Below are 57671 nucleotides of genomic sequence, written 5' to 3'. Positions count from 1 at the left end.
AACTGCTCGATGAGCTGCGCAATAGAGACTGCTATCTTATTTCCGCAAAAGAAGGGATCAATACAAGTACTTCTACCGGTTTGGCCTTTCAAGAGATGGTGCACCAACTGCTCGACTTTCAAAGTGATGTAATTAGTGAGAAGACTAAAAAAGGGTTATATGAAGCAAAACAGAAGGGGATAAGACCCGGACGCCCCAAAAAACCAGACGAAAACGTCAAAAAAGCGATTGTTATGTATCAAAGCAATCAATATAGTCTGGCACAGATAAAAGACGAAACTGGAATCAGCAAATCTACACTGTATCGTTATCTTGATTCCGAAAATTAAACTTGGAGGAAATGGCATGGCCACGATAGATGATTTCGTAAAGCTGGATATCCGCATCGGCACCATTGTTAAGGCAGAGGCTTTTCCGGAAGCAAGAAAGCCGGCAATCAAGCTGGAGATCGATTTTGGAGAACTCGGTATCAAGCAATCCTCTGCACAAATCACCAAACGGTATACGCCCGATGAATTAATCGGAAGGCAGATTACGGCAGTTGTAAACTTCCCTCCGCGCCGAATCGCCGGCTATGTATCTGAGGTTCTCGTACTCGGCGGCATTCCTGAAGAAGGCGATGTCATCTTGCTGAGACCCGATGAAGAAGTGCCTAATGGAACACCGATCGCTTAAAAATTGCAATCTCGAACCGCACAAAGGAGCAGACCTTTGATTTTCAATTAATCAAAAGGTCTGCTCCTCTGTTCATTTTACAAATCGGATCGGCCATGAACACTCATCTGCTCCATTCATTAGCCGAGTATAACGAATCACTCGTTAGGCTGCTCCAGAACCAAGACCTCAGTCCAAGAATGACCTCCGTCTCCCGTTCGATAAATTGCAGGATGCATGAGGCTTGTATCTGCCATCCAGCCTTTATTCCGCTCAGTGAAGGAAATGTCACTATCGTATCCTTGAATAGACGGCAGGTTCGTCCACGTCTTCCCGCCATCGGAAGAGCTTCCCACGCCGATCTTCTCCCCTGCCGGCGAGAACCCAGCGAGATAGGCCGCTCCATTTACAAGCGATAAATTCCCTGGATGCCCGGCAGGTGCTGCAGGACCGACATCTGTATACCCTGGTTCGTCGCCAGGCGCGGGTCCGGCTCCTGCTGTATCTTGACCGATCACTTTGACAAAGCTCTGACCAGCATTGCTCGAAGCGTATACGGCGTAGGATTGCTGAGACATGCCAGCCCCTCCGTTCAGCCTCACCCATACCTCCTGGCCGTTCACGGCGATTTTACCGCCACTGACTGTCTCCGAGGATACGGAGAGACGTACCTTCCAGCCTGTGCCGCCATTTGTCGTTTGATGCAGCTTATATCCGTATCCCGGATGAACTGTCAGTGCATAACCTTTCTTCGCATCTGTGAATACCGCATATCTGGTATTCGTCGGGGTGGCTATCTTGCTCCAGCTGCTGCCTCCATCGGAGGTATGGTAAGTGTAAGCCTGGGAGTAGCCAAATCCCTCATCCTCCTTAGTAAAATCGATACGCTGCAGATACATGTCCCCCGTTTTTATCTTCGTTAATGACTTACCACCATCATCCGTATGCAGTAGCGCATTCGGTCCGCCACTTGAGGATTTCGCCAGCGCATAACCTACTTTATTATTGATAAAATCAAGCTGAGTGAACTGCCAAGTTCCTGTATAGATGTTCTGCCAGTGATCACCGGCATCGGATGTGCCAATCATATATCCATTACCTGCTGCACGTCCCGTCGTCTCGTTTAAGAACTGAATGTCACTAATATAGAAGGCCTCTCCTCCTGCAGGCTTATTCCCTGTGAGCTCACTCGTATCCTGAGCTGAGACCGTACCCAATGCAGTCATAGATCCTGTCAGCGCTAAAGTTAAGGTTAATTTCGTTAATCTAGCGAATGGAGCTAGTCTTCCGGTTGCTCTGCTTCCCATGATTCATTCTCCCCTTTATGTCAACAGCTTGTATACTCTTGCTTCAAATGGCTTTAATGTGAATGGCTTAGAGATGCCCTTATCCTGAATTTCATAGTTATGAATCAGCAGCTGTGAATCGGAGTACTTAATATTTTCATTAAGCATGAATTCCGCTTCCTGTTCTGAGAAATTTAGCACAACGATGAGCATCTCTTGTTCTAGTGATCTTGTATAGGCATAGATCTGCTCGTCCTCCTCATGTAGCAGCTCATAATCACCATACACAATAATAGGATGTTCTTTTCTAAGCTGAATCAGCTTCTGATAATAGTAAAACACCGAATTCGGATCTGACAGTGCCTCTTCAACATTGATTGCTGTATAGTTCGGATTCAGCTGAATCCAGGGTGTACCAGTCGTAAATCCAGCATGTTCACGTTGATTCCAGTGCATCGGTGTTCTAGCATTGTCTCTGCTTCGCTCATAGATTGACTGCATTAACAGATCATGCTGATGCCCGGACTGAGTATACTCGTGGAACATATTTAAGGTTTCAATATCCCTATAATCTTCTATCGAAGCAAAATTCACATTCGTCATTCCGATTTCTTCCCCTTGATATATATAAGGTGTCCCTTTCAGCGTATGCAGCAGAGTGCCCAGCAATTTGGCCGATTCTATTCTATACCGATCATCATTTCCGAAACGTGAGACCATTCTCGGCTGATCATGATTGTTCAAATACAGGCTGTTCCAACCTCGATCCTTCAGCGTTTGCTGCCATTTGTGCATTACCCGCTTGAAATCGGTCAGTTTCCATGGAATGATATCCCATTTACCAAGCGGTCCGCTGCCTACATTCATCAGCTCGAAATGAAATACCATGTTTAATTCGTTTCGATCCTCCGCTACGTAATTGACGGCCTCTTCAGGTGAAACATCCAGACATTCACCAACGGTCATAATGTCATACTTCGATAACACCTCCCGATTCATTTCCTGCAAATATTCATGCACTTTCGGTCCGTTCACAAAATACTTCCCGCCCCAATGATATAGAGAATCTCCTGTTTCCTCGGCATCTGGAAAGCGCTGATCCTTTGATATGAGGTTAATAACATCCATACGAAATCCATCAATGCCTTTGTCCAGCCACCAGGTCATCATCTGGTACACTTCCTTGCGGACCCGCTCGTTCTCCCAATTTAAATCAGGCTGTTTCTTGGAGAATAGATGCAGATAGTACTCATCCGTTTCGGGCTGATGCTGCCAGGCAGAACCGCGAAAATAAGACATCCAATTGCTCGGTTCCTCTCCATTCTTGCCTGGCCGCCATATATAGTAATCTCGATACCCATTATCCATCGACTTCTGTGCTTCTACGAACCAAGCATGCTCATCTGAAGTATGATTGACGACTAGATCCATGATCAGTTTCATTCCACGTTCATGCAGGCCTTCAAGGAGCTCCTCCCAATCCGCCATCGTTCCAAACTCATCCATAATCTGTTGATAATGCCGTATATCGTAGCCGTTATCATCATTTGGTGAGTCATAGACAGGACACAGCCATACGACATCTACGCCGAGTTTTTTCAAGTAATCCAGCTTCGAAATGATTCCTTGAAGATCACCAATACCATCTCCGTTGCTATCCATGAAGCTGCGCGGGTATATTTGGTATACAACACTTTCTTTCCACCACTGTTTTTTCATATCTGTCTTACGCACTCCCCTTCTCTGCTGACTTTAACTAGCTTTAAATATTAATTACTTTCTTATATAGTTATTTAACCAATATACTTCATTACTTATTTCCATTTTTCTAGTTTGTCCAATCTAGATCTTGAACATTAGGAAGTAAATACTAAAAAAGACGAGAAGAAATCTCCCGTCTCTACTCATGATTTAATTTAAAAACTCATCTTGTGATCATAGATACCATGGACTCAAATTGATCGCAGTATATAGAAGTGGAAAATTCGCTCTTAATATGCTGCTCAGCAGCAGAAATAATCTGATTCCTTAAACCCCGGTTTCGCATCAAAGTGAGAGATTCACCTACCGCTTGCTTGATATCTCCGAGGTTATAATATTTGCCTGTTACATTGTGCGTAATAAACCGCTTTACTCCATCCGAGTCGGTAGATAGTACAGGGCATCTGCATAGCATTGCTTCTGCAACAGCATAGCCGAAGCCCTCTTTAATCGAGGTCGAGCACAAGAATCCTCCTGAATCTCCGATAATTGATAAATAGTCCGCCATTTGCTCATGAGGAATATTCGAGTATCGAATCAATCGCTCAGACAAATTTAGTGTACGTACACTAAATTCGAAATAATCTTTCTGCGAGGGATCGGATAGGGTATCATCATCAAACATCCATAAATACAGATCCGGAATTTGCTTTCTCAGCTCAAAACCGATTCTTAAGTATTCGCTCCAATTCTTATTCTGTTCGATGCGGCCGATCCAGCCAATAATCGGATAGGATTTAGGGGGATAGGACACATATCCAAAGTGCTCCGTATCAAGAGGGTCGTCAAAACAGAACTGAGGGATCGCAGGGAAGATTTGCTCAAACCATTGCTTCAGATGCGAAGTACGGGGATATAACAACGCGTCTGCATATTCTCGAATTCCTGAATCAAACACCTCCAGCAGCTCAAGAGCAGTGTCTGTCGTACCCAGTCCTTGAATCTCAAAGACCGCTTTGCCACGAAAGCCCATTTCTTTTATCTTTTGAAGCAGATGAATGTCTGTACAAACGACGATGAAGTCATAATTCTCTGATTCAATAATACGCTTGATTTGCTCGTTATCATTAGTTACAAACGTTTTAATCCCTTTTATATTCTTACGTCCTTCTCCATCGACCGCATATAATAAATGGCATTCATAGCCGCGAGCCATAAGCGCCTTGCTTCTTATCCGATTTAACGTCTCCATACCACCGCTCGGATTAAAAAAAGTAAATAGTATTTTCATCCTCCACTACCACGCATTCATATATTTAAATTTTATGGCCTGCACAAGCTGCTCAGTTTTAAACAATTCGTTATAATAATCAAGCTTCTGCGGCAAATAAGGTGCGAACCGATAACCGATTTGTGAATGATCTGGTGTGTAATAATTAGACATTGCGCTTGGCTCGGCCTTCGATAATTCGATTAGCAAGGTTTCCATTTCCATCACGTCTGTTGTACATACATTGTTTAGAATCATTGTGTAAGGGGTTTGAATCATCTGAACCGCAATGAGACTGGCTACAATTTCATTTACTGTGGGATACCATTTGAAATCCGTTATGGGATGGGGGACTTTGGACAACAGCGCTTGAGCACTCTGATCTGTGGTCAGATCCAGCACATAGCAATAGTAATTACTAAAGCTTTGCTCATACAGATTCTCTAATCTCATAAGAGCTGCTTCATCTGCGATACTTATGGGAAACAACACCGTCACTTGAGGCTTCATTTTTCTTCTTGATCGGGCCAAATGACGTGCCAAATGATACGTATATCTCCATCTTCGATGCTGCTCACTTGATTTGAGTGTCGCCGACACGCTATAGGTCGAATTCACTCTGTAATCCATCAGCTCGACCGGGATATAACGAATCTCGCAATTCTCCGTCAAACGGAGCCAATAATCATAATCCTCAACAGGTACAAGATGATAACCATCAATCATTTTGGCATACTTGGACTTATACATGAACGAAACACCGATAATCGATGAATCCAGCAGCCTCTCCTTGGGTCTGCTCTGGTATTTTCGTAATGCAGCCAGCTGATGCTCATTATGAAGACGGCTTCCGTTATTATCAATGGACTGAAAGGAGCTGTACACCAGACCTAACTCATCAGATCCCTTCTTCAGCTCTCTGCGCAGCGTCTCCAGATAATAGGGATAATACACGTTGTCACTTGATACCCACGTCAAATATTCGATATGTTCGTCCAAGAACAAATGCTGGAATCCGGTATTAAGGGCATGCGCAACACCTTGATTATCGGGATAAGCTACGATCTTAACGCGCTTATCCTCCTTCACAATGCTCTTGATCAGCGGCTCCATCTCAGGAGCACCATCAATCACAATCACCATCTTGAATTTGCTAAAAGATTGGTTTAACACGGACTCCAGTGCTGCTTGGAGAAATTCGGGCTTCTGTACATATACAGGCATGACCACACCTAAATCAACCAAACCCCAATCACCTCTTCCTCCGCACATTTGGTTATAGTGTATGTATCGTTGGACAAATGGATTGTGCGTATGCCCTGATTTCCACAACTCGATCCAACAACCAAAAGAACCCATTGTTATAAACAATGGGCAGATAGAATGCTTTACAAAAATAGAGTGTGAATTTATGAAATGGACAATGCAGAAATAGGAGTTAACTCGGATTGAAGCACACCTTGCTCTGTTACAAGATTACCAAATTCATCTAAGCCGTAAGTGGAAATTGCCGCTTCTGTGAGCGTCGTATCGATATTGTATTGCACTTCATAAGCGACATTTCCTGCAATATTAAATGAGCGAATGTCTGCGTTATCTGGAGCGATCGAATAACTGGATACATATAACGGAGTAAGTGTCAAAGTGCTCATTGGAACGACGTACACTACAACGATGACACTGGCAACAGAGTTCCCCACATTCCGAACACTAACTACCGCATTTGTAGCAGCTGTACCAAAAGCTCTTGTGTTTGTAATAAGTCCTGTTGTATATACGGGCATACCTTTCTCCTCCTTTCATCTTACACTATCATTCATATTCAGCAGATTCAGAGAGTTATAGACTAACACCTTTGCATGTGCGGATTTATGACAAGATCGGGTGTTGTCCCAATCAAAACCTAAGCTCTGAATATAGAATAAGATTAGATAAGACGAATGAAAGGAGGAGATTGCCGTTGACGAATTTTAATTTTCAAGTGACTCCCGTTGGTAATCCTAAGTTCGAACCTAGTGTCGCCGTCAATTATTTAATTCCCGGCATCATGGTCGCTACTGCAGTGGATACAACAACAGGTGTCCCGATCATTGGGGTATACCGATCCCTGAATGGCGGATTTTCGTGGTCTAATGCCCTCCTGCCCCTTCCTCCAGGGTTCACGGGAGCAGAAGCTTCAGCGGTTGCTTATGCGTTTCCAAGTACTTTTGTCATTACTGCCCATGCTTTTCCTGGAGCATCTGACGGGACTGCCGTTGCTTATGTTTCTACTGACAATGGAGCCACCTTCGGAGCCCCCGTCATCGTTAACCAGGGATATGGTACCTATATTAACAATGACGAGACGAACGTAACCTGCGATACTTCTCAATCCAGTCCGTACTTGGGAAATATTTATGTAACCTACAATCACCAGTTTAATGTAGCGAATGCAGGGAACTCCACTGCCTTCTTCAGCAGGTCAACCGATGGTGGTAATACGTGGCAGACACCTGTGCTTCTATCTAGTGAAGCGGATCAAGTCGAACGACCGGAGGTCGCTGTAGGTCTAACCGGAACCGTATACGGAGCCTGGATTACTACGGATCCGACAGGACGCTTTGTTGTTCGTCGTTCCTTTGATGGGGGAGTTACCTTTGAACCTCCTGTTCTTGTCTCTACCGTTTCCCTCGTTCCCACCGTACTTCCCGTTACCGGATACGGCTTCCGTGTTCTTACCTTTGCAAGTATTTCCACGGATCGCTCTATAGGTCCGAACACAGATGCGGTTTATGCCGTATGGCAGGATTTCCGACTAGGATACTCCGATATATTTATGTCTAAATCTACGGACCTCGGAGGAACCTGGTCTGCCCCTGTAAGTATTACTGGCGCACCGGCTGGTTCACAGAACTTCTTCCCTTCCGTTGATGTCGATCCACTTACTGGAGTCGTTAACATCATTTATTACAGCAATCAGATCAATGGGTTCAATCTCGATGTATACGTTGCCCGCTCCATCAATGGAGGCCAGACCTTTACTAACACACGGATCACGAATGTCTCATTTAATCCGAACGGCTCAAGTCCTACTCCGGTTCCGCTGATTGGAGATTATATTGATATTATTAGTGTCCCGCCAGGAGGTTATATCGGTGTCTGGACAGATACCAGTACCGGAGCTCAAACTATCTTTGCAGGATATTCGGATATTGTCATTACTTGAATCCATATACACCTGGTTTATTCGAACAAAAATAGATCATTCGTCAAAGAACGAATGATCTATTTTAACGCCTGCATGCCTCTAACACTGCTATTTGAGTCTAAAGGATGCCGTACTGAGTGCAATCAGCTCTCCACGAGGATTCGTAATTCTCGATTCCGCCGTAATGGATCGGCCCGTTTCATGAACAATTTTACCGGTAACCGTAAGATACTCCTGCTTCGCAGGCATCACAAAATGTACATTCAGATTGCTGGTAACACTGGAACGATGAGGATACTTCAGCATTACGGCAACACCCATCGTATTGTCCAATAACGAAGATAGAACACCGCCATGGACGATTCCCATGAGGTTCAAATGATGTGGAAGCGGATCAAGCGACACGACGACTTCATCATTTCCCGCCTGCTCCAATTTACATCCTAAATAACCCCAAAACGTAGATTCAGCTGCTTTTGTAATCGCCTCAAGGTACTCTCGTTGTTCGTCTGTCTGGCTGTGAGCATCTTCTTGCTCACGATCGATCCTGACCACTGCGCTCCCTCCCTTCTGTATTCACATATTTATCTTGGGCTGAAGGGACAATCGACATTAAATTACGCTGTCGGCTGCTCCTCATCCTCCTCCAGCAATTTCCGCCTTAGTACTTTACCGACCATGGTTTTGGGCAAGGACTCTCTAAATACATATTGTCTGGGCACTTTGTACGCTGCCAATTGACTGCGGCAGAACTGCTCGAGTGAAGCTGGATCCGGCTTAGCACCATCCTTAAGCACAATATAGGCCTTCACAGACTCCCCGCGATAGCTGTCCTTCATCCCAACAACGACGGCTTCCTTCACAGATGGGTGCTCATATAGCACCTCTTCAATCTCTCTAGGATAAATGTTGAATCCGCTTGCAATAATCATATCCTTTTTACGGTCAATAATCGTAAAGTATCCCTCTTCATCCATCGTAGCCATATCGCCTGTAAAGAGCCATCCATTGCGGATCGTTTCAAAAGTTTCTTCCGGTCTTCCCCAATATCCCTTCATCACTTGAGGACCTTTGACAATCAGCTCACCCGGCTCTCCGACAGGCATTTCCTCCCCTGTTTCAGGATGAATCACTCTTGCGTCAGTGTCTGGAAAAGGGATTCCAATGGTGCCGATCTTGCGTCTGCCCCATATTGGATTGGCATGAGTTACGGGAGAAGCCTCCGTGAGTCCATACCCTTCAATAAGCCGTCCTTTCGTCATTTCCTCGAATGTATCCTGAACCTCTACAGGAAGCGCAGCCGATCCGCTGATACAAGCATTAATAGACGATAAATCATATTCCTTGATTCTGGGATGATTGATCAGTGCAATATACATCGTTGGAGCTCCCGGAAATAGTGTCGGCTTCTTCTTGCGGATCAGGTTCAAGATCATATTCACTTCAAATTTAGGTACTAGGATCATCAGCCCGGCTCTGTATATGGCCTGATTTAACACACATGTCAGCCCAAAGACATGAAAACAGGGCAGTGCCGCTAAATAACGTTCCTTACCATCCTCCACCTGGTGACACCAGTTTCCCGACTGGATTGTATTGGCAATCAGGTTCATATGCGTGAGCATTACACCCTTTGGAACGCCAGTTGTACCACCCGTATATTGGAGCTGTGCCAATTCTTCCTTGGCATCGACGGACTCCAATATGGGATCGGCAGCGGCGCTGTTGATCAGTTTGGTGAAGGAATGGACTTGGTTATTGTAAGAAACTACAGGTAAAGGTCCCTCTTTTTTGGCCTTGATCGGATACAGCCACTTCTTAATTAGAGGCAGATAGTCTTTAACACCTGTAACGATCGTGTGCTTGATCTCCGTTTCCTGTACAATGTTCTCAACCCTGGAATAGAAGGTATCAAGTGTAATGATGATTTTCGCTCCCGAGTCCTTCATCTGGTGGGCCAGCTCACGTTCCATGTACAAAGGATTGGTCATCACCGCTACTCCTCCAAGCAGCAGCGTACCATAATACGCGATGACTACCTGTGGACAATTAGGCAGCATTATGGCTACCCGGTCCCCTTTCTTCACGCCTAAACCGCGCAGCACATTTGCCATCTGGTATGACAGCATCAGCAGCTTCTTATAGCTAATCGACTTGCCCATAAAATACATTGCCGGCCGATGGGGGAACTTCTGTGCTGATGTGACAAGAAACGCAGCCAAGTTCTGATTCGGATATTCACACGTCGGGGCCACTTCGGCCTCATAAAACGGCAGCCAGGGCTTATCGTTCATGATAATCATCCCTTTCATTCTCTTTTATCGAGAATGCTTCCTCGCTGACCTACTCCTCATCCAATACCATCTGATCTCTTCAGATTAAACTGTATAACGCTCGTTATGGATAACGCGGGCAGCGATACTGCGTTTGTACTGATTTGTGTTGACCGGATTGCTTCTCGTCAGTTTTTTGAGCACGGATAATTGCATACGCAGCATATCGCCCGACTCTATTGTCGTCAGCAGCTCTTTTGCCACAGATTCTACTCTGAGGAATGCTTCATAAGCAAACACTTTTGTCATTTCAATCATATTTAGCGCTTTCTCTTCAGAGGTTCTAGATGCTTGTTTGTTCGTACGGGCGAGTACACTCTCAAGTGCAAAAATATCAATCATCATATCGGCAAGACCTGCGAGCACTTCCTGCTCCTTCTCGAGCTTCGTCCCGTATTTCTGCACGGCAAGACCACCAACCAGCAGGAAAATCTTCTTACTCATCTCCAGGAAATGCCCTTCCTGCTCTAAAACACCTTCAAACGTTTGATTCGGCAGAATCTGTAGGATTTCGTTTTGAAGGGCCTGTGCCTTTTGGAGGAGTGCTAATTCCCCCTTCAGCGCCTTCTTCACCAGTGTGCCTGGGATCAAAAGTCGATTGATCTCATTCGTCCCTTCAAAAATCCGGTTAATCCGCGAATCGCGGTACAGCCGCTCAATTTTATATTCTTGAATGTATCCGTATCCGCCGTGAATTTGTACACCTTCATCCGCGATCACGTCCAGATTCTCGGAAGAAAACACCTTATTGATCGAGCATTCAATGGCATAATCGGAGATTGCCGCGGCAGCCAGTGTTCCTGCATCATCTGCTGTATAGTCAATATCCTGCATTGCCTCATCCAGCAGGCCAGCCGTGCGATATACCATACTCTCCACTGCAAATGTTCGAATATTCATCTCTGCCAGCTTCTTGCGGATCAGCGGGAAATTGGAGATCGGTGTCTCAAACTGTTTCCGTGTGTTGGCATATTTCGTACTGAGCTCAACCGCTTCCTTGGCCGCTCCCACGGAGCCTGCCGCCAGTTTGTATCTGCCAATGTTCAGGATGTTAAATGCAATTCGGTGACCTTTGCCAATCTCACCTAGCAGATTCTCCTTCGGTACCTTGACATCCTCAAAGTATAGCGGGCGTGTAGATGAGCCTTTGATTCCCATCTTCTTCTCTTCCGGTCCAAGTGTAAAGCCTTCCATTTCTTTCTCGACAATAAACGCAGTAAAGTGCTCCCCATCGATTTTGGCATATACAATAAAAATATCTGCGAATCCCGCGTTTGTAATGTAGAGCTTAGATCCATTCAGAATGTAGTGCTCACCGTCGTCCGATAACACAGCGGTCGTCTTTGCGCTCATTGCATCCGAGCCTGAGGTCGGTTCCGTTAAACAATAGGCGGCAATTTTTGTCCCTGAGGCAAGATCGGGCAAGTACTTTTCCTTCTGTTCCCGTGTACCGAAGAATACGATCGGCAGTGTTCCAATCCCAACGTGAGCACCAAAGGACAAGGCAAAGGAGGAGCCCTTCGCCAGCGATTCACTGATAATCGTCGAGCTCACTTTATCTAGTCCAATTCCGCCGAATTCTTCCGGCACATCTGCTCCAAGCAGTCCAAGATCACCTGCCTTTCGAAGCAGCTCTACGGTGAGATCATAGTTCAGCTTCTCGATCTCCTCATCTCTTGTCACCACTTCGCCGTCAATAAAATCGCGAACAGTCTCTGCAATCATTCGATGCTCCTCGGTAAAATCCTCAGGCGTCAGGATACGGTCAAGATCAGCCTTTTCAATGACAAAGCTTCCACCTTTGATCTTCGGTTCTTTGGTTTGGTTGTCGCTCATGAGTTTGGGCTCCTTTCGGGAATGGGGATGGTTGATTGATGAAGAATGTTCATGAATGTGAGTGGCTCGATGATGTTGCTGTGTGTGCGGCTGTGGGCGCTTCGATGATGCTGTGAGTGTAGCTGTGGGCGCTTCGATGATGGCTGTGAGTGCAGCTATGGGCGCTTCAATGATGCTGTGAGTGCAGCTGTGGGCGCTTCAATGATGCTATGAGTGCAGCTGTGGGCGCTTCGATGGCGAATCGGGTTCCGAGCCTTCTTGCCCTTGGATTCTTCTGATTCACCTTTATGGTGAGAATCCAAGGGCAAATACGCACGCTTCGCTTCTTCACTCCGATTTCGCCCTCTCCGCTTGTTGCTGCACTCCTTGCATGAAAAGCAATTCTTCCTCTCTCAACCTGTGGGGTGAGAGGGGGGACGGGCTTCCATTCTTCTTCTTATGGAAGTCGTCTGATTTTCTTATGTGAGTGATTCAATGATGAAATGAATCTGCTGGGCGCTTCGATGATGATGTGAGTGCAGCTGTGGGCGCTTCAATGGCGAATCGGGTTCCGAGCCTTCTTGCCCTTGGATTCTTCTGATTCCACCTTAATGGTGAGAATCCAAGGGCAAATACGCACGCTTCGCTTCTTCACTCCGATTTCGCCCTCTCCGCTTGTTGCTGCACTCCTTGCGTGAAAAGCAATTCTTCCTCTCTCAACCTGTGGGGTGAGAGGGGGGACGGGCTTCCATTCTTCTTCTTATGGAAGTCGTCTGATTTTCTTATGTGAGTGATTCAATGATGAAATGAATCTGCTGGGCGCTTCGATGATGCTGTGAGTGCTGCTGTGAGCGCTTCGATGGCGAATCGAGGTCCGAGCCTTCTTGTCCTTGGATTCTTCTGATTCCATCTTAATGGTGAGAATCCAAGGACAAATACGCACGCTTCGCTTCTTCACTCCGATTTCGCCCTCTCCGCTTGTCGCTGCACTCCTTGCTTGAAGGGCAATTCCTCCTCTCTCAACCTTGTGGGGTGAGAGGGGGAGACGGGCTTCCATTCTTCGTCTTATGGAAGCGCCGAGTACAAGCTAGGCTGTTCCAGCGCTTTGTGCGTGCACCTCGAACACCCCCGCTGCACCCATCCCTCCGCCAATGCACATGCTCACCACCCCATATCCTCCACCACGGCGCGCTAGTTCGGATACCAGGCTCACGGTAAGCTTCGCGCCCGTACAGCCGAGCGGATGACCAAGTGCAATAGCACCACCGTTCACGTTAACCTTCTCTTCGTCAAGGTTAAGAGCACGGATGATGTGCAGGCACTGGGAAGCGAATGCTTCGTTAATTTCAAACAGCTCCACCTGATCCAGCTCAATTCCCGCCATTCTCAGCGCTTTTGGTATCGCTTCGACAGGTCCTACCCCCATAATTTCCGGCTCTACACCTGCCAAGGCAAACGAGCGGAAGGTGGCCAAGGGTTCAAGACCGAGCTCCTCTGCTTTTTCCCTGCTCATTACAGCGACAGCTGCTGCCCCATCGCTGGTTTGAGATGCATTGCCTGCCGTAACGGTGCCTTTTACCGAAAATGCAGGTTTCAAACGGGCTAGCCCCTCTGCTGAGGTATCTGCACGCACCCCTTCATCGGTATCAAAAGTGAATTGACGGTTCCTGATCCGCCCGTTGTCATCAATGGTCGTATGGGTAACCTCGACAGGCACGATTTCATCCTTGAATCGGCCGGCAGCGATTGCCGCATGGGCTTTACGATGACTGTTCACGGCATAGGCATCCTGTGACTCCCGGTTCACCCCGAACCTGCGGGCTACCTCCTCAGCGGTGTGTCCCATTCCCATATATACTTCCGGCATCTCCTCCACAATTCGGTAATGTGGAGCAGGCTTGAAGCCGGTCATGGGAACATGGCTCATGCTCTCCACGCCGCCCGCAACAATGACTTCAGCAGAACCGAGCATTATTCGTTCCGCCGCAAATGCAATCGCTTGCAGTCCGGAGGAGCAGAACCGATTGATCGTCAGTGCGGGAACGGTAACAGGAAAGCCGGAATACAAGGAAATGATGCGTGCAACATTCAACCCCTGCTCTCCTTCCGGCATTGCACAGCCGAGGATAATATCCTCGACATCTTCCTTTTTCAGCCCTGGCGCGCGTGCAATAACAGCTTCAAGCACAGCTTTGCCCAAATCCTCTACTCGTGTATCCGCCAGGCTTCCTTTCTTGGCCTTGCCTACAGCGGTTCGGGCAAGTGACACAATGACTGCTTCTCTCAAACTAATCACCTCAACCTTTAATTGATATAAGTGAATCCGTTTCATAAGACTGCTGAAATGGATCCGGATAATGATGATTTTAAGGGATGGATTTAGAAAGCTCTGCCGTCTAATGCAAGTAATGCATTGTGATCCGCTAATTGCGAAGAGGCTTACCCTTGGCAAGCATGTGCTGCATGCGCTGCTGGGTTTTCACTTCACCTAGCAGGCTCAAGAAGGCCTCCCGTTCAAGGTCCAATAAATACTGTTCTGAGACAAGGGTACCTGCCGGAACATCTCCCCCTGCCAGAATATGAGCAAGCTTCTTCGCAATGAGGTAATCATGCTCGCTAATATATCCGCTCTGCTTCATATCCAGCGCCCCCAGCTGAAGCACCGCACGTCCGTCACGCCCTGCGACTCTTGCTTTACCGGCAGGAGCTGGTGTATATCCTTCACGATCCAATTCAAGCACGGCCTGCTTGGCTTCATAGATGCGATAATCCTGATTCATCACGACACGATCCTGGGAGCGGCCATATCCCATTTTCAGTGCTTCATGCCCACTGGATGAGGTTTTGGCAAGTGCAATCATTTCAAAAATTCGGTTAAGCTCTGGCTGAAGGTCGGCCTGCTGATCCGAAAAGCGATCGCTCGTCATCCGCACCAACTCTTTGCAGCCTCCCCCGGCTGGAATCAAGCCTACTCCGGTTTCGACCAAGCCAAAATAGGTTTCTGCCGAGAAGATAATTCGGTCTGCGGGTAGACAGGCTTCAACGCCTCCTCCAAGCGTCATCCGATGTGGGGCAGCTGCAACCGGTTTAGCTAATTGCTTGAGCTTCATCATACTGCCTTGGAACAATCGGATAATGTCATCCACCTCATCCCAATCTCCGCTTTGGGCTTCCATGAGCATCAGCATGAGATTCGCACCCACACAGAAGTTTCGGCCTTCATTGGCAAGAACGAGCCCTCTATAATTAGCTTCGACTTCTTCGGCTGCCTGCTGAATCATGACCAGGATGTCGGCGCCAATGGCATTGTTTGGAGAGGTGAATTCCAGAAGGGCAACATCATCTCCAATATCAATCAGATTTGCGCCTGTGTTTGAACGAATGATTTTGTTCTGAGCTTTAAGTGCTGCTAAGGATATAATCTCAGGACGATTTTCTACCGCTTTGTACTCCCCTTTGAAATATTGGAATACGTCTCCTTCCTTCTGCTGATAAAAGGAATTGTTCCCTGCAGCGATCCAGCTCTTCACCCATGCAGGCACGATCAGACCTTCTGCTTCCATGCGATCAACCGATGCAGGCAGACCAATCAGATCCCAGGTCTCAAACGGGCCCAGCTCCCAATTAAATCCCCATTTCATTGCATGATCGATATCCTGGATGGAATCCGCGATTTCCCCCAGCTTCTCTGCGGAGTAGATCAGCACTTGCTTAAGCACATTCCATGCCAGCTCTGAATATCGGTCCTTTGTGTTCAGAAAAGCCCTGATCTTCTTCCTTGCTCCTTTGACTGTCTTCGCAGCTTCAATCGACGTTGAGCTGATCTTGGCGCTTGGACTGTACTCCATGTTAGCTAGACTCAAAGATAGAATCTGACTGCCGTGATCTCCTTTCACTTTTTTGTAGAACCCCTGACCGCTCTTCTCTCCAATCCAGCCTCTTGTTAACAGCTCCTGCAGCGCGGCAGGCACTTCAAATACAGCCCTCTCCGCTCCATCCGGCACGGAATCATACACGTTCTGGGCCACATGAATAAACGTATCGATCCCTACCAAATCGAGCGTACGGAACGTTGCACTCTTGGGCCTGCCGAGTACCGGACCTGTTGCGGCGTCCACTTCCTCGACCGAGTATCCGTTTTCCGCCATTTCCCTCAATGTGACGAGCAGTCCATAAGTGCCAATACGGTTTGAGATGAAATTCGGAGTATCCTTGGCAATGACGACGCCCTTGCCCAGCCTTTTCTCACAAAATTCTTTCATAAAAGATGTGATCTCGGGATCAGTGTCTAATCCAGGGATAATCTCCAGCAGCTTCATATGCCGTGGTGGATTAAAAAAATGCGTGCCTAGAAAATGACGCCGAAACTCCTCATTGCAATCCTCCACCATGGCATTGACCGATATGCCGGACGTGTTCGTGCTGACAATGGTTCCTTTTGTACGGACCGCTTCAATCTGCTTCATGATAGACTTCTTAATTTCCAGCTTTTCGGTGACGACTTCAATAATCCAGTCAACTTGTTTCAGTAGATGCAAGTGATCCTCTATATTGCCAGGTGTTATCCGTTCTGCAACATGAGGAGCATAAAGTGGAGCCGTGCTTGACTTAGGAAGCGCAGCGATTGCCCTAGTGGCGAATCGGTTACGTACGGCAGGATGTTCCAGCGATAGCCCTGCCTGCTCTTCTTCTGGTGTTAATTGAGCCGGTACAATATCCAGCAGCAGACAAGTCAGTCCCGCATTGGCCAGATGTGCAGCAATTCCTGCACCCATGACCCCGGAGCCGATTACGGCAGCTTTGGATAAGGTCCTCTTCGTAATTGCAGATGGATGAGTTGGGGTTAACATTTGGTTCACTTCGCAACGACCTCCTGTTCATTCATTTCAGAAACACCGAACACGGAAGCTTCCAGTATTTCTGCAATATCCTTTGTTTGCACTTTGTCTTCTACTTCTTTGAGCTTCGTCCCATCCTCCAGCATTGTCAGACAGTAAGGACAAGCAGAGCTGATCATCGTCGGTGATACAGATAATGCCTGTTCTGTCCGGGCGAGATTTACACGCTTGCCGGTATCCTCCTCCATCCACATCTGTCCGCCGCCGGCACCGCAGCACATCCCGTTCTCTCGACTGCGTTCCATTTCCACGAGCTCGACGCCTGGAATAGCGCGCAGCACATCTCGCGGCTGATCGTACACATCGTTATATCTTCCGAGATAGCAGGAATCGTGATAGGTGATTTTCTCCGATAACGTGTGCTTGGGAATCAGCTTGCCGGTCTTGACCAGCTCATCCAGGAGCTCGGTATGATGAAGCACTTCGGCTGTAAGGCCAAAATCGGGATATTCATTCTTGAACACGTTAAATGTATGGGGACAGGCTGTAACGATTTTCTGAACACCATATTTATTAAAAATTTCGATGTTCTCCACACATAACTGCTGGAACAAAAATTCATTCCCCATTCGTCTCGGTGTATCACCCGAATTCTTCTCTTCATTGCCCAAGATCGCAAAGTTGACACCTGCCTCATTCAGCAAATGAACGAGCGAACGTGTAACCTTTCGGCTCCGGTTATCATAGGACCCCATCGAGCCTACAAACAGCAGAATGTCAAAGTCCGGGTTCTCCTTCACCGTCGGAATGCTCAAATTCAAGGTGCCGTCCGGGTCAATTTCCTTCACCCACTTGCTGCGTTCTGCCCGGCTGATCCCCCATGGATTACCCTGACGCTCAATATTCTGCATTGCTCGTTGTCCTTCATGAGGTACGCTTCCCTCCATCAGCACGAGATGACGTCTGAGATCCACAATTTTATCTACATGCTCGTTTGCAACAGGACACTGATCCTCACAGTTACGGCACGTTGTGCAAGCCCATATTTCTTCTTCTGTCATGACTCCACCGATGAGCTGCACATCCTTGGCGGTAACACCTTCAACTTGATGCCAGGCTCTCTTTTGCACACTCATGGTTGGACGAATGTCGGTGACTCCTTCCCCCGTCCATTCGCTAAGTGATAGATCGGCAGTTCTCATTTCGTGGACTCCAGCGTAACCAAACACACTGGCAGGCATCCAGGCCGACTTCGACGTCAACGCCTCGCCCTTCTCGGTTAAGTGGTCTCTTAACTTGATAATCATGTGCATGGGGGACAAGAGCTTGCCGGTATTGGTCGCCGGACATACATTCGTACATCGTCCGCACTCTACGCAGGCATAGAAATCGAGCATTTGCTTCTGGGTAAAATCTTCGATATGACCGACTCCATAGGACTCTGCCTCTTCGTCTTCTAAATCGAGCTTACTTAGCTTGCCAGGTGGATCTGTTCGTCGCAGCAGGATGTTAATGGGTGCAGTAATAAGATGAAAGTGCTTGGATTGGGGTACGTATAGTAGAAAGGAGAGCAGGATCAGCAGATGAATCCACCAGAAAAAGTAATACATTGCGGCCACCGCTATGTCGGGCATCCAGGTAAATAACGATGCAATTCCAGATGAGATGGGTGCATAGGTTGAAGATGGCAAATCCTCTCTGAGACGCTCAAATGCCATTGTGAAGAGAACGGATATCATTAGAGATGTGATATAAAAGACAACAAGGCTTGGTTTCCAGCCTCTTTTTAACCGATGCAGCTTCTCCCCATATCTTCGATAGGCAGCATATGAGATGGCGAGGAGAATAAGCACGACCGTAATCTCCTGGGTCAGTATAAATCCTTCGTAGCCGGGTATAGGCAGACTGTGCCCTGTGAGGCCCTTCCAGATAATATCCAGTGCACCAAACTGCAGAATAATAAATCCGTAAAAAACGATAAAATGCATGATTCCGCTTCTCGGATCCTTGAACAGCTTGCTCTGACCGAAGACCTGCACCATAAATGCTGCAATCCTGTCTTGAATGTCCTTGCGAAGATCCGCAGGTCTGCCTAATTTGATATATAAGTAACGGTGGTATACAACTCTGGCGAATAGATAAACCGCCCAGCCGGTAATGAGGGTAAAGAGCAGCGCATTCATCATTTGTAGAATCATCCTCATCAAGCCCCTTGTATTGATAAAATTTAATTTCAGCTTGCATGGCGGATAGCTGTTAGTTTGAGATTTAGTAACTTACAATCTTTTGATGTGCAGCTTCACTCCTTTCGGGCACAAACACCTCTAGCCATTGACAATGGTAAGTTGATTCATTAATTAAGCGCTTACATTGTGTCTGCAAAAACAGACCTCCACATCGTTTGTACTCTTTGACAATATCATTGTCATATTCGCTGCAAACTTCGATATGAACGCCTAATGAACCATCTCAACCTTGTATAACGATTTTCCAATGAGACAGGGATTGAATCGTTGACAATGACTGGAACGTATTTTATAGTGGATACAAGAAATGAATGAGTATTCATTCAGAAATTTAACTGTATTCTAACACCGGGGTGAACATATGACAAGTAAAAAAACAGAAAAATATCAACTCATACTTCAAGGCGCCCTCAAAGTGTTTGCCGAGAATGGCTACCATCGGTCCCAGGTTTCCAAGATTGCCAAAGCTGCCGGCGTAGCCGATGGCACGATCTACCTCTACTTTAAGAGAAAGGAGGACATCCTGATTCATTTGTTCCAAGAGAAGCTGGGTGAGCTGGTGCAGAAATTCCATGACAGTGTCGCTGGCAGCTCTGATCCAGTTCAGGCCCTCCGCACGGTCTGCCGCATTCATTTTACAGAGCTTGAGAATAATCCTGAGCTTGCGTACGTCACGCAGATCGAGCTAAGACAAAGTGATATTGAGCTTCGCAAGGAGATTGGCAAATCACTCAAGCCATATATTGAGCTGATTGAGAATATTCTAGAGCAGGGCATTGAACGAGGTCATTTTAGAGAAGACCTGAATCTTAAACTGGTTCGGAACCTCATCTTCGGCTCCATGGATGAAGCAGTTACCTCCTGGCTGATCTCAGGGCAGAAATATTCGCTTCAAGAACAGGTTGACGACACCCTTAGCTTCTTTCTTCACGGTGTTTCCAAATAATTAAATTCATAACTCATGTTTTGAAGGGAGACGATCGAATATGAAGATAGTTGTATTGTTAAAGCAAACTTTTGATACAGAGGAGAAGATCACTCTGCAGAATGGAGTCGTGTCTGAGGATGGTGTGAAATTTGTCATTAATCCATACGACGAATATGCGGTAGAAGAAGCTGTCAAGCTTCGAGATGAACACGGCGGCAGTGTAACTCTTCTCTCCGTCGGTCCAGACCGTGCTGCAGAAGCCCTGCGTACAGCGCTCGCGATGGGCGCAGATGAAGCGGTTCTGATCTCGGATGAGCGAATTCCTGACGACGAATATGTGATCTCCAAAGTGCTCTACTCCTACTTACATCAAGAGTCTCCGGATCTCATTCTTGGCGGTAACTTCTCCGTTGATCGTGGATCAGGTCAAGTCGCCATCCGTCTGGCTGAGCTCCTTGGTATTCCTCACACCTCATCCATTACCAAGCTAACGATTGAAGGTACAACAGCCGAAGTCCATCGGGATGCTGAAGGTGATCTCGAAGTGCTCCGTGTCACACTGCCTGCGCTGTTTACTGCTCAGCAAGGACTGAACGAACCGAGGTACCCTTCTCTTCCTGGTATCATGAAAGCAAAAAAGAAGCCGTTCAAGACGCTGCTGCTTGAGGATCTAGATCTCACTGAAACCGATGTTCAGCCTGCTACGAAGCAGGTCGAGCTGACGCTTCCACCTGAACGCGGTGCAGGTAAGATCCTTAAGGGCGATGCCGAGAACGTTGCCCGCGAGCTTGTCGGCCTTCTGCGTACCGAATCCAAAGTCATTTGAACGATACATTGCGTGCTGAATCATACTGATTCGTTAATTTATTGTGCAACAGTGGACTTTGCCATGCCAAATCCATCATTTTGTATGCGGTTTCAATTATGTGCATCTCATCTACCCCAAGTGTATGGCAAACAGAATGTCCGACATGCGTTATTTTTCCATTGGCTGTTCATGCATTCAAATTCAAATGTCCTTAGGAGGTTCTTGTGATGAGTAAAACATTGCTTGTATATGCCGAGAATCGAGATGGAAGGCTTCGTCAGGTAGCACTCGAAACGTTAGGTGCTGCACAACAAATCGCAGGTGCTCAGGATCGGATCCAGGTTGTAGTGGCAGGTTCAGATATAACATCCGCCGTAAGTGAACTCGTTCCCTATGGCGTCGATTTGATCTATACCATCGAGCATTCAGCGCTTGAACACTATAATCCTGAAGCTTATTTAGCTGCATTAAAATCTGTCTTACAGCAGGCAGCACCAGACCTTGTCCTCTTCGGACATACCGCTCTGGGTAAAGATCTAGCACCATTAGTTGCAGCCCACCTTCGGGCAGGACAGATCTCGGACATTACTTCTATTGAACTAGAAGGAGGTGATCCCGTATTCACGAGACCACTGTATGCAGGCAAAGCCTTTGAAAAACGTGTATTTGAGGCTGGACCCGCGGTCATTACCATTCGGCCGAACAATATTGCTGCAGCGTCTGCTGCTGAGAGCAGTGCCTCTCCCATTGAAGATATTACTTACCCATCTCCATCACTACGCACAATCGTTAAAGAGGTCGTTCAGAAGACGACAGGCAAGATTGATCTCAGCGAAGCCAAGATTGTCATCTCTGGTGGCCGGGGAGTCAAGAGCGCAGACGGCTTCAAGCCTCTTGAAGAGCTTGCTGATCTGCTCGGCGGCGCTGTAGGTGCTTCACGCGGTGCGTGTGATGCAGGCTACTGTGATTATTCTCTGCAGATTGGTCAAACAGGGAAAGTAGTTACACCCGAAATCTATATAGCTTGCGGCATCAGCGGTGCCATTCAGCATTTGGCCGGGATGAGCCAGTCACGTGTCATTATTGCGATCAATAAGGATCCTGAAGCTCCCATCTTTAAGGTTGCCGATTACGGCATCGTCGGCGATCTGTTCGACGTTGTGCCTCTACTTACTGCCGAATTTAGGAAGGTACTGGTATAGGCGTTCCATCATTGGACGCCGATTCTCCAGTTGCTTGCATTTGTTTGATTGAATCTCTGTAAATTTTACTTTGCAGCTGTGAGAGAAGAATTCTTGGGGGTGGGCTGACGTTACATTTTTTGGCTCCCTCTCTCCGGTTGCTTCGCAAAAGTCGTTCGAGATCCAAAAAATTTCACTTGTAGCTGAGGGAAGAATTCTTGGGGTGGAGCTGGCGTTGCAATTTTTTGAGCCCCTCCCTTCGGTTGCTCGCAAAAGTCGATGGGCTCTCATAATTCCACTTTGTAGCTGGAGAGGAATTCTTGGGGGTGGGGCCGACGTTACAGGTGGAGCTGGCGTTGCAATTTTTTGAGCCCCTCCCTTCGGTTACTGCAACTGTTGCTGCTTCTCTAAACAACGTACTTGCTTTCATGAATCACCGGTGTTAGGACATAGCATTTCCAGATGGTAACGTTCGGTTAACTACAGGATCGGACAGCCATTCATATCGCCGTTCCCAATCTTCTTCAATAACAGGCCTTTATGTTACTCGTTGTTCGCGTAGCATATTTCCCTCTTGTATGCACTCGTCTTCATGAGCTACTCAATTAACGCTCTTATCTTCCTAATATTAATATCTCTCCCTTATCATTTAATCCTCTAAATATAAATCCACTAGCATCTTTTGTATTTAGTTCATTGTATGATGCTGCAAAACCATCTTCTAAAATTAATTCGATAAATACTGTTGAATTCTCTTTTATTTCATCCATATCATACGAAATTACGTTATCAATATTATCATTACTTATGATTACTCTTTTAATTTCAGGATTATCTGATTCCACTCCGAAAATAGTATCGTACATATAGTTAATACTGCATTACTATGAATTACGTTCTCTTAAAATTTCCTTGATCTCTTTTAATTCCTGTAATATTTCTTTCGTGTATTGATTGTTTTTAGAGTTATCAACTCCAATCTTAACAGTGAAAATACCAAGCATAAAAAACACTACAAAATTAAAATGGTTTCCATTTCCAATATATCTTTCCTTTCTCAAGCAACAGAATGTTGCGAATGTTATACTCACATTATATTTGGAGCAGATCTTGCTGATACCGTTTGGCATTTCTGACGTTCAAGCAGCTTAAGTGACCATCGGAAACGGGTCATCAGACTTAGCTGGTTGTATGTATCGCTGAATATACTTCTATGAAATCCCTCTAAGCGATCAAGGGCGAATACCCGAAGTTGAAATGTGTTGTTATCGGATGTTGATGCCTTCTTGAGTTGCTTATGATCTATAAGTTTTTCCATTCACTATCCAAAATCGAATAAAAATACTGGTCATGCCACTCACTATTCCACTTAACTTCTTGTTTAAATATCCCTTCACTTTCATTTGTAGCTTTTCCATTAACTTTATAGATTTTAGATTACTACTATTACACATCCCTACTACTTTATGTGCACCGAATTCTTTAAATGCAAAATGAAGCAAGAGTTTAGTGGCTTCGTATCCGTATCCGTATCCGTAGCCATGGTAATCTGGAAGTACCAAAAGCAAGTTACCAACTGTTTCTATACTCTACATAACTCCATATTTGAACTAATCCTACTGGCTTTATTACTTTTTCTGATTCTATTGTTATTACAAAATCATAGTGATGATTAGATTTTAAGTTTTCAAGATACTTTTCCTTGACAGTATCCTTATCACTCTCTACGAATTCCACAAAAAACCAAATGTCTTTATTGCACTCTAGCTCACTAATAAAGCTCAAATCTTTATTTGTTACTTTGAAAGACAAACTCTATCTCCTTTGATCTTCATATGAACGGCTCCTAATATATTATTGTTTGAATCAATTTCCGATAACGTTGTTGTATTCAACGACGTCCCACCAACTTAAGGCTCCGCCAGGAGCCGGTCGCGATGCAGTTAGTCAGTGCGGATGTGTGAGCCTGATTCAACTTCTCTGACATTCTCTTCGAGCGGATTAAGGAGCCGATAGGCTCCGATACGTAGATATCATGTTATTCGAATGGGACTCTTGATATACTCACAAATCTCTATATATTTGTTAATTTATCTATAGCTTTAACGTTTTGTTCTAACTCATTGAAAAATTCTGAATCGAATTCAAAAGTTCCTTTTAATGTTGTTTCGATCAATTTATTATTTAAATATTTCGTTTGCTTTATTGAATAGTTCAACAAGAAAAGATTTACTCTCTCACTTTGAATTGTAAGTTCCAATTCCTCTGGGCTCATGGATTCTAGAGATACTTTTCCTTTTCTTGAACTATTCAATTCTTTTACGTCTCTTAGAAAACTATCGATTTTCTCTTTTTCAACCCAGACGTTTATCTCTCCAATAAATAAATGATCTTTAATATGAATACGAAAAGAAATTGAAGGATACCTCTCCAGCTCAATCTCTAGAAAAGTAAATAATATTGTTGATTTTCGATCAGTAGAAAACAAAATGAAATCATATTCTCCCAAAGGTTTGGATATAATCATTCGCTTCGTCCTTTCACATAACGTTCGTGTGTTCACGAATCCGAGAGACTTAAGGCGACCAACGGGAGCCGGGTCGGAGACTTTGCCTCGCAGGGTTGTCTGGCTGCATCCACTTCCCTGACTACTCCTCTGCCAGACCGAGGGCGTCAGATCGAAGCGTGAACACGTTGTTAGATGGAGTTACCCTGCGTTCATCACAAAATCCCTCATGCCCTCTCTTAACATACTAACCCCTTCTTCTACACTCTTCATATTCTCATCGTCATTCATATTATTCCTTGCATGTAGTAATACCGGTCTTAATGATTCTACTGAATTTCCAAATTGGTACATCCATTCATATCTAGGAACCATCCATAAATGAAAGTGATGTGTTGTATCTTCATTATAAAAATAATAGACCCTATCAATTCCCAATCGTTTTCTTTGTTCACTTCTGAGCTTATGAATTAACGAAATAAATTCTAATCGCTCTTCATCTGTTAATTCATCCATGCAGTAAAAATGCCTCTTCGAAGCCAATATAACTAACCCTTTAATTGGGTAAGCAATATCCTGATGGACATGAAAGTTGCCTGATTCGAAAATCACTCCACCTGTTGAAGAAATCAAACCACTTGTCAATGCGCAGCTTACACATTCAACTTCTACTGATCTTCCATCAGCTAATGTAATTAGTCTTGGCATTATGCACCTCATAGTTTTTGATTTTGATATGAACTTGCATCGTAATTTCATTTAACTCTTTTATCTCTGAACTTCGTGAATAACTTCTTCACTTAAATATTCGCGCAATTGTTGAACTGTCCTGCTCTTTCGTAACTAGGAGAACTTATTAAAATCCTGCCTGTACTTGTGTATTCATCACTTCGTTCATACGCAGGAAGCAACGCAAAAAAGCTGGCTTTATAAAAACCAGCTTGAAAAGTTCATTTATTAATTCGCAAAAATACCCTTCCTGGGGCTTTCTAAACCTTGTCCGGTTACCCAACTCGTTCGACGAAATTTATACTTTTACTGCATCGAGCCAAGCTCTAGCAATTAGAGCATGTCCTGCATCTGTTGGATGCACACCGTCTCCTGCCCAGTAGGCTGGCTCCGCCTTGGTACTCGCTTGAGCAAACAGGCCATCCAGCGGCACATAATATGTTCCGAATTCACGAGCCAGCTCTCGAATGGCATGAATTTTTGGATCAAGATCTACTCTCCATCCCTTGCGATCTTCCGGAACAGGCAGTACGAACGGTTCTATTATCACGATATTGGCATTCGTATGCTCTTTGGTCCGCACAAGCAGCTCACGATATGTACGATAAAATTCATCTGCAGAAGTCTCTGCCTTGGAATCGTACCAGCGCCACGTATCATTGATTCCAATATATATGGACACCCAGGTTGGGTTATGCGCCAGGCAATCCTGCTCCCACCTTTGCTCAAGATCTGTAACTCGGTTTCCATTGATGCCGCGATTCATAAACTGAATTTGCTTCTCAGGATAACGGAGATTAAGTTCAGCCGCAACCATCTTGGCATAACCTCTGCCAAGGTCACCCACATTATCATAATTTCTGCCACAATCCGTAATACTGTCTCCGATAAATAGCACTGTAGCTTGATCTTCAATCCGTGTCATATGTATATTGGCTCCTTTAGAAATGATATAAAGCTCTGAACTAATGATAGCGCTAACAGAATGGTCTTGCAACGCCAGATACGACGAATATGTCAGAATATATTTTCATAGTTTCCCTTTATCAAAAGGATTTCGATCATACCTATAGAATTACCAATTGGTATACAATTCCAGGGGGGGTGTCTGATGAAAGCACTGTTAGTCATTGATGTACAGAACGCCATTGTCGAGCTAAAAGATTTCACAAAAGAACTCACATTAATAGAGCAAGTGATTCAAGATTTTAGAAGAGATGGACATCCGGTCATTTTTATTAGACATATTGATGATCAGGCAGAAAGTCCATTGTACCGAGATTCAGAGGGCTCACATATACATGATTCAATTCTTAAATATGCTGAAACTGTAGTTGAGAAACAGACACCGAGTGCATTTTATAAGACGAAGCTTGCAGAGACACTGGAGCAGTTAGGCGTTAATCATCTCTTCATCGTCGGCTTTGAGACGGAGTTCTGCTGTATGTTCACGGCCATATCAGCCTATGACCGCGGGTACAAAGTGACCTTAATTAAGGATGCAACAGGTACGGGTAACACACCGGATACGTATGAGATGAAGGATCTGGACATCCAAGGTTTTGTCGGAAAAGTGCTCGATTGGTCAGGGGCAATTGAGGTGCTCGATCACGACAGCTATGTTCAGAATTATGTCGTACACAATACCATCTAAGTCTACAAATCTAAAATCTATTAATATACAAATCTATTTCAAAATAAAAGGATGAGCGAAAGCAACCAGAGTGGATAGGCCGCAATTAATTTAACCTATGACTCTATGTAAATTGCCTTGCTCATCCCTAGTAATTATTAATAACCGTTAGCAGTTAAGCATTTTGAAGAGATTCGTCAAGCTCCATCTCCAAGAATACAGGGCAATGATCACTTCCCATGATATGACAGTCTGCCCCTGAGTCCTTTAAATAAGGTGTAAGCCGGGTCGAAGCAAGGAAGTAATCAATACGCCAGCCAATATTCCGCTCTCTGACCTTCGCCATATAAGACCACCAGGTGTACACATCTGTCCGATCGGGATAGAAATAACGGAACGAATCCACAAATCCCAATTCCAGCAGCATGGTCATTTTCTCACGTTCCTCCAGCGTAAAGCCTGAATTACCACGGTTAGATTTTGCATTTTTGAGGTCAATTTCTTCATGCGCGACATTCATGTCTCCACAAACGACCACAGGCTTATGCTTGTCCAGCTCATTAAGATATGCTCGAAAACGTTCCTCCCATTCCAGACGAAGAGGTAAACGCGATAAATCCCTTCTTGCATTCGGTGTGTATACATTAACCAGATAAAACTGTTCAAATTCCAGGGTAATCATACGCCCTTCGGTATCCGGGTCTTCCTCGCTCATGCCATATTGAACCGATATTGGCTTGATTCTCGTAAACACAGCAGTGCCCGAGTAACCTTTTTTCTCTGCATAATTCCAGTAATCCTGGTAGGAGTCGCCTAGCTCCATTTGAATTTGTCCCTCTTGCAGCTTGGTCTCCTGCAGGCAAAAAATGTCCGCATCCATCTGCTCAAAATAATCCATAAACCCTTTATTTACACAGGCCCTCAGCCCGTTTACATTCCAAGATACCAGCTTCACTGTAGATGAACTCTCCCCTTTTCGTAAATTCTTCTTTCTCTCATCGTAATCTAATAGACAACCCTTTAATTATAACATAGAAGATTCCTTACTCTCTTGCTGCTGCTCCGATTTCAGTACAGCTTCACGCAATTCACATTTTTACAGATATTCCGTTCATCAAAAAACCTCCCATTTATCCCGAGATAAATGAGAGGCTGACGTTAACACTTCAACTTTCATCAGAAGATCATCTGATCCTATTCTTCGAACTCTACGTTATGGTACACTTGCTGCACGTCCTCAAGATCCTCAAGTACATCGATCAGCTTCTCGAATTGAGCAAGTGCATCACCTTCCAAGGTTACAAAGGTTTGCGGCAGCATCGTAAGCTCAGCTACAGTGAACTCCGTTACTCCTGCATTTTTAAATGCATCTTGTACTGCATGGAACTGATCCGGCTCAGCGTATACGATAACCGCCTCATCTTCTTCCACAATATCCCGAACATCCAGATCAGCTTCCATTAACAGCTCCAATACTTCATCCGCAGATTTGCCTTCAACCCCGATAACCGCTGTAGAGTCGAACATGTAGCTTACCGATCCGCTGACTCCCAGATTGCCGCCATTCTTCGTAAAGGTTGAACGTACTTCAGATGCTGTACGGTTTACGTTGTTCGTAAGTGCATCCACAATGACCATCGATCCATTCGGACCGAAGCCTTCGTAACGAAGCTCGTCAAAGTTCTCTTCCGAACCGCCTTTTGCTTTTTCCAGTGCACGGTCAATGATGGCTTTGGGTACGTTGTATGTCTTAGCACGCTCCAGTACGACCTTCAGAGCGCGGTTCGATTCTGGATCAGGCTCCCCTTGACGGGCTACTACATAAATCTCACGTCCGAACTTCGCATATACGCGGCTAGTGCTTGCGTCTTTGGACGCCTTCTTTTCTTTAATATTATTCCACTTACGACCCATATCAATATTCGCTCGCTTTCAAATAGAATCTAAACAATCCTTTATATTATAGCTTTTATGGGCCAGCTTGAAAAGTTAGCATCTCGTGGCTCCTTTATTCTGACTCAGTATAGAGGAATCTTAAACCCACCTGATTTATATCCTGTGTATTCGTATATCGGAAACGTAAGCGGCTGTTGATACTCCTCATTCGGAATGTAGTAATGATACAGATGCGTATGCTTATCTCGTTCAGCTGAGATCTGAGCCGTTAACTCATTCTCAGGATTTAGAAGCTTGAACTGCTTCCCCGAGGCATCTATAAATACTCCTCCGTACGTAAGTAGGGAAATGTCATTTTGAATGCTCGGTCCAGGAAACTCGTAATTGTCTAGCCGAAGCTTGATGGTCATATACTCTTCATTTTCTAAAATGTCCAGCAACTGTAGATGTTCATCCGGTGCCTCAATAATCTTCTTTGTCTCAGAGTTAATAATTATGGTCATATTCTTGTCAGAAGCATACACTCCTTCTGATATCAGATACAATTGTTCTGGATCTTCAAAATATAGTCCATCAAAATTAGCCGTATACATTCCCTCGCTAAGTGAACCTGAGCTTAATTCACTCTGATTCCATTGGTGCTGACCTGTATCATCTATTAAAGATAGAGCAAATAAATCATTCACTTGCTTTTTATTTGACTGTGGTGTTTCCAAGCGTAGGGTCGTCCTCAAAGGCAGCAGTTCCATTTCACGCAGTAATACAGTCTGGTTGTCTATCGGTATTTCCTTGTTAATTAGAACTTTCTTTCTCAATCCCGTAAACCGGGAGTGATCTACAGAAAAATCCACTTTAAGCTCCTGCTCTCCCAAACGAAACAAAAGCCCCATATTCTGCGGAAATACTTCACCTGAATTCAACTGAACTTTGTATGTCATGTACGATTTAGTTGCATTCTCTTCTATAGAGGGATTAAAGTAAGTTGCCGCATAATGAAACTCTTCATCAGATATTAATTCTACCGAGTACTCGTTTAATTTGCCATTCAAATCAGGACCGCTCAGGGAATATAAGATGACTGCATTCTCTTCATCCGCGATGATTCCACCCAGCGTCAATTGATATTCCCCGCTCGTATCGGACTGATGAATTTCCTGCAACAGATTGTTTTCCGCAGCGAGCATGAGTGTCCTGTTATCGTTTATTGGCTCTAAATATTTGACCATTTCTGGTGAGTAAGATCTGTTTAGGTCCTCATCCCAAATGACATTCCAGACCATTGTCAAACCAACCACCAGCAATAGGGTCACCACCGTAGTAAGTAGTACTATTTTATTACTTTTTTTTGATGGCACTGCTATACCTCCCGCCCATACATAACTAACTTATATATAATGTAAGAACACTAGCTGGATATAAAAGGTTCGCTGCACAAAAACATTTTGTTATTTTATTGGCAGCGTGATCTTTTTCTCAATAGAGCCCGGGTGCTTGTAGATCTTAAATTGCAAAGGCTGCTCGAAATCCTTCGCAGGCACGACATAATCGTATTGCCACGTCTGAGTGACATGATCTAATACTAAGAAAAACCGCGAGGATTCGATCGGATATGAATTTCCCGCTGCATCCGTAATCTCTTCGGTGATTTGAAACATTTGGGTGAACGTTTGGTTCGTATTCATTTATAAATTTTAATGACTATAGGCTATATTGTTGGCTCATCCACAGTCCTTACCATATAGAGCTTCTCATTGAAGCCAAGTTTTTGGCGAAACCATCTTTGCTTTACGGCCTTATAGATGTTAAAACCGTGCTTCTCATAAATGGATCGTGCCGCATGATTCGTATCAACGACTTCCAGCTTAAAGACCCGGTACGGCAGATGATGCATCAGATGGAGCAGCATGGATGTCGCGATCCCTCTTCCCCGATACATAGGGTCTGTGGCAACCGCTTCTAGAAAGCACTCATCTCTATAAATTGGGGCGGGTATGTGAAATTGTTTTGCCAGAAAATAATGTACAACGCTCCCCTGAACATTACCTAGAATACTATTTAAGAACTCTTTATCAAAATATTGCGAGCGAGTAATGCTGGTGGAATACGCCATAATGCCTACGACTCGGCCTTCAATAATCGCAGCATAGAATTGATCTACAACAAAAGACTCTTTAATTATTCTTTTTAACATCATTTTATCTTTCGTCATGGAGGTTAATTCGTTATAATAACTATTCACGTAGACGTCTGCCACCTGCTGTAGTTGCTGCTCCGTAAGCTCTGTCATCCTGACAATATCTAATAATTCCATTGTTTTCCCCCTCCGATGGATAGCCCGCGGTTTATACTTAATCTACCGTAACCTGTCTAGATCATATATACATCTGGAGACCGATTCTGATTCATTCATAAAAGGAGATTCTACATACAATGCCGTTTACTTTTGCCCATCCCGCTGCCGTTCTGCCGTTTTCACGCAAGAGCAAGTATCTTCATTTTACCGCGCTCGTACTGGGCAGCATGGCCCCTGATTTTGAATATTTGCTAAGAGGACAGCCTGCGGGCATGACCGGACATACTTTTGCGGGGTTCTTCTATTTTAATTTGCCGCTGGTCGCGTTGGTCTACCTGATCTATTATTGTTTCATTCACCAGACTCTAATGGATCATTTGCCTGTATTTATGCAGGATCGTTCTGAGCGTACGTCTAATTTCGGATTACCGGTCAAGATCATTATTTTCTGCTATTCAGCCTTACTCGGCATGTTAACGCACGTCGTGTGGGATGCTTTTACGCACCAGCATGGATTTGTTGTTGATCGGATTCCGCTGCTCAGCGTTGACCTCCATGTACTCGGTTACGAAATTCCCATCTATAAAATACTGCAGCATGGCGGGACGCTGGCCGGACTTTCGTTAATTCTGATTTACATCCTTTATCGAGCCAGAAAATACAACAGTCTAGCTAATCGAAGTACACCGTCTGCACAAAAATCGCTGTATTGGCTATGCATTGCCCTATTGTCTATTGTATTCTTCATTATCTGGTTTATCGCTGATCCGGTGGCTATTCATAGCATTGGTGTTCATGTGGTCAGAGTCATCGATTCTGGTTTGCTTAGTCTGCTCTTCGTTTCCATCTTTTTTAAATTCAAAAAGAACAAGGTGCGCCTCCAGCGTTGAGGCGCACCTTGTTTCATTTTATAAGATTACGTTCGATTCTCCAGGTAATCATAGGCTGACAATGCCACCTCGGCTGCGGCATACCCGTCCTCTCCCGTAATCGCTACAGGCCTTCCATCAAGAATACGATTCACAAAGTCCTGAAGCATATAATAATCCATCTTGTCTCCAAAGTAGCTGTACCGTGCTCTGCCTTGCTCTATGCTGTACACTTCATTGACTTGGGCAAAAGCATCCATTCTTATGATCCCTTCCGTTCCGATTACATCCAGCTTCACATCTCCCCAATAAGGAAACACAGGATTTCGAGACCAGCTTGTATCAATAACCCCAATCACGCCATTGTCATATTCCAGATGGACCATACCCGAATCCTCGACAGCAATATCATGAAACAGTGTCCCTTTCTCGGCATGAACAACACGGGGCTGTACTCCCAGCATCCAATTCAGCATATCAGCAACATGTACCGTATGATCGAGCAGTGCACCGCCGCCAGATTGCGCCGGATCGACAAACCAGCCGCCGGGCATGCCGCCTCGGTTATACCCTTTAACGGCGATAACTTCACCAATCTCACCTTGGGCTACGGCTTCCTTAACCCGAATGACCGACGAAAGGTAACGGCAAGGAAAGGCCGTCATGAGCTGCACCTGCAGTTCATGACAAATATCAATCATTTGCCGCATTTCAACGCGTCCTGTCCCAAGCGGCTTCTCGCACAATATAAGCTTGCCTGCCTTCGCACTGTCCGTGACTAGGGCGGCATGATGCCTATTTTCCGAACAAATAATGACCGCATCGATATCCGGCAGCTTGAGCAGCTCCAGATGATCTGGATAGAATTGAACATGGTCACGTTCAACTATCGCCTTGACCCGATCGTAATGTAGATCTGCAATTGCAGTTACCTCCGCATTCTCAATCAGCTGCAACTGCCTGTAATAGCTGAAGGCATGGGAATGGGCGAAGCTGATCATACCGATACGAAGCTTACGCATCCCGCCACCACCCATCGGTTAAACGAAATGACCTCATGGTCACGGCCTGCCCGTTACTTGCTGAATAAGCTGCCGCCTGGATGACAACCGCCGTCTTCCATGACGCCTCCAGCGATATTATCGGTTCCGTCTTATAAGTTGCAATATTCAGCACGGATCGTATATATCCATCGATCGCATCCTCAAATGCAGGGCTGACTAGCCTGAATTCGGAACGGTGCTTAGGATGAGCGGAGTCGGTTATTACATATTTTGCAGACGGGGAACCCCCTCTTCTGATCTCCACCGAAGCGCTCATCTTCGGACTGGAGCGAACAATCCCTTGATTTCCTGCCATCTCGAATTCAGATGTTGCCGGACTCGGATAACCTAATATACCTTCCATATTCACAATAGTGCCGCATTCATATTTCAGTGTGAGCAGCGCATACTCAGTCCGTTCTTTGCAAATATGCTGTGCGAATACACTCTCCACTTCACCGAGAAGATAACTCATAAATTCAATTTCTTCGATAAACAGCGTCATAATGGGTTCAATACGATGAGCAGAGGAGGAAGGCAAACGGCTGCCGTAAGCTTCCTCTCCAGTCATCATACGCCGAACATGAACTACGCCTGGACTGCCGATCACACCTGCTCTCACTTGCCTTGCCAGATCCGAATATTCCGGTCTGAACAAGGCCTCGTGAGAAGGAATAATCTGTACGCTGTGCTGTCTGCATATGGCAGCCAGCTGTTTCAGATCCGTAGCTGACAAGCCCATAGGCTTCTCACACATCATATGAACACCCGCTTCTGCAGCAATATACAGATCAGGCAGATGCTCCATAACCGGAAGTGCAAGATGAAGGATATCGGGCTTCTGCTCTGCCAGCAGCTTGGGCAGGTTATGGAATACGGTTGCTTGAACGTGCTCTGACCACTCTTCCGCCTCATCATCGCGGAGATCACATATACCTGCCAGCTGAATCGCAGGATGTTCTGCATAGTACTTGGCATATTTTACAGAACCCGCATTGTATCCCATAACGGCTATTTTCACTTGTTGCTTAGCTTGCATTATAACGCTCATAAGCAGCCTGGTAGATCTTCATATACTCATCGAGTCCCATTTTATTAATGGTCTCCACATACGTATCCCACTCATCAAAAGAGGCACTGCCATTGACGAACTTCGCTTCCATTTCACCAATATAATCATGGATGTCTTTACCGACAGAGGACATAAAATCCGTCTCTTCATTCGTAAAGTTGAAATTGTACCAGATATCTTCCACGGCATCCGGCTCAGCCTTCTCTGCGGCTTCCATCGAATTTGGCAACGTTTCGGATCCTTTAAAATATTCGCCTTTCACATAACCAGGGTAGCTTCCGCCCGTCCAGGTAAAATATTGAGTAAGCGCCTGGTCCATCGTAAGCCCATTCGGATTATTTGTAATATCTTCAATGTATTCAAGCTCGCCGTCAGCATTTTTGTTATACGTGGTACCCTCTTCCCCCATGAAGAAGAACGTTGCACCTTCCTGCCCGAAGAAGTGATCCATCCACCGGATCGTTGCCTCCGGATGCTCATTCTTATCTGTAATCGCGAAGGCTCCTACGTGCACCATCGGAACCTTAACATGGGAGTAGAGCTTGTCGCCATGCGGTCCTTCCAATGCAGCCAGACCAATATAATTGTCCTTGCCCATTACGGTATCCGGATTCGGTACAATGGTCGATCCCAGCAGATCGGCCTGCCCCTTAGCGTTCAGAGCACTGCTCTCAATGGTGAATATTTCTTTGTCAATTAATCCTTCTGAGTACAGCTTGTTCATAAACTGCAGCATTTCCTTATACTCTGGCAGTGTCTTCGTAAAACGAAGCTCATTCGTGTCTGCATCCACATCGACGAACTTATGACCCAGACCCTTCGTGCCTAGACCCCATGCCCCTTTGACCTGATCAATAATAGAAGTAATTCCGGTTCCTCCAAATGGAATCTCATCATTTTTGCCATTCCCATTCAGATCGGTCTCCTTGACAGCCTTCAGATAATTGTAAAATTCATCAATGGTATCCGGCTCATCCATACCTAGCTGCTTAAGCCAGTCTTCATTAATCCATAGAGGCGTTCCGATCAGCATGGATAAGAAGTTGGGGTCGTAGAAGGAAGGCAGTGAGTAAATATTCCCGTCCGGCATCGTCAGTCCTTTACGAATACCTGGATTCTCGTCCATCAGCTTCTTGAAGTTAGGAGCATACTGATCAATTAGATCATTCAGCGGGATGAACACCCCTTGCGGACCATAGCGGGTCAATTCAGCAGAGCTGACTCTTGCGGAGTAGAAGACATCGGGATAATCTCCCCCGGCAAGCGCCAGATTACGTTTCTCTGTCAATGTCTCAAAAGGAACCAGATTGAAATTCACATCGATATTGGACATTTCCTGATACTTATCCCACACGAGCACTTCATCATAATTGCTGCTGTTTCCGGCCCACTTCCCGGTGAAAAAATCAAGCGTAATCTGCTCGTTGACGATTGGCATCCCCGTCTCATTAAGATTAGATGTCGCTTCGGGTGCCTGTTCTCCTTCTGCTTCTCCGCTGTCTTCACTTGAGCCGCAGCCCGCCATTAAGCTTGCCGCAATCACCAGTGATAATGAAAGACTCCCCCATTTTTTCCACATACGCTACTTCACTCCTCGATTTTAGTATAGAACCTCAATTTTAGAACCTCAGTTAACCTTTAATAGCGCCGATCATGACACCTTTAATGAAATATTTTTGCAGAAACGGATACAGGATCAGCATCGGCAGATTTGTCACCATGACGGCTGCGTATTTGATGGCTTCAACCTCCATCAGGCTTTTGGAATATGTATCACTGCCTAAGTCCACCATATTTTGCATTTGATCCTGAATTAGAATTTCTCTTAAGAACAGCTGCAGTGGATACTTGTCCCTGTCGGATAGATAGATAAGTGCGTTAAAGTAGCTGTTCCAATGACCCACGGCATAAAATAATACCATAACTGCCAGCACCGGACCTGATAGCGGAAGGATGATTCGGACAAGCAGCTTCAGATTGGAGCATCCATCCAGAAATGCGGCCTCCTGCAGCTCTTTTGGAATAGAGCTTTGAAAGAAGGTTCTCATTATGAGAATGTTCCACACGGATACCGCTGTGGGCAGAATCATCACCCAGAACGAATCGAGCAGTCCGAGATCCTTAATCAACAGGTAAGTCGGGATCATGCCTCCACTGAAGAACATCGTAAATACGATCAGTACCGTAAATGCATTTCTCCCCTTAAAGTCTTGACGAGACAGCGGATATGCTGCAGCAATCGTCATGACAACGTTCAGAGCGGTGCCGATGACCGTATACACAATCGTGTTGAAGTAACCCTTCATCAATTCGTTATTCTCGAATATCCGTTCATAACCAACTAGTGACAAATTCTTCGGCCACAGCCATACCTTGCCTAGCATAACCTCCTCCGGACTGCTAAAAGAGGCAATGAGTACAAAATATATCGGATATAAGACGATGAGAGAGACAAGTCCGAGCAGAATGTATATTGCAGTCATGACGTAACGATCTCCCCGGCTTTCTGCCATACTTACAGGCCTCCTTTCTACCATAGACTGCTTGAGCTGACTTTACGCGCAATCCGGTTAACGGTGAGCAGCATAATGAAATTGACGACAGAATTGAATAGTCCGACGGCAGCTGAGAAGCTGTACTGTGCACCGAGTATGCCGCTGCGATAAACATTCGTAGAGATTACATCAGAGCTCTCCATATTCAAGTCATTTTGCATTAGGAATACTTTCTCGAATCCCACTCCAAGAATAGAACCCATGTTCAGGATGAGCAGTACGATAATCGTGGGTGCGATCCCCGGTAAATTAATGTGCCATATTCGGCGGAGCCTGGATGCTCCATCCACTCTGGCTGCTTCATGAAGCTGTGGATCAATGCCGGCCAGCGCTGCAATATAGATAATAGAGCTCCAGCCCATCGTCTGCCATACACCTGACCATACATAGATGCTCTTGAACCAGCCCGGTTCGGTCATGAAGCTGATCGGCTCCCCGCCAAATAAAGTGATAACTACATTAATGAGTCCAGAAGCCGGAGATAAGAACATCATGATCATGCCCACCATAACAATCGTAGATAAAAAGTGCGGCATGTACGTAACGGTCTGCACGAATTTTCGAAACTTGCCTGTTCTCAGCTCATGAATCATGAGCGCTAAGATAATCGGAATAGGAAACCCGACAACCAGTTCATATATACCGATACCCAGCGTGTTCTTAATAATTCTCCAGAAATAGAAGCTGTCAAAGAATCTCTCGAAATGCTCGAATCCGACCCAAGGACTGCCCATGATGCCTTTGTTCGCGATGAAATCCTTGAAGGCGATTTGCACTCCATACATCGGAATATAGTGAAAGATAATAAAATAAGCGAGCACGGGCAGAAACAATAAGTAGAGCTCCCAATTTCTAGTCCATGATCGCAGACTGCTTCTCTGGTTCCATTTCTTTCTCTCTGACGCCTGCACCTCTGATACTATCTCCTTCCCAATACTTACACCCCCTTTTGACGGTTACGAATGCAAGCACAGTGATTCACTTGCAAGTCACATGATACAAGAGCTATGGCGAGAAAGGTATTTACCGTTCTTTGGATTGTAGACATCTATTCAGAACTTTACGAAACCTAACATCTTTTCGTAAAAACACAATACAATCTTAAAAAATACACAGCTGGATTTTACATCGGATTTACAATGGTGTCCCTGCGAGTTAATACTGTCTTGCTACAATAAGCCGATTAAGAAGGATTCGGCCAAGCCTTAGCAGCACAGAAAAGATTAACGTTAGGAGATGATCGTACGATGAGGTGGATCTGGGCACGCAAGCGTTCTTTATACTTCAAAATATTTGTGAGCTTTCTCACCCTCATTCTGTTGTTTGGGTGCTTCTATGTACTTATTTATAAAATGTTCCGCAATGGTCTTGAACAGGAAATTATGCGCAGCAGTCAGACGCAGACCGAGAATACGGCAGAGAGATTTGCCCAGCATTTTGAGAGAATACAGATTCTGCTCTTTGATCTGTATCACAATCCGGATCTGATCAGCTTTAATAGTGAACTGAACAGGTATGGTATAGACGGAGCGAACTTCTTGAAGGCCAAAGAGGTTATTGAGGAGATTCGAAGAGAATCATACAATCCGTTATTTATGGTTCAGGATGTCATTGTCCATCTGGATCAGGCGGAGCTTGCGTTTGGCAAGAGCGGCAGCAGCAGCAATGAATATATGTTTGAACGTTTTTATTACAATGTGAATTACTCCTTATCCGATTGGCAATCAGAGCTGAATCAGGAAAATTCATTTCAAATGCTGCCTGCATCTACCTTCGATCTGGCGGCAAAGAACATCGAATCCAAGAAGCTGCTGCCCTATGTGTTCCATTATCCGGACACCTCTTATCAGCTTGTTGCGATGATTGATATTGAGCAGGCAGCGGATGCATTTTATGGGACCGCGGCAGGAGAAGGAAATTTGATGCTGATGGACGAAGCCGGAAATACCCTGTACAGCAGGAATGAAGGCACTCAAACTGATCAGATTCCCCCATTCGCTGAAGGCGAAAGCATGGTCAAGCATAATGGAGTATATTATTTTAAGACTACGGGCAGTGACGGACTAACCTATATTACATCGACTCCAGACACACAAATCACTGTACAGCTGCAGCACCTGTCCAAGTATTTACTGCTAGTATTTGTCACTTCACTCGCTGTTGCGGTTATCGCTGCCATCGTGCTTAGCCGAAAGCTTCATTCCCCTGTGAAGCAAATGCTCTCAAGTTTGTTAGACCGAACTTCGGGCGGTGCTGCTGCAAGTGAGCATGAAATAAGGAATAACTCCAATTCTGCGGGCCAGATATGGGAATATGACCTAATCCATAGCCGGATTCAGCAGCTTCAGAAAGAAAAAGAGAGCATTATTCACCGGATGAAGGAGCAAAAAGCAGCACTCCAAAGCTACACCTATATGAATCAGCTCAAAAACATCAACACCGACATTAATGAGTGGTCAGATTTCCTAAACAGCTCAGGCCGTTTTCATATTGTTTATTATGATATCCGTTTTCGCCAAGCCGGAATTAAGGCTCGGGAAGAGATGGGCTGGGTTATCCGCCATTTGCTGGAGCATATCCATCTGATCTCTTCCGAATGTGTACAAGATACACATACATTCCAGCTGGAGAGCGATGAAATTGTTTCCGTATTAAAAGGAGCCTCTTCACAAGATTTGGGCTTGCTGCTGGAACGAATCAAGCAAACATTTGATGCAGATCATGAGCATTATATCGTCACCGTTGGCGTCAGTCCGCTGGTTGCGGATGCATCGGGTTTCAACGATGCGTATCAACGATTGCGAAATCTCTCTTCACAAGCCTATATAGCAGAAGAAACTCAAATTATATTCGAGGAAAGAGAGCTTCCCGAGCTTCCTCCCCTGTCTTCGATCATGCAAAAAAATCTACATCAGGCTCTTCAATCCGGGGATGAGGAACCCGCGATGGAGCTGATTCAGGAACTGCTGGTACCCTTTTATGAGCAAGGAGCTGGAGTACAGCAGTTTCAGGAATATGCTCATCTCATTGCTGTAAAACTGATGGAGAGTACCAAGGAGCTTCTTCCAGGTGAAGATTCCTTCCCTGCACTCAAGCTGTGGATGGAAGGGATCAAGCACTGCCATACCCTGTCTGATTATCATCAAAGCTTCCTGTCATTTGTTCATGCTGCATGCGCACTTACCCGGAAGCGCCAGGACCTGTCATCTGAGCCTCTTGTCGTTATGTTCTACGAAATCATTCAGCACAAGTATATGGAGGACATCTCGCTGGATTACTTGTCCGGTAAGCTTAATTTGTCCAGTGCTTATCTCTCAGCTTATATTAAAGAGAAGACGGGGATGAATTTCAGCGAGCATTTGCAGGGAGTGCGCATGTCCAAGGCTTGTGAACTGCTCGTGACAACGGATCTGAACGTGAACGAGATCAGCCAGCTCGTCGGATATCATAACATCACCTCCTTCAACCGATCATTCAAAAAGCTGACGAATATGACGCCTGGCGCTTACCGGAAGCAGCATGTCCTCCAGGAGCACAAACGAAGTATTGGGTGAATGCAGATACTGTCCGCAATTTGGTAACTTTACAAAAAAACACCTTCAATTGAAATGCCTGCATCTTGACGTAATAGGCAGGTAATTCATTGAAGGTGTTTATTATTTTTTATTTCGAACTGGCAACTTTCGCGACTCTAAACTCTGAAGCTTCTCCTTCGAGTTCCTTTATCACCTCTGTAGCCACCATTAGAGAGGTTCGATTCAGTGCTTCCTCTGTTGCACCGGCAACATGAGGAGTCAGGATGCAATTTGATACACTGAATAACGGATGATCTGACGGAGGAGGCTCTTGCTCCAATACATCCAGCACTGCTCCTGCGATTTCACCTGCTTCGAGTGCTTCAACCAAATCCAGTTCATGAACGACTCCGCCACGCGCTGTGTTAATGACATACGCAGTAGACTTCATTCGCTGCAGTGCTGTACGGTCAATAAGGTGACGAGTCTCTGGCAATAAAGGAACATGAAGACTAACATAGTCGGATTCTGCCAGCACCTCCTCCAACGTTTTCAGTGCGATCTCATCCTCTGTCGTTGTACCAGGCTCATACATCGGGTCATATCCGATAACATGGAGTCCAAGGGCCTGTGCTTTGCTGCCTGTCAAGCGTCCGACCTGTCCGACACCGATAAGACCTAATGTGGTGCCCTGAATTTCTCTGCCGCCGAATTTTTTTCGATCCCAACCGCCCGAAATGACATCTCTTGTAGCTGCAATAAGTGGACGGCTCACGGTCAGAATTGAAGCCATTACATATTCAGCAACCGATGCTGCATTCGCGTTCTTTGCACTTACAATAGGAATACCTTTAGACGAAGCAGCCTCGACATCAATGTTATCCAAACCTACGCCAAGCCGACCAATGACCTTAACACGAGGAAGTTCATCCAGGAGCTCACGTGTAAGTTGTGTTTGATTACGGACAATAAGGACTTCAGCATGCTCAGACGCTTCGATCAGACGACGATGATCTGACCATAAAGTCGGATCATATATAACTGAATATTCACTCTTCTGGAGCCGCTCTAAACCGGTCTCACCCATCGCTTCAACTATGACAATCTTCGCCATCTATACACGGCTCCTCTCTATTTTTTCAGTCCAAATTTATCAGCGAGCTCGCCATAATATTCGGTTTCCTGAGTAATGAACTCATTAAATTCATCCTTGCTCAAATAAGAGGACGACATCTTCATGGCAGCCAATTTCTCTTGAAATTCGGGATCTGCCGCTAATTCTTCCAGTGTGTCATTCCATTTCTGTACAATGTCCGCAGGTGTACCCTTAGGCATGCTTAGTCCAGTCCACCAAGTCGCAGACAGGTTCGTAAAGCCCTCTTCTGTTGTAGTTGGTACATCAGGGAAGTGTGGGCTTCTTTCCGCGCTTTGAATGGCCAGGATTTTTAAGTTACCCGAATTCACCATTGTCGCGACTTCACTTACAGGATGGACGGCTAGGACAGCATTCCCCCCTGCAATCATGGGGAGTGATTCCGCTGTACCTTTGGTTACAATCATACGGGTCTGGGAGATGTCCACTCCAAGCTCGTTCAGCCATTCAGCTACAACATAGGTCGCATATCCTGTGACACCTGAGGTTGTCCAGCTGAGCTGCTCGGGATTTTGCTTGACCCATTCGGAGAACTCGTTCAGGTTCTCCCATTCTGCATCTGATTTCACCGTGAAGGTTGGAGCATCTTCTACAATACGTGCAACGAGCTCCTGATCTTCAAGCTTAATTGCTGGTGAGGCATAGCTCGCTTCCATCATCGAAGTATTAGATACCACATTCGCCAGTACCGTATAACCATCCGGATTTGTTCCAAGTGCATATTGTGCTCCCGTTGTTCCACCTCCACCTGCTTTATTAACTACAGAGACGGGCTGGCCCCATTTCTCGCTGACTGCATCTGCTACAACACGAGCAACGAGATCCACGCCACCTCCTGCGGCATATGGAACAACATATTCTATGGGCTTACTAGGATAATTATCAGCAGAAGAGCCATTTGTTGCTGCATCCTCGTTAGCAGTCCCGCCCCCGCAAGCGGCCAGAACAAACATACTGGATAATACAGCCAGAGTGGTAAGACGCTTTCCTGCTTTTGCGATATATGAACGATTCATTTTACATCTCTCCCAAGATCGTATTTTTATTAACCAATTAAGATATCGAATTTAGATCAGAAGCTCCTGCTTCCACCAGCCTTCTCTTCGTGCGACGAATAAGCAGATTCGAAACAATAATCATGACTAGAGATAAGATTAAGAATATTAGAGCTATTGGACGCGTCAGGAATATCGTAAAATCTCCGGCAGACATGGCCATGGTCTGTGTAAAGGACTGCTCCAACAGCGGACCAAGGATAAAGCATAGGACAAGCGGCATCACCGGCCAGTTATATTTATGCAAAAAGTACCCGATAAAGCCGAATAGCACAGCAATCACAACATCAAACAAGCTGTTCCGGACCGAATAGGCACCAATAACACAGAGTACCAGGATGATCGGCCCCATAATGCCAAAAGGAACTCTCGTCAGCTTAGCCCATACACCCACGAGCGGAAGATTGAGCAGCAGCAGAACCAGATTACCAACGACCATGCTCGCAATAACCGTCCATATAAAGCCCCCTTGCTGTTCAAACAGCATCGGACCTGGCGTTACACCATAAATCATCAGACCAGCAAGTAGTACGGCAAGCGGTGGTGAAGCAGGAATCCCTAGTGAAAATAGAGGAATGAAGCCAGCCGTGCTTGTTGCATTGTTTGCTGCTTCAGGTGCAGCTACACCTTCTATGGCTCCTTTTCCAAACAGCCGTTTACGCTTGGAAAATTTCTTCACAATATCATAGGATAAAAATGAAGTCACTGCGGTTGAAACACCTGGCAGAAGCCCCATTACAAACCCAATTGCACTCCCTGTCAGGGCAGCTCCAGAACTCTGCTTCATATCCTTAACAGAGGGATATACACTGCCTATTTGATCAGAGGAAATGGCTACTTTCTTCTCACCAAAGGTCTTGAATACTTCTGTTATCGCAAACAGCCCAATGATGATGCTGATCATTTCAAACCCGCCGGACAAGGACTCCAAGCCAAATTGATATCTAAACATTCCTGTGGAAGTACCAAGTCCGACTAATGACAACATGAATCCAAACAATCCCATGATAGCCGCTTTGACCATAGATCCTCCGGCGAGACCTGAGGTTACTGTCAACGCAAGAATCATGACCGCAAACAGTTCAGGCGGGCCAAATTTAATAGCTTGTTCCGCGAGAAATGGTGCAAAGAATACAAGTCCGACAAGACCAAGCATTCCGGCAAAGAATGAAGAAATGGCAGCAATACCTAACGCAGGTCCCCCTCTTCCCTGCTGTGCCAAAGGATACCCATCCAAGCATGTAGGCACAGATGAGGCCTCACCGGGGATGTTTAAAAGAATGGCAGTTGTTGAGCCTCCATACATCGATCCGTAGTATATGCCTGCCAGCATAATGATGGCTTGGGAGGGTTCTAGAACTGCTGTAAGAGGCAGCAGGATCGCAATTGCAGAAGTTGGGCCCAATCCTGGAAGAACGCCAACAAATGTGCCAATCAGTGCCCCGAGTGCAGCCATTAACAAATTCATCGGTGTAATAGCACTCGCGAAGCCGCTGCCTAAGGAAATCAATGAATCTAACACGTGAGCACCTCCTGCTACAACCAACTGCCGCTAGGCAGAGGTGTGTTCAGCCACTCTACAAATATGAAGTAAAGAGCCGCTGTTAAGATTAGAGATCCGCCGATAGACCAATACCAGCGAAATTTTCCGATAAGATGGAACAAAATTATGGAAGCGATAAAGGTTGCGATTAGATAACCTGACCAATTGATAAGTGCTACATATAGGAGCAGGACGACAGGAATGACATATATAAGGAGAGATACTTTAACTTCAGATCTGTCATTCGTTGTACCCTGGGATATCCGATCCCCTCTAATGCTCAGCATCATTCCGAATAACACCAATCCAAGTCCAACGATAAACGGAAATACATGATCTCCATTAAATAATGCAATTCGGTAAGCATATAGCTTCCATGCTTCTGATAACGACAGTAAGCCGATTAAGACAGCAACGATTCCGGCAATCCGATCAGCTGCACTAACCTTCATCAAGATCCTCCTCACTTCTAACAAAATATATTCGAGTAATATCCATCATTACTTAACAATTCCGATAGTTTAAGTATGTATTTAGGAAGATATTACTTTTTCACCCCTCTATTGTCAACCACAATGATTTCCAGTTTCACTTCATAATTCCATTTTAAATAAGAAAAGAACCTCTATTATTAGAGATTCTTTTCCAAATTCAAATCATTTCGTATTCTCGGATAAAGCTGCCCATCCGCCTCGCTGCTTCCATAAGCATTTCCTGTTCTTGTACAAGAGCAATTCGGACGTACCCTTCTCCTTCTGATCCGAAGGCTTCCCCTGGGATGACCACCACCCCTGTATCCAGCAGCAATTCACGAGCAAATTTCCGTGAGGTCCATGCCTGTGCATCTCCCGCCGCCACTTTAAAGCGCGCAGGAAGCGGGGCCCACACGAACATTGTCGCCTTAGGCTTAGGAACATTCCAGCCTTCGGCTGCAAGAGCCTCTGCAAAAGCATTTCGGCGGGCTTCATACAAGGGTGCAACTCCCCGGTCACCTTTTCCCTTCTTCATCGCCTCTTCCAGCGCAGCAACTGCAGCCGCCTGAATGGGTTCAAATACTCCGTAATCAATGTTGCTCTTCAGGTCACGAAGGGCAGATATGACTTCCGAATTCCCGGTCAGGAATCCAATCCTGCAGCCAGCCATATTAAAACTCTTCGAGAAGGAATGAAATTCAACAGCGATATCTTTGGCTCCGGGTAGTTCTAGAATGCTCATAGGACGGTAATCATCAAATGCCATCTCCGAATAAGCCAAATCATGTACTATGAGCACGTTCCATTGTGTCGCAATCCGAATCAATTTCTCATAAAATTCTATATCCGCTGTCACGGCAATGGGATTACCCGGAATGTTAAGCAGTATGAATACTGCCTCCTCCCATACTTGATCAGGAATGCTGTCTAAATCAGGAAGAAAATGGTTCTCTTCCTTGAGTGGGAGATACCAAGGTCTCACTCCCGCAATGGCAAGAGAACCGGAATATATGGGATATCCGGGATCCGGAACAATGGCACAATCTCCAGGGTTACATATAGCTTGAGCGAGATGAGCCAGCCCATCCTGAGAACCCATAAGTGCTAAAATCTCTGTATTTGGATCAACATCCACTTCAAATCGATGCTGCATCCATGCAGCTGCCTGCTGACGAAAGGACGGAGTGCCGGAAGTTCCCGGGTAAGCATAATTACTCTCATCAAGTACGGCTTCACTCAATACGTTCCGAATATGTGCTGTAGGTCCGCGGTCAGGACTTCCGATCCCCAGATCAATAATCTCTTTGCCGGAAGATCGTGCTTCTTCTTTCCATTCTGCAACTTCTGTAAAGATAGACGAGCCTAAATGTGATAATTTCTCTGCCCGCCAGGATCGCTTAGTTCGTTCAAATGTCAATGCAAGCACCCATTCTTTTTTTCATCCATTATAGCAGGCAAAATAATAGATAAAAACCCTGCCAGCTAAGGAGCCGGCAGAGTCATATATTTCATGAATACTCTCTATACAGCTATCAAAAATGTACTAGCTTATACATTATCAGATACAAGAGTGCCGCTGAAGCTCTCTGGCCCTACGCGTACGGCTCCAAGTAAGTTGGACGTAACAAAAGCCGTATAAGTTAATTGAGGTGTTACCGGTGGATTAAAATCTGCTGCATTAAAAGCAATAACCTGAGGAGCAAGCACACTCAGATCAAACGTTGAAGTCGCTGAATACACAAGAGGATCTGTTGAAGCCGTACCTCTGACAATCGTAATGGTAATTCCTACGAGAGCAAGCGGAAGCTGCAAAGATATGGTTCCTTGTAATACAACACGAGGGTTTGTACCCACTCCTGCGGTTTGGAGCCCGATTTGACCAAATAATTGCGGTGTACTAATAATCAGAATCGGGATTGCAATGGAGTTGGCAAAGCTGGCATTCTGAGAGGTTCTTGCATCTACAAACTCAGCCATAGACCTTACCTCCTATTCTATTAAGATACAATATATTATGTAATATGACAGATTTGGTATGGGTAATTAATAGGAGGTAAGCATCTATATATATCACTTCGTGCTAGACATCTTTAGTCTGAACGGACTGAGGCTGAATGAGTCCTCTTCCTATTACGTTTGCAGATAGAGGAGCCTTACCCATCTCCCTTGCCCACACTGATATTTGTCCTAGATGATGGATCTGGTGTGCAATGGTATGTCGCATAATTTCTCCCCATGCATCGACGTGCACTTTACCCGTTGGCTCGTGAAAATAAAATGGAGTTGTCTCCAAATTATCGTTCCAATTCTCGATAAAGTCTTTGATGTCGAGACGGTAACGTCGATCGAGCTCCTGAATCTTGTCCACTGTATTATATTCCTCGAAATTTTCCTCATCATGAGGTTTTCCTTGTATCATTTGAATCCAGCTCCACTCCACGTCAATCATATGAAAGAGAGTTCGCATGATGCTGCCGACTCCGCCGGTCCGCTCTTTCACCAGCTCCTCATATGGAACTTCCTGACACCATTCATACCACTGATCTCTCAGCAGCCAATTATGCTTAAACCACAGCTTCATTATAACAACCTCCTGTAAAATAGTAGAACTCTTTGCAATCATATCAAATTATTCTTCGTTTGTAAGCACATATGTTCTTAATACACTAGATGAGTACCGTTAAATTCAATTGCTCGTCGATCCAACACATCAAATAAAAAAACTGCGGAGATTCCGCAGTTTTTTAACCAGCATTCCAGTTTGAACTACATCAGCAAACTGAGCGTAAGCAAATTGAATAATGTAAGCGGTAAAATGACGTTCGGATTAGGTCCTGGGCCGAAACCTGGGCCATATCCTGGGCCCGGTCCGTGTCCAAATCCCGGTCCGCCGTGACCAGGTCCATGACCTCCACCAGGTCCCCAGCCCGGGCCAGGTCCTCCATGTCCGGGTCCTCCAGGGCCAAATCCAGGGCCAAACCCAGGGCCGCCGAATCCCCGCTGTTCATGAAGTCTAATATATACATGATGCGGGTCTACATTTACAATCGTACCTTCAAACGTTTCCCCGTCCAATGTTTGTATGCTGACGTCATAGTTCAAGAATTGCTCACACGATTCCTTTACATAGTGCCGATACTGCTTCAAATAATCCGCGATCTCATGTTCACACTGAAACATCAATTGACGTTCACGCTGATTAGACATGACGTTCCTCCCTATTCTCATCTTGATAGACAGTATATGCAAACGCCCATATTTAAGTGTTTGATCACCCGAAGATGTCAGTATAATAAGGTCGATTGACATCCACAAATCACATATTCACCGTTAATCCGGGCACCTTGATAACACCAATTTCCTGGCGTATAGGGCTTAACATGCTGAGACACACAATCGGTGCATTTACTCCTGAACCCTACAGGGTCACTGGTGTACCACCATCCCGAAGGATGCGGACACAAGCCCCTGCAGCCCATGAGTGCATTATATGTTGTGCAAGTCACATAGGTGGAAGGACAGGCACCGTCAGAACCACAATCACGACACAGCTGACCATGTGGAGGGAAACAACCTCCCGACAGATAAGAAATCTGGGCTGTACCCCGATCCCGAATGAACAGCCTGGCTAATGCTGCGGCAATCGCCCCAGCAGCTTTGTTCATCACTTTTTTCAGCCCATGAGCATGATTCCATGCTCTGACTTGTCTGCTGATGTAGTCCTGAATCTGTTCGTCTTTATTTTTTGGATTACGCCACATACTTCACCTCTCATGAAGCTCTTGAAGCCTTAACATACTCCTCCAGCTGGTCTCTGCTGTTAACCAGGCCTTTATGCTTGATGATGCCGTTTCTGTCGATCGCATAGGCGAACGGTGTGACCTGAACATCCAGCTGATTTGCCAAATCCGGATTTACCAGCATCACTTCATCTGTATAATTAATCTTTCTTACATACTCAGCGGCAAACTCAGCCGTTGAAAACAACAAGAGAATGGGCTTCACCTCATTTATTTCCGCAATACGTTTAAAATCAGGCATAATCTCTGCGCATTCTTTGCAGGTGGGAGAACCAAACAGCATTAAGGATGGGGAACCGAGCAACTCGACCGTTGACCATTCCTCTCCTTTTAAACGGAAGGCTGCAACTTGAGGGATCTTATGTCCAATTGGAATTCCAGACTGATTCACTCCTCGGGCCGTTCCCATAATCATAATTCCAAGCTGCCTGAACAGCACCAAATTCAGAATGACGAGCGGAATGACGAGCAGCCAGAGCATGATGTACGACAGCCAAAATAAAGTACTCAATTTCCGCCTCCTCTCTGCTTAACGACGACTTGCCGGTTAAGACGGGCAGCAGAACGGTAAGCTGTAGTGGCATATAGTGCATCAGGAACGCCTACAGCAATGAATAGAGCGAGCAGCATAACAATCAGATAGATAAATGCACCTTCTAGCATAATAACGGGATCGTAGATCGGATAAGTCAAATAACAGATTATAATGCCAGCACAGACAAACGACAGATTCAGTAGAACAAGCTTATAGCTCAACCTGGAGTTCACCTGTGGACCCAGGCAGCCACATTCTACCTTGCCTTTATTACGCATGATGATCAGAACCCCTACAGCTTGGGACAGATACACCAATGAAAGAAGGATGAAGCTGAGGGGGGCTTGGTAAATGAAGACGATAAGTGCAGCCAATATTTGCACACTGATAAGTAAGTTATAGAGGAATGGATGAGCTGGAAAATTACTCGGATCGCCTAGTGCTTTTCCCCAAAAGAAGCTTGCTGACGACATGAGTAATGGAAAGGTCATAAGGACAGTAAGAAATTCGTACATATCGCTATCACCCCATTCCACATTGGCTTTATAACGTTAAGAAATTAACAGTGCCGCTATGGAGCCTAAGATTAACAAGTAAGACAACGTCAGCCTTGTAGCGGTGAGGAATGTATAATGTCCCGCTCTTTTTTCAAGTAATCGATACACCATAGATCGGACCACCGGGATACTATATACGATCCCTCTGATACATCCAAAAGCGCATCCCGCTGCAACACTTGCCCACCAAGGTGTTGTGAATAATGAGACAAAGACATAAGTATGAAATAATACGCCTGCCTGTAATGTGATGAAGCCAAGTCCTAATATGTTCCCCCACAAGGCCGCGGTGCGGTAATCCGCTTTGCTGATCCACGATGAAGGCACGATAAAATTACCCGAGGGCAGAATTGCCGACTTGTTGAACATCTCGAGCAGCAGTACAATAACAAACCATGTGATTAGAATAGGCTCGGAATAAGCAGAGAGCGTCGTCAAGCCAATGACTGCATTCAGGCCGCTGATGATTAGTCCGGTCGCCGTCCCGCCTGCCATGCAAGAGATAATGTAAATGAATGCATACTTCATTTTGCTCCCCTTCGTATGCTCAAGACTCCCAAGTACGTTAAGTCCACAGGTTGTATCTACACTGGCAATCGCCGAACCTATAGCAAACAGGAACAGAATTATTAGCACAATAGGAGTTCTCTCCTCCCTTCAAATGCTCTTTGCGCCCCATCTAGTTCAGCATATGAATCATTAACGTGATTTATTTCTTAATTCAAGAATGTAGCCTATAAGCTGAACGGTTAAAAGGTGAAGTCTTTGCTGTAAGGTTTACACTTTTTAGCAGCGAAGCACAGCCTCATAATAAAGACATCAAGAAGGAGGTCTTTATTATGAATGATTACACACAACACAAGCTGCACGAATATCAGCAGCAGATTTGGGAACATGAGGATCGACTAGGGATTCTAAGAGCTTATTCAAGCAGCAGAGCAAAGAGAAGAATGCTTCATAATGCACAATTCCGATTTTTTAATCGGAGTCTGTTATATGGTTTCTTTCGGAAGCGCCGATCACGATAACCATCATCCGCTTGAATAATGAACGATTGTATGTAATCGACTCAAAAAGAGCAGGTCTGCTATAATGCAGCCTGCTCTTTTTCTTGGTCAAGATTTCCATATTTCTTTAAAATCAATCCATCCGAGTGAATTAATAGCTACGCCTTTAAAGGAGGCATCGGATTGGATTTGGAAGCTGGAATGATTAAGAAACAGAACTTGAGCTTCTCTTCTCAAATATTCCTCAATCTCTTCGAGTATGGCCATTCGTTCATCGGCCCATCTGCAAGCCAGCGCATGATCGATTCGCTCATGTAGCCAATCCGTAATACCGGGGTCCAGTAATTCTTTTACATAGCTGCCGTGCTGCTCATAATTCTCAATCAAGCACACCTCTTCACCCGGAAACACGACGGAATGAATGATACAGTCCAGTTCTTCTACTAAATGATCAGCAAGAATATTTGTCATATCCCTGGCAACGACAATCACCTTAATATTTAGATCAGCAAGTCTGGATTTCACCCATTCTGCGTCACGCAAATGCAGTCCATAGCTGCCAATCACGACCGTTGATCCGTCGTAACCCGATTCCTTCAATAACTGTCTGGCATGCAGTTCATCCACAACATGAGCTTGCCTTGCATAACGGTTGTCCGCAAGAAAGGAATGTGCGGGATGGGACCGATGTTCTCCTAAATCCTCTATCATTCTTACTCTGTCCAAATACAGGTTAACCGCTTGACGAAACTTAGCGTTCTGCTGACTCCCCTCTTTTGTCATATTCCAGGTAAGAAGTCCGGTACAGTAATGCTCGGAAGCAATCTGATCAAACGGCTTCGTGTCCTGCGAATTTGAAGTATCCTCAGCAGCACCAGTGTCCATCTCATTCTCAGCAGTCACACGGTTCAGACAGCTCCATTTTCTGGACGAGCCTCCGATCAATCCCGCCTCCTCCGGCAACGTAGCCACGATGACGCTGTCCAAGTATGGCCGACCTTGATAGTAATAAGGATAAGCGTTCATCGTGAAGCAGCATTCCGTCCATTCTGCAAATTGAAACGGTCCTGTTCCAACCGGATGCTCCCAATACTTTTCTTCAGGGAGTCCTGCATAGTCCTTTGGCAGAATCGACATGGATACCGCTGTCACAAATCGGAGAAAAATCCAGTTCGGACGATAAAATACGAAGCGAAAGGTATGCGATGAAGGTGCCTCGATCTGCTTCAGAGACCGGAGAATCCAGCTGTTTCTTCGATCTGAGGCAAGCCGCTCCATCGTAAAGCGGACATCTTCAGAGGTTAACTTTGCTCCATTATGAAACAAGACACCCTTTCTAAGATGGAACGTCCACTCCGTAGCATCTTCATTGGATTCCCAGTGGTGCGCCAGTGCCGGAATAAACCGCTTTGTATTGATATCATAGATCACAAGCCGGTCAAAGAGCTGTTGTATCATATGTGCGGACAGGCTGCAGAAGCAATCGGCAGGGTCCATGGTATGGATGGGACGATAGATCGGGATTCTTAGTACATCCTTGGTTTCACTGCCCGTTTTGTGTTCTTTTTCAAGTCCAAAATACCCGTCCAGCCAAACAGAAAACTGATCTATTGAATTCCCTTCACCATGAGCATGGAGCAGCTCGAAGGCGGGTTTAAATTGTCCTCTCTCCGCAAGATCTTTAGCCATCGTGAGCAGTATTTCTTCCCGATCCACAAGGAATGTAAGCCTTGAACGATTTCCCCTGCCTCTGCCTGATACGAAGCTGATCCAGCCTTGTTCAGTCATTTTTCGTATAACCAATTTCGCATTTCTCGTTGTACAGAACAGAATCTCAGCGATTCGCTCAACCGTAACCTCAATCGGGATATCGCCTGCTCCCTTGTTATGAAGCTTCTGATTTAGCGTTAGATATTGCTCATACAGCATGATCACTCAGCCCCTCCTTCGGTCAGAGAGTTACCTATCCATATATTGTACTCCGTCGAAGGGAGCTTAGGAATTATTTTTTTCATCATAAAAAAACCATCCGCAATTGATTGCGAATGGTTTCTCTTATCGTTAGTATGTGATTAATAACACAGCTCCTCTATACCAACCTTATGGGTTAGTTGACCACATGCCGGCTGATTTAATGAAGATGCGTGAATTCAGCTTCAGCTGTGCCAGCATATATTCAGCAAGATCTTCTGGCTGCATTACTTTCTCCGGGTTGCCATCTGTCAGGTTCAGTTCTACCGCCATATCGGTTGCAACTGTGCTCGGAGTAAGGGCGCTCACACGAATATTGTGTTTTCTCGCTTCGAGCATCAGAGATTCTGTCATCGCCAGTACTGCTGCCTTCGATGCACTGTAAGCGCTGGATACTGGAGAGCCCTTCTGTCCTGCGGTAGAGGATATATTGATGATGTCACCACTGTTGCGCTCAATCATTTGCGGTAATACCGCTCTGGTTACATAATAAACGCCCAGGACGTTCACTTTAATAATTTGCTCCCACTCTTCTGGCTCAAGCGCAAGGAACCCGCCAAATTTGCCGATACCGGCGTTGTTGATCAGAATATCAATGGGTCCCAGTTCATTCGTAATGTGTTCCACCGCTTGATTCACAGATGCAAGATCAGCCACATCGGCGCTTGCTAGTGATACTCGAACTCCATATTCAGTCAGCTCAGCAGCTACCTTCTCAAGGTTCTCAATACTTCTTCCAATCAGTCCAACATGAATACCTTCCTTGGCAAAATAAATGGCGGTTGTGCGGCCAATTCCTCTTCCGGCTCCCGTAATGAGCGCAGTTTTACCTCTTAGATCCTGCATGCAGCTCCACTCCTTTATCTGTATCTAAATTTTATGTAAGCGACAGTCTACTCCATTATAGCTTTTTCCGCTCCCTTATTTCCAGCCGTTGATCGCCAGATGCGCCTTGAACATCTCGCTCGTATTCGGGTGCTCTTCCTTGGGAATCCATTGATCCTGGCTCCAGAGACCTGCCTGTTTAAAAGCCCGCGGACAATGCACGAAGCATTCTTCAACCTCGACAACAACGGCAAGCCCCGTCGTTTTGCCGTCCCAGCCTTGAGATGTAATAAAGTCCTCATTTCTCGTAATGACCGCTCGTCCGTTAATTCGAAGGACATCGTTGGAGCCAGGAATGACGACAATCATGCCAACCTGTGGATTCTCAATGATGTTTTGAAGCGAATCCGCTCTGCGATTACCCGGGCGATCTGGGAAGGCCAGATGCTTCTCGTCCAATATCTTCACAAATCCTGGCTCGTCTCCACGCGGGGAGACGTCTGTCTTGCGCTCCAAGCTGGAGGTAGCCAGAAAAAAGATCGAGGATTTGGACACATAATCCCGAATGGTCTCATCAATTACACTGATCGACTTCTTCACAATCGCTTCATGTGGCTGATCTATGTTCTCTCTCAGCTGTTCAGCAGAGGTAATTTGATCCTTCGTCCATATCGGCTCGTTGTTCATAACGTCCCCTTTCGCTTCCTCGGTATGTAATGTTTTTGTTTCCTTTTATTATAGACTCTACAACAGAGTCACTTCAAACCCATTTCAAGTGCAGCAGAGAAGAATCTGAAAATATATTGACATTACTCCATACCTTACCTATAGTGATTGGTACACTAACTACTATCACATCAAAGGAGACAACTGACCTTATGGACGAAGAAATCTATCGATCCCTTCAAAAATTGGGCTACTCCGCCTATGAATGCAAGGCATATATCGGTCTATTGAAGCATTCACCTATTACAGGCTACGAAATCAGTAAACGTACCGGTGTACCGAGATCAATGATTTATGAAGTGCTTGGAAAGCTGCTGGATAAAGGAGCTGTTCACACGGTACCCAGTGATCCAGTAACCTATGCTCCGCTGCCAGCGAGAGAACTCATCCATCGGACTCGCAGTGAATTTGAGCAATCCTTTCGGTATCTCGAAACGAAGCTCACCGCTCTGGAAGGAGAACGAGAGGTAGATGTCATTCATCGTATTCACAGTGATGCACATGTCATTGCCGAGATGAACTCGATGATCAAGCAGGCTGAAGAAGAACTGTGGTTCTCCATATGGGAGAACGAATTTTCATATATACAGGATGAAGCAATGATCAGGCAAGAGCAGAAGCTCCCTGTTTACGCCATCGTATTTGGTCCCGATCAGATGAAGCTCGGGTTTACAACCCATCACAATTACATGTCTCCTCAGGTGGCAGAAGAACGCATGGGCGGCAGACTAACGATAATTGCCAGAGATAATAAGGAAGTGCTGATCGCTAATTTCTCACCGGGGTCAACCGCGTGGGCTATCAAGACAGAAGATCCTGCTCTCGTCCTGGTTGCCATGGAATACATCCGCCACGATATTATGTTCTCCGAGCTTGTTAAGGAAGTCGGTTCCGATAAGGCAGAAGCATTATGGAGAGGACACAAGGATCTGTATCATGTTGTAACGGGCAAATGGGCAGGGAATCAAACGGAGGGTTTGGAGAAATGAGCATTCAAGCTGGAAGCAATATCCCCATGCCTAAAGATCAGAATTCATTTCTGCAAGGCGTCAAAGATTGTGTTCCCACCCTGCTGGGTTATATGAGTATTGGCTTTGCCTTCGGAATTGTAGGCGTATCATCGGGGCTTAGTATACTCGAGATTGCTCTTATGTCCATTCTTGTCTATGCCGGCTCTGCTCAGTTCATTATTTGTGCACTGCTCGTTGTAAACACGCCGGCTTCAGCCATTATTTTAACTACTTTCATTGTAAATCTAAGACATTTTCTGCTTAGCCTGACGATCGCTCCCTATCTGACGAGATATTCGATCTCCAAAAATATCGGCTTCGGTGCACTCCTTACCGACGAAACGTTCGGGGTAGCAGCAAATCGTATTGCAGAACAGGGCTCTCTATCAGGAAAGTGGATGAATGGACTTAATCTGACGGCTTATTTATGCTGGATTGCAGCGTGTACCCTCGGGGGAATATCAGGACAGTGGATCGCAAATCCGGAAGCTCTAGGACTCGACTTCGCTCTTGTTGCCATGTTTGCCGCTCTGCTCGTCCTTCAGCTCCATAGTACCGAGAGATCCAAGCTGAAGCATCGCCTATCCCTCGTTCTATATATGGTCATCAGCATGATCCTGCTCTCTTATCTCGTACCGTCCCATGTGGCCGTATTACTCTCCACCATCCTTGTAGCAACGATCGGGGTGGTGACTGAGCGATGAATACTAGCATGACGATGATTTGGCTGTTCGTGGGATGTGCACTTGTTACACTGCTTCCGCGGATCATACCTTTCATTTTTGTTCGAAGTGTCCGTATGCCAGATGTTGTACTGAAGTGGCTCTCGTATATTCCAATCTGTATTTTGTCTGCCCTCGTTGTTGAGAGCATGATAACAGAGACTAATGATCAGATTGCAATCGATTGGAGCACCGTCATTGCTCTTGTTCCAACGCTTGTAGTTGCGGTATGGACCAAAAGCTTGTCTGTAACCGTTATTGTCGGTGTTGTAAGCATGGCCGTCCTAAGGTTATTTTTCTAATCGATTCATCCCATGTATATCTATTCTTCGGACGCTTCCGATTGCGTCCTTCAAGGAGCACTTGTTGCGCTCAAACGAGACATGGGTACAATATGAAAGAGAAGATTATGGTTGGAGGGATTAGATGCTGCAAAAATTGACGCTGAAAACATTCAACAGAGATGAAATGCGGGATGTTACGGAGGAAGTGAGAGCTGCTGTGGCGAAGAGTGGCATCACTGACGGGATTGCAATGATTTATAGTCCTCATACTACCGCAGGAATTACCATTAATGAAAATGCTGACCCCGATGTCAAGCACGATGTGCTGCTCCGACTTGATGAAGTATACCCATGGAATCATCCCAAGTACTTGCATGCCGAAGGAAACACGGCTTCTCACTTGAAGGCAATAACGACGGGAACCTCGCAGACGGTCATTATTCAGAATGGCAGACTGGTTCTAGGCCGCTGGCAAGGTATTTACTTCTGTGAATTTGACGGTCCCCGAGATCGGGAATACTATGTGAAGACGATGGAAGGCTGACTTCCAGACACAAAAACCGGCTTAGGAATAGGACATTCCAAGCCGGTTTTTGTTTATTACAGTACATCTAATCCATCTGTTCTGAAAAGCACTGTCCTACTTCTGTTGTTTATTAATCCGAGTACAGTTGCCCATTGAACGTTTCCGGACCTACCCGAATCGTCCCAAGCAAGTTGGCAGCCACAAAGGCAGAATACGTAAGCTGCGGCTCAATTGGCGGGTTAAAATCTGTAGCCGTGAAATTAATAATTTGCGGAGCAAGCAAGCTTAAATCAAAGGTTGATGTGGCTGAATATACGACAGGATCGGTTGATAGAGTTCCTCTGACCACCGTTATTGTAACCCCAGCAAGCGCAAGTGGGAGCTGTAATCCAATGGTTCCACTGAATACCACACGCGGGTTCGTGCCGACACCTGCTGTCTGTAAGCCAATCTGTCCAAACAGCTGGGGCGTGCCGATGACTAGAATCGGTATAGCAATCGAGTTGGATGTGCTCGCATTTTGAGAAGTTCTTGAATCGATGAACTGAGCCATTTCTCACTACCTCCTGACAAGAATCGTTAACATATCCTATGTCAGCAGTTCATCATTCAGTACATTTTCCTAGTAGTCCGGGCACATTTCATTATGTATCAGGAATCTATAACGGCGAGATTGGATCCCCCTTCTTTTAAAGTATGTCCTTTATTTTAATGCTTGGTTTATGTATATATTGCGTTCTGCCGCAAAAAAACAAGCCTGGAAGGCAAACTGCCTTCTAGGCTTGCATCTCGTTACTGCATCATTATTAACGATCCTGCTTAACACGAAGTAAAGATTCGAGCAACCCTTTTAGATCCGTATCCGGTAAAGCCTTGATTAATACTTCATTAAAGGTATGAAACGCTCGGTTCACTTTCTCCTGGCCGATATCTGTAAGTGAAGTGTACACACTTCTCCGGTCTTCCTCACATGCTGATCTTCTCAGGGCACCGCATCCTTTGGCCTCAAATCGTGCCACAAATCTAGACATGGCGCTCTGGCTAAGTCCTACCATCGACTCCAGCTGCTGCAGCTTCAGTCTTTTTTGCGGAGCTTGAGATAAGAAGTACAACATATAAAATTCAT

The 57671-nt window shown here is 45.5% G+C and carries 58 protein-coding genes (2 of these 58 cut by a window edge); 14 read left to right on the top strand and 44 right to left on the bottom strand.

The window, feature by feature from the left end; all coding sequences use genetic code 11:
• Both PUW25_RS11190 and csaA read left to right on the top strand, forming a co-directional pair.
• Nucleotides 1–329 carry the 3' portion of a recombinase family protein gene (locus PUW25_RS11190; protein ID WP_047914256.1) on the top strand. The gene continues 220 nt to the left of window position 1, outside the view, so 329 of the gene's 549 nt are visible here — the last part of the coding sequence; its start codon lies beyond the left edge, outside the window; it ends in the stop codon at nucleotides 327–329.
• Between the two features lie 16 nt (nucleotides 330–345).
• Nucleotides 346–675, top strand: coding sequence for a chaperone CsaA (csaA, locus tag PUW25_RS11185; protein ID WP_047914257.1), 330 nt, complete (start codon nucleotides 346–348; stop codon nucleotides 673–675).
• A gap of 137 nt (nucleotides 676–812) precedes the next feature.
• On the opposite strand, the gene PUW25_RS11180 is transcribed toward csaA, so the two are convergent.
• The 5 genes from PUW25_RS11180 to PUW25_RS11160 form a co-directional block, all read right to left on the bottom strand.
• Nucleotides 813–1961, bottom strand: coding sequence for a hypothetical protein (locus PUW25_RS11180; protein ID WP_052512291.1), 1149 nt, complete (start codon nucleotides 1959–1961; stop codon nucleotides 813–815).
• Between the two features lie 15 nt (nucleotides 1962–1976).
• Nucleotides 1977–3659, bottom strand: a complete 1683-nt coding sequence (locus tag PUW25_RS11175) for a glycoside hydrolase family 13 protein (protein WP_047914258.1) — start codon at nucleotides 3657–3659, stop codon at nucleotides 1977–1979.
• A gap of 205 nt (nucleotides 3660–3864) precedes the next feature.
• Nucleotides 3865–4932, bottom strand: a complete 1068-nt coding sequence (locus PUW25_RS11170; protein WP_047914259.1) for a glycosyltransferase family 4 protein — start codon at nucleotides 4930–4932, stop codon at nucleotides 3865–3867.
• 6 nt (nucleotides 4933–4938) lie between these two features.
• Nucleotides 4939–6156: a glycosyltransferase family 2 protein gene (locus PUW25_RS11165; protein ID WP_047914260.1), complete on the bottom strand. Its 1218-nt coding sequence runs from the start codon at nucleotides 6154–6156 to the stop codon at nucleotides 4939–4941.
• Nucleotides 6157–6320: 164 nt separating this feature from the next.
• On the bottom strand, nucleotides 6321–6695 hold the full coding sequence (locus PUW25_RS11160; RefSeq protein ID WP_274337040.1) for a hypothetical protein: 375 nt from the start codon (nucleotides 6693–6695) through the stop codon (nucleotides 6321–6323).
• Nucleotides 6696–6871: 176 nt separating this feature from the next.
• Here PUW25_RS11160 and PUW25_RS11155 point away from each other — a divergent pair, with 176 nt between their 5' ends.
• The gene (locus tag PUW25_RS11155; RefSeq protein WP_274337039.1) at nucleotides 6872–8116 is read left to right on the top strand and encodes a sialidase family protein; all 1245 of its coding nucleotides are present in this window, start codon (nucleotides 6872–6874) and stop codon (nucleotides 8114–8116) included.
• Nucleotides 8117–8206: 90 nt separating this feature from the next.
• Here PUW25_RS11155 and PUW25_RS11150 read toward each other — a convergent pair whose 3' ends face one another.
• The 6 genes from PUW25_RS11150 to PUW25_RS11125 form a co-directional block, all read right to left on the bottom strand.
• Nucleotides 8207–8653, bottom strand: coding sequence for a PaaI family thioesterase (locus PUW25_RS11150; RefSeq protein WP_047914262.1), 447 nt, complete (start codon nucleotides 8651–8653; stop codon nucleotides 8207–8209).
• 62 nt (nucleotides 8654–8715) lie between these two features.
• Nucleotides 8716–10392, bottom strand: coding sequence for a long-chain-fatty-acid--CoA ligase (locus PUW25_RS11145; protein ID WP_205053216.1), 1677 nt, complete (start codon nucleotides 10390–10392; stop codon nucleotides 8716–8718).
• An 84-nt stretch (nucleotides 10393–10476) separates the two neighbouring features.
• Entirely contained in the window at nucleotides 10477–12267 is a 1791-nt protein-coding gene (locus PUW25_RS11140; RefSeq protein ID WP_047914263.1) for an acyl-CoA dehydrogenase family protein, read from the bottom strand.
• Nucleotides 12268–13333: 1066 nt separating this feature from the next.
• A complete protein-coding gene (locus PUW25_RS11135; protein ID WP_047913973.1) occupies nucleotides 13334–14533 on the bottom strand; it encodes an acetyl-CoA C-acyltransferase in 1200 nt (399 codons plus the stop codon).
• Nucleotides 14534–14669: 136 nt separating this feature from the next.
• Nucleotides 14670–17096 carry a 3-hydroxyacyl-CoA dehydrogenase/enoyl-CoA hydratase family protein gene (locus PUW25_RS11130; protein ID WP_274338291.1) on the bottom strand — a complete coding sequence of 809 codons (2427 nt, stop codon included), beginning with the start codon at nucleotides 17094–17096 and terminating at the stop codon, nucleotides 14670–14672.
• 5 nt (nucleotides 17097–17101) lie between these two features.
• Nucleotides 17102–19282 (bottom strand): (Fe-S)-binding protein, encoded by a 2181-nt coding sequence (locus tag PUW25_RS11125; RefSeq protein ID WP_274337038.1) that lies wholly within the window; start codon nucleotides 19280–19282, stop codon nucleotides 17102–17104.
• 409 nt (nucleotides 19283–19691) lie between these two features.
• Here PUW25_RS11125 and PUW25_RS11120 point away from each other — a divergent pair, with 409 nt between their 5' ends.
• The 3 genes from PUW25_RS11120 to PUW25_RS11110 all read left to right on the top strand — a co-directional run bounded on the left by PUW25_RS11120 (nucleotide 19692) and on the right by PUW25_RS11110 (nucleotide 22268).
• Nucleotides 19692–20276 (top strand): fatty acid metabolism transcriptional regulator FadR, encoded by a 585-nt coding sequence (locus PUW25_RS11120; RefSeq protein ID WP_274337037.1) that lies wholly within the window; start codon nucleotides 19692–19694, stop codon nucleotides 20274–20276.
• Between the two features lie 40 nt (nucleotides 20277–20316).
• Complete coding sequence (locus tag PUW25_RS11115) at nucleotides 20317–21084, top strand: electron transfer flavoprotein subunit beta/FixA family protein (protein ID WP_274337036.1); 768 nt, start codon at nucleotides 20317–20319, stop codon at nucleotides 21082–21084.
• Nucleotides 21085–21293: 209 nt separating this feature from the next.
• Nucleotides 21294–22268, top strand: a complete 975-nt coding sequence (locus PUW25_RS11110; RefSeq protein WP_274337035.1) for an electron transfer flavoprotein subunit alpha/FixB family protein — start codon at nucleotides 21294–21296, stop codon at nucleotides 22266–22268.
• 593 nt (nucleotides 22269–22861) lie between these two features.
• Here PUW25_RS11110 and PUW25_RS11105 read toward each other — a convergent pair.
• The 6 genes from PUW25_RS11105 to PUW25_RS11080 form a co-directional block, all read right to left on the bottom strand.
• On the bottom strand, nucleotides 22862–23113 hold the full coding sequence (locus PUW25_RS11105; RefSeq protein ID WP_274337034.1) for a hypothetical protein: 252 nt from the start codon (nucleotides 23111–23113) through the stop codon (nucleotides 22862–22864).
• A 429-nt stretch (nucleotides 23114–23542) separates the two neighbouring features.
• On the bottom strand, nucleotides 23543–23749 hold the full coding sequence (locus PUW25_RS11100) for a GNAT family N-acetyltransferase (protein WP_274338290.1): 207 nt from the start codon (nucleotides 23747–23749) through the stop codon (nucleotides 23543–23545).
• Between the two features lie 67 nt (nucleotides 23750–23816).
• Nucleotides 23817–24059 carry a hypothetical protein gene (locus PUW25_RS11095; protein WP_274337033.1) on the bottom strand — a complete coding sequence of 81 codons (243 nt, stop codon included), beginning with the start codon at nucleotides 24057–24059 and terminating at the stop codon, nucleotides 23817–23819.
• A 262-nt stretch (nucleotides 24060–24321) separates the two neighbouring features.
• Nucleotides 24322–24774: a hypothetical protein gene (locus PUW25_RS11090; RefSeq protein WP_274337032.1), complete on the bottom strand. Its 453-nt coding sequence runs from the start codon at nucleotides 24772–24774 to the stop codon at nucleotides 24322–24324.
• A gap of 180 nt (nucleotides 24775–24954) precedes the next feature.
• Nucleotides 24955–25461, bottom strand: a complete 507-nt coding sequence (locus PUW25_RS11085; protein ID WP_047913979.1) for an HIT family protein — start codon at nucleotides 25459–25461, stop codon at nucleotides 24955–24957.
• Nucleotides 25462–25780: 319 nt separating this feature from the next.
• Nucleotides 25781–26407, bottom strand: coding sequence for an SGNH/GDSL hydrolase family protein (locus PUW25_RS11080; RefSeq protein ID WP_047913980.1), 627 nt, complete (start codon nucleotides 26405–26407; stop codon nucleotides 25781–25783).
• A gap of 186 nt (nucleotides 26408–26593) precedes the next feature.
• On the opposite strand from PUW25_RS11080, the gene PUW25_RS11075 reads away from it, so the two are divergent.
• The gene (locus PUW25_RS11075) at nucleotides 26594–27136 is read left to right on the top strand and encodes an isochorismatase family protein (RefSeq protein ID WP_047913981.1); all 543 of its coding nucleotides are present in this window, start codon (nucleotides 26594–26596) and stop codon (nucleotides 27134–27136) included.
• 154 nt (nucleotides 27137–27290) lie between these two features.
• On the opposite strand, the gene PUW25_RS11070 is transcribed toward PUW25_RS11075, so the two are convergent.
• The 5 genes from PUW25_RS11070 to PUW25_RS11050 form a co-directional block, all read right to left on the bottom strand.
• Nucleotides 27291–28070, bottom strand: a complete 780-nt coding sequence (locus PUW25_RS11070; protein WP_047913982.1) for an exodeoxyribonuclease III — start codon at nucleotides 28068–28070, stop codon at nucleotides 27291–27293.
• Between the two features lie 239 nt (nucleotides 28071–28309).
• On the bottom strand, nucleotides 28310–29029 hold the full coding sequence (locus PUW25_RS11065) for a YebC/PmpR family DNA-binding transcriptional regulator (RefSeq protein WP_274337031.1): 720 nt from the start codon (nucleotides 29027–29029) through the stop codon (nucleotides 28310–28312).
• Nucleotides 29030–29133: 104 nt separating this feature from the next.
• On the bottom strand, nucleotides 29134–30366 hold the full coding sequence (locus PUW25_RS11060) for a DUF4179 domain-containing protein (protein WP_274337030.1): 1233 nt from the start codon (nucleotides 30364–30366) through the stop codon (nucleotides 29134–29136).
• A 90-nt stretch (nucleotides 30367–30456) separates the two neighbouring features.
• On the bottom strand, nucleotides 30457–30693 hold the full coding sequence (locus tag PUW25_RS11055; RefSeq protein WP_047913985.1) for a hypothetical protein: 237 nt from the start codon (nucleotides 30691–30693) through the stop codon (nucleotides 30457–30459).
• 23 nt (nucleotides 30694–30716) lie between these two features.
• Nucleotides 30717–31322 carry a GNAT family N-acetyltransferase gene (locus tag PUW25_RS11050; RefSeq protein WP_274337029.1) on the bottom strand — a complete coding sequence of 202 codons (606 nt, stop codon included), beginning with the start codon at nucleotides 31320–31322 and terminating at the stop codon, nucleotides 30717–30719.
• Nucleotides 31323–31441: 119 nt separating this feature from the next.
• Here PUW25_RS11050 and PUW25_RS11045 point away from each other — a divergent pair, with 119 nt between their 5' ends.
• Nucleotides 31442–32194, top strand: coding sequence for a DUF4184 family protein (locus PUW25_RS11045; RefSeq protein WP_274337028.1), 753 nt, complete (start codon nucleotides 31442–31444; stop codon nucleotides 32192–32194).
• 26 nt (nucleotides 32195–32220) lie between these two features.
• Here PUW25_RS11045 and PUW25_RS11040 read toward each other — a convergent pair whose 3' ends face one another.
• Genes PUW25_RS11040 through PUW25_RS11020 form a run of 5 tightly spaced genes read right to left on the bottom strand, consistent with a single transcriptional unit; the run spans nucleotide 32221 to nucleotide 37754 of the window.
• Complete coding sequence (locus PUW25_RS11040; RefSeq protein ID WP_274337027.1) at nucleotides 32221–33195, bottom strand: Gfo/Idh/MocA family protein; 975 nt, start codon at nucleotides 33193–33195, stop codon at nucleotides 32221–32223.
• Entirely contained in the window at nucleotides 33188–34255 is a 1068-nt protein-coding gene (locus tag PUW25_RS11035; RefSeq protein WP_274337026.1) for a Gfo/Idh/MocA family protein, read from the bottom strand. Before PUW25_RS11035 ends, PUW25_RS11040 begins: the two co-directional genes overlap by 8 nt.
• Nucleotides 34245–35867: an extracellular solute-binding protein gene (locus PUW25_RS11030; RefSeq protein WP_274337025.1), complete on the bottom strand. Its 1623-nt coding sequence runs from the start codon at nucleotides 35865–35867 to the stop codon at nucleotides 34245–34247. Before PUW25_RS11030 ends, PUW25_RS11035 begins: the two co-directional genes overlap by 11 nt.
• 52 nt (nucleotides 35868–35919) lie before the next feature.
• Nucleotides 35920–36801 (bottom strand): carbohydrate ABC transporter permease, encoded by an 882-nt coding sequence (locus tag PUW25_RS11025; RefSeq protein WP_047913991.1) that lies wholly within the window; start codon nucleotides 36799–36801, stop codon nucleotides 35920–35922.
• Between the two features lie 17 nt (nucleotides 36802–36818).
• Nucleotides 36819–37754 (bottom strand): ABC transporter permease, encoded by a 936-nt coding sequence (locus PUW25_RS11020; RefSeq protein ID WP_047913992.1) that lies wholly within the window; start codon nucleotides 37752–37754, stop codon nucleotides 36819–36821.
• Between the two features lie 336 nt (nucleotides 37755–38090).
• Between PUW25_RS11020 and PUW25_RS11015 the strand changes: the two genes are divergently transcribed.
• Nucleotides 38091–40397: a helix-turn-helix domain-containing protein gene (locus tag PUW25_RS11015; protein ID WP_274337024.1), complete on the top strand. Its 2307-nt coding sequence runs from the start codon at nucleotides 38091–38093 to the stop codon at nucleotides 40395–40397.
• 109 nt (nucleotides 40398–40506) lie between these two features.
• Here PUW25_RS11015 and PUW25_RS11010 read toward each other — a convergent pair whose 3' ends face one another.
• The 12 genes from PUW25_RS11010 to PUW25_RS10955 all read right to left on the bottom strand — a co-directional run bounded on the left by PUW25_RS11010 (nucleotide 40507) and on the right by PUW25_RS10955 (nucleotide 50110).
• Entirely contained in the window at nucleotides 40507–41472 is a 966-nt protein-coding gene (locus PUW25_RS11010; RefSeq protein ID WP_274337023.1) for a hydroxyacid dehydrogenase, read from the bottom strand.
• Nucleotides 41473–41489: 17 nt separating this feature from the next.
• Entirely contained in the window at nucleotides 41490–42527 is a 1038-nt protein-coding gene (locus tag PUW25_RS11005; protein ID WP_052512280.1) for a tripartite tricarboxylate transporter substrate binding protein, read from the bottom strand.
• 37 nt (nucleotides 42528–42564) lie between these two features.
• Nucleotides 42565–44034, bottom strand: a complete 1470-nt coding sequence (locus tag PUW25_RS11000; RefSeq protein WP_256209614.1) for a tripartite tricarboxylate transporter permease — start codon at nucleotides 44032–44034, stop codon at nucleotides 42565–42567.
• 68 nt (nucleotides 44035–44102) lie between these two features.
• Nucleotides 44103–44561 carry a tripartite tricarboxylate transporter TctB family protein gene (locus tag PUW25_RS10995; RefSeq protein WP_274337022.1) on the bottom strand — a complete coding sequence of 153 codons (459 nt, stop codon included), beginning with the start codon at nucleotides 44559–44561 and terminating at the stop codon, nucleotides 44103–44105.
• Between the two features lie 199 nt (nucleotides 44562–44760).
• Nucleotides 44761–45999 (bottom strand): aminotransferase class I/II-fold pyridoxal phosphate-dependent enzyme, encoded by a 1239-nt coding sequence (locus PUW25_RS10990; RefSeq protein WP_274337021.1) that lies wholly within the window; start codon nucleotides 45997–45999, stop codon nucleotides 44761–44763.
• A gap of 131 nt (nucleotides 46000–46130) precedes the next feature.
• Nucleotides 46131–46559, bottom strand: a complete 429-nt coding sequence (locus tag PUW25_RS10985) for a hypothetical protein (RefSeq protein ID WP_274337020.1) — start codon at nucleotides 46557–46559, stop codon at nucleotides 46131–46133.
• A 103-nt stretch (nucleotides 46560–46662) separates the two neighbouring features.
• Entirely contained in the window at nucleotides 46663–47163 is a 501-nt protein-coding gene (locus tag PUW25_RS10980; RefSeq protein ID WP_274337019.1) for a DinB family protein, read from the bottom strand.
• 185 nt (nucleotides 47164–47348) lie between these two features.
• Nucleotides 47349–47789 carry a hypothetical protein gene (locus tag PUW25_RS10975; RefSeq protein WP_274337018.1) on the bottom strand — a complete coding sequence of 147 codons (441 nt, stop codon included), beginning with the start codon at nucleotides 47787–47789 and terminating at the stop codon, nucleotides 47349–47351.
• Between the two features lie 77 nt (nucleotides 47790–47866).
• On the bottom strand, nucleotides 47867–48343 hold the full coding sequence (locus PUW25_RS10970) for a hypothetical protein (protein WP_274337017.1): 477 nt from the start codon (nucleotides 48341–48343) through the stop codon (nucleotides 47867–47869).
• 10 nt (nucleotides 48344–48353) lie between these two features.
• Nucleotides 48354–48893, bottom strand: coding sequence for a TlpA family protein disulfide reductase (locus PUW25_RS10965; RefSeq protein ID WP_274337016.1), 540 nt, complete (start codon nucleotides 48891–48893; stop codon nucleotides 48354–48356).
• Complete coding sequence (locus tag PUW25_RS10960) at nucleotides 48890–49432, bottom strand: MauE/DoxX family redox-associated membrane protein (RefSeq protein WP_274337015.1); 543 nt, start codon at nucleotides 49430–49432, stop codon at nucleotides 48890–48892. The genes PUW25_RS10965 and PUW25_RS10960 overlap by 4 nt, the downstream gene beginning before the upstream one ends.
• 36 nt (nucleotides 49433–49468) lie before the next feature.
• Nucleotides 49469–50110, bottom strand: coding sequence for a hypothetical protein (locus PUW25_RS10955; protein ID WP_238546499.1), 642 nt, complete (start codon nucleotides 50108–50110; stop codon nucleotides 49469–49471).
• Nucleotides 50111–50313: 203 nt separating this feature from the next.
• Between PUW25_RS10955 and PUW25_RS10950 the strand changes: the two genes are divergently transcribed.
• A complete protein-coding gene (locus PUW25_RS10950) occupies nucleotides 50314–50502 on the top strand; it encodes a hypothetical protein (protein WP_274337014.1) in 189 nt (62 codons plus the stop codon).
• A gap of 87 nt (nucleotides 50503–50589) precedes the next feature.
• On the opposite strand, the gene PUW25_RS10945 is transcribed toward PUW25_RS10950, so the two are convergent.
• The 3 genes from PUW25_RS10945 to PUW25_RS10935 all read right to left on the bottom strand — a co-directional run bounded on the left by PUW25_RS10945 (nucleotide 50590) and on the right by PUW25_RS10935 (nucleotide 53964).
• Nucleotides 50590–52410 carry an ABC transporter substrate-binding protein gene (locus PUW25_RS10945; protein ID WP_274337013.1) on the bottom strand — a complete coding sequence of 607 codons (1821 nt, stop codon included), beginning with the start codon at nucleotides 52408–52410 and terminating at the stop codon, nucleotides 50590–50592.
• Between the two features lie 171 nt (nucleotides 52411–52581).
• Nucleotides 52582–53298 carry a 3-ketoacyl-ACP reductase gene (locus PUW25_RS10940; RefSeq protein ID WP_047914004.1) on the bottom strand — a complete coding sequence of 239 codons (717 nt, stop codon included), beginning with the start codon at nucleotides 53296–53298 and terminating at the stop codon, nucleotides 52582–52584.
• A 75-nt stretch (nucleotides 53299–53373) separates the two neighbouring features.
• Nucleotides 53374–53964 carry an MSMEG_1061 family FMN-dependent PPOX-type flavoprotein gene (locus PUW25_RS10935; protein ID WP_205053221.1) on the bottom strand — a complete coding sequence of 197 codons (591 nt, stop codon included), beginning with the start codon at nucleotides 53962–53964 and terminating at the stop codon, nucleotides 53374–53376.
• A 191-nt stretch (nucleotides 53965–54155) separates the two neighbouring features.
• On the opposite strand from PUW25_RS10935, the gene PUW25_RS10930 reads away from it, so the two are divergent.
• The 4 genes from PUW25_RS10930 to PUW25_RS10915 all read left to right on the top strand — a co-directional run bounded on the left by PUW25_RS10930 (nucleotide 54156) and on the right by PUW25_RS10915 (nucleotide 56563).
• Nucleotides 54156–54992 carry a TrmB family transcriptional regulator gene (locus PUW25_RS10930; protein ID WP_205053222.1) on the top strand — a complete coding sequence of 279 codons (837 nt, stop codon included), beginning with the start codon at nucleotides 54156–54158 and terminating at the stop codon, nucleotides 54990–54992.
• A complete protein-coding gene (locus PUW25_RS10925) occupies nucleotides 54989–55717 on the top strand; it encodes an AzlC family ABC transporter permease (RefSeq protein ID WP_205053223.1) in 729 nt (242 codons plus the stop codon). The genes PUW25_RS10930 and PUW25_RS10925 overlap by 4 nt, the downstream gene beginning before the upstream one ends.
• A complete protein-coding gene (locus tag PUW25_RS10920) occupies nucleotides 55714–56037 on the top strand; it encodes an AzlD domain-containing protein (RefSeq protein WP_205053224.1) in 324 nt (107 codons plus the stop codon). Before PUW25_RS10925 ends, PUW25_RS10920 begins: the two co-directional genes overlap by 4 nt.
• Before the next feature lie 124 nt (nucleotides 56038–56161).
• Entirely contained in the window at nucleotides 56162–56563 is a 402-nt protein-coding gene (locus PUW25_RS10915) for a secondary thiamine-phosphate synthase enzyme YjbQ (protein WP_205053225.1), read from the top strand.
• A 112-nt stretch (nucleotides 56564–56675) separates the two neighbouring features.
• Here PUW25_RS10915 and PUW25_RS10910 read toward each other — a convergent pair whose 3' ends face one another.
• Nucleotides 56676–57098 carry a hypothetical protein gene (locus PUW25_RS10910; protein ID WP_047914010.1) on the bottom strand — a complete coding sequence of 141 codons (423 nt, stop codon included), beginning with the start codon at nucleotides 57096–57098 and terminating at the stop codon, nucleotides 56676–56678.
• A 253-nt stretch (nucleotides 57099–57351) separates the two neighbouring features.
• On the bottom strand, nucleotides 57352–57671 hold the 3' portion of the coding sequence (locus tag PUW25_RS10905; RefSeq protein ID WP_047914011.1) for a MarR family winged helix-turn-helix transcriptional regulator. 118 nt of this gene lie beyond the right edge of the window; only the last 320 of its 438 coding nucleotides appear in the window; its start codon lies beyond the right edge, outside the window — the gene reads right to left on this strand; its stop codon occupies nucleotides 57352–57354.

The sequence above is a fragment of the Paenibacillus urinalis genome, from assembly GCF_028747985.1.
Taxonomy (GTDB): domain Bacteria; phylum Bacillota; class Bacilli; order Paenibacillales; family Paenibacillaceae; genus Paenibacillus; species Paenibacillus urinalis.
This window is presented reverse-complemented; position numbering and strand designations above follow the sequence as displayed.

What these genes read in the sequence shown, in the direction of transcription:
- PUW25_RS11025 (WP_047913991.1), bottom strand. Translation starts at nt 36,801, where the DNA reads ATGGCAGAAAGCCGGGGAGATCGTTACGTCATGACTGCAATATACATT.
- PUW25_RS11170 (WP_047914259.1), bottom strand. Translation starts at nt 4,932, where the DNA reads ATGAAAATACTATTTACTTTTTTTAATCCGAGCGGTGGTATGGAGACG.
- PUW25_RS10925 (WP_205053223.1), top strand. Translation starts at nt 54,989, where the DNA reads ATGAGCATTCAAGCTGGAAGCAATATCCCCATGCCTAAAGATCAGAAT.
- PUW25_RS11080 (WP_047913980.1), bottom strand. Translation starts at nt 26,407, where the DNA reads ATGACACGGATTGAAGATCAAGCTACAGTGCTATTTATCGGAGACAGT.
- PUW25_RS10945 (WP_274337013.1), bottom strand. Translation starts at nt 52,410, where the DNA reads ATGCTGTATGAGCAATATCTAACGCTAAATCAGAAGCTTCATAACAAG.
- PUW25_RS11115 (WP_274337036.1), top strand. Translation starts at nt 20,317, where the DNA reads ATGAAGATAGTTGTATTGTTAAAGCAAACTTTTGATACAGAGGAGAAG.
- PUW25_RS11055 (WP_047913985.1), bottom strand. Translation starts at nt 30,693, where the DNA reads ATGAATACGAACCAAACGTTCACCCAAATGTTTCAAATCACCGAAGAG.
- PUW25_RS11010 (WP_274337023.1), bottom strand. Translation starts at nt 41,472, where the DNA reads ATGGCGAAGATTGTCATAGTTGAAGCGATGGGTGAGACCGGTTTAGAG.
- PUW25_RS10975 (WP_274337018.1), bottom strand. Translation starts at nt 47,789, where the DNA reads ATGTCTAATCAGCGTGAACGTCAATTGATGTTTCAGTGTGAACATGAG.
- PUW25_RS10920 (WP_205053224.1), top strand. Translation starts at nt 55,714, where the DNA reads ATGAATACTAGCATGACGATGATTTGGCTGTTCGTGGGATGTGCACTT.
- PUW25_RS10930 (WP_205053222.1), top strand. Translation starts at nt 54,156, where the DNA reads ATGGACGAAGAAATCTATCGATCCCTTCAAAAATTGGGCTACTCCGCC.
- PUW25_RS11035 (WP_274337026.1), bottom strand. Translation starts at nt 34,255, where the DNA reads ATGCAAGCTAAGCAACAAGTGAAAATAGCCGTTATGGGATACAATGCG.
- PUW25_RS10950 (WP_274337014.1), top strand. Translation starts at nt 50,314, where the DNA reads ATGAATGATTACACACAACACAAGCTGCACGAATATCAGCAGCAGATT.
- PUW25_RS10970 (WP_274337017.1), bottom strand. Translation starts at nt 48,343, where the DNA reads ATGTGGCGTAATCCAAAAAATAAAGACGAACAGATTCAGGACTACATC.
- PUW25_RS11085 (WP_047913979.1), bottom strand. Translation starts at nt 25,461, where the DNA reads ATGCCAAGACTAATTACATTAGCTGATGGAAGATCAGTAGAAGTTGAA.
- PUW25_RS11160 (WP_274337040.1), bottom strand. Translation starts at nt 6,695, where the DNA reads ATGCCCGTATATACAACAGGACTTATTACAAACACAAGAGCTTTTGGT.
- PUW25_RS10985 (WP_274337020.1), bottom strand. Translation starts at nt 46,559, where the DNA reads ATGGCTGAGTTTGTAGATGCAAGAACCTCTCAGAATGCCAGCTTTGCC.
- PUW25_RS11030 (WP_274337025.1), bottom strand. Translation starts at nt 35,867, where the DNA reads ATGTGGAAAAAATGGGGGAGTCTTTCATTATCACTGGTGATTGCGGCA.
- PUW25_RS11090 (WP_274337032.1), bottom strand. Translation starts at nt 24,774, where the DNA reads ATGATTATATCCAAACCTTTGGGAGAATATGATTTCATTTTGTTTTCT.
- PUW25_RS11045 (WP_274337028.1), top strand. Translation starts at nt 31,442, where the DNA reads ATGCCGTTTACTTTTGCCCATCCCGCTGCCGTTCTGCCGTTTTCACGC.
- PUW25_RS10915 (WP_205053225.1), top strand. Translation starts at nt 56,162, where the DNA reads ATGCTGCAAAAATTGACGCTGAAAACATTCAACAGAGATGAAATGCGG.
- PUW25_RS10935 (WP_205053221.1), bottom strand. Translation starts at nt 53,964, where the DNA reads ATGAACAACGAGCCGATATGGACGAAGGATCAAATTACCTCTGCTGAA.
- csaA (WP_047914257.1), top strand. Translation starts at nt 346, where the DNA reads ATGGCCACGATAGATGATTTCGTAAAGCTGGATATCCGCATCGGCACC.
- PUW25_RS10995 (WP_274337022.1), bottom strand. Translation starts at nt 44,561, where the DNA reads ATGAAGGTTAGTGCAGCTGATCGGATTGCCGGAATCGTTGCTGTCTTA.
- PUW25_RS11000 (WP_256209614.1), bottom strand. Translation starts at nt 44,034, where the DNA reads ATGAATTTGTTAATGGCTGCACTCGGGGCACTGATTGGCACATTTGTT.
- PUW25_RS11140 (WP_047914263.1), bottom strand. Translation starts at nt 12,267, where the DNA reads ATGAGCGACAACCAAACCAAAGAACCGAAGATCAAAGGTGGAAGCTTT.
- PUW25_RS11005 (WP_052512280.1), bottom strand. Translation starts at nt 42,527, where the DNA reads ATGAATCGTTCATATATCGCAAAAGCAGGAAAGCGTCTTACCACTCTG.
- PUW25_RS11065 (WP_274337031.1), bottom strand. Translation starts at nt 29,029, where the DNA reads ATGGGTCGTAAGTGGAATAATATTAAAGAAAAGAAGGCGTCCAAAGAC.
- PUW25_RS11175 (WP_047914258.1), bottom strand. Translation starts at nt 3,659, where the DNA reads ATGAAAAAACAGTGGTGGAAAGAAAGTGTTGTATACCAAATATACCCG.
- PUW25_RS11180 (WP_052512291.1), bottom strand. Translation starts at nt 1,961, where the DNA reads ATGGGAAGCAGAGCAACCGGAAGACTAGCTCCATTCGCTAGATTAACG.
- PUW25_RS11145 (WP_205053216.1), bottom strand. Translation starts at nt 10,392, where the DNA reads ATGAACGATAAGCCCTGGCTGCCGTTTTATGAGGCCGAAGTGGCCCCG.
- PUW25_RS10940 (WP_047914004.1), bottom strand. Translation starts at nt 53,298, where the DNA reads ATGCAGGATCTAAGAGGTAAAACTGCGCTCATTACGGGAGCCGGAAGA.
- PUW25_RS11105 (WP_274337034.1), bottom strand. Translation starts at nt 23,113, where the DNA reads ATGTACGATACTATTTTCGGAGTGGAATCAGATAATCCTGAAATTAAA.
- PUW25_RS10980 (WP_274337019.1), bottom strand. Translation starts at nt 47,163, where the DNA reads ATGAAGCTGTGGTTTAAGCATAATTGGCTGCTGAGAGATCAGTGGTAT.
- PUW25_RS11125 (WP_274337038.1), bottom strand. Translation starts at nt 19,282, where the DNA reads ATGATTCTACAAATGATGAATGCGCTGCTCTTTACCCTCATTACCGGC.
- PUW25_RS11130 (WP_274338291.1), bottom strand. Translation starts at nt 17,096, where the DNA reads ATGTTAACCCCAACTCATCCATCTGCAATTACGAAGAGGACCTTATCC.
- PUW25_RS10960 (WP_274337015.1), bottom strand. Translation starts at nt 49,432, where the DNA reads ATGTACGAATTTCTTACTGTCCTTATGACCTTTCCATTACTCATGTCG.
- PUW25_RS11050 (WP_274337029.1), bottom strand. Translation starts at nt 31,322, where the DNA reads ATGGAATTATTAGATATTGTCAGGATGACAGAGCTTACGGAGCAGCAA.
- PUW25_RS10910 (WP_047914010.1), bottom strand. Translation starts at nt 57,098, where the DNA reads ATGGCTCAGTTCATCGATTCAAGAACTTCTCAAAATGCGAGCACATCC.
- PUW25_RS11110 (WP_274337035.1), top strand. Translation starts at nt 21,294, where the DNA reads ATGAGTAAAACATTGCTTGTATATGCCGAGAATCGAGATGGAAGGCTT.
- PUW25_RS11040 (WP_274337027.1), bottom strand. Translation starts at nt 33,195, where the DNA reads ATGCGTAAGCTTCGTATCGGTATGATCAGCTTCGCCCATTCCCATGCC.
- PUW25_RS11120 (WP_274337037.1), top strand. Translation starts at nt 19,692, where the DNA reads ATGACAAGTAAAAAAACAGAAAAATATCAACTCATACTTCAAGGCGCC.
- PUW25_RS11015 (WP_274337024.1), top strand. Translation starts at nt 38,091, where the DNA reads ATGAGGTGGATCTGGGCACGCAAGCGTTCTTTATACTTCAAAATATTT.
- PUW25_RS11075 (WP_047913981.1), top strand. Translation starts at nt 26,594, where the DNA reads ATGAAAGCACTGTTAGTCATTGATGTACAGAACGCCATTGTCGAGCTA.